This window comes from Marinomonas foliarum, assembly GCF_003337275.1.
GTDB classification, from domain to species: Bacteria; Pseudomonadota; Gammaproteobacteria; order Pseudomonadales; family Marinomonadaceae; genus Marinomonas; species Marinomonas foliarum.
In genome coordinates this window covers 1-57671 of sequence record NZ_QPJQ01000017.1, presented here as the reverse complement: position 1 = coordinate 57671, position 57671 = coordinate 1, and the positions used below count along the sequence as shown (strand labels likewise).

The 57671-nt window shown below is 43.2% G+C and carries 54 protein-coding genes (1 of these 54 running past the window's edge); 34 read left to right on the top strand and 20 right to left on the bottom strand.

Features of this window, described 5'->3' with window-relative positions:
- The 4 genes in view from DFP77_RS10450 to DFP77_RS10435 are tightly spaced (at most 49 nt apart) and all read left to right on the top strand, a layout consistent with a single transcriptional unit that may run on beyond the window.
- Window positions 1–244 carry the 3' portion of an ABC transporter substrate-binding protein gene (locus tag DFP77_RS10450; RefSeq protein WP_114412238.1) on the top strand. 938 nt of this gene lie to the left of the window's left edge, so the window shows 244 of its 1182 coding nt (coding positions 939–1182); the start codon falls outside the window, past its left edge; the stop codon is at window positions 242–244.
- 49 nt (window positions 245–293) lie between these two features.
- Complete coding sequence (locus DFP77_RS10445; RefSeq protein WP_114412237.1) at window positions 294–1163, top strand: branched-chain amino acid ABC transporter permease; 870 nt, start codon at window positions 294–296, stop codon at window positions 1161–1163.
- Entirely contained in the window at window positions 1160–3643 is a 2484-nt protein-coding gene (locus DFP77_RS10440; protein WP_114412236.1) for a branched-chain amino acid ABC transporter ATP-binding protein/permease, read from the top strand. The genes DFP77_RS10445 and DFP77_RS10440 overlap by 4 nt, the downstream gene beginning before the upstream one ends.
- Entirely contained in the window at window positions 3643–4923 is a 1281-nt protein-coding gene (locus tag DFP77_RS10435) for an amidohydrolase family protein (RefSeq protein ID WP_114412235.1), read from the top strand. Before DFP77_RS10440 ends, DFP77_RS10435 begins: the two co-directional genes overlap by 1 nt.
- Before the next feature lie 53 nt (window positions 4924–4976).
- Here DFP77_RS10435 and DFP77_RS10430 read toward each other — a convergent pair whose 3' ends face one another.
- From DFP77_RS10430 to DFP77_RS10415, 4 genes are all read right to left on the bottom strand, one after another.
- Complete coding sequence (locus DFP77_RS10430; RefSeq protein ID WP_114412234.1) at window positions 4977–5681, bottom strand: GntR family transcriptional regulator; 705 nt, start codon at window positions 5679–5681, stop codon at window positions 4977–4979.
- Between the two features lie 614 nt (window positions 5682–6295).
- The gene (gene acnA / locus DFP77_RS10420; protein ID WP_114412233.1) at window positions 6296–9043 is read right to left on the bottom strand and encodes an aconitate hydratase AcnA; all 2748 of its coding nucleotides are present in this window, start codon (window positions 9041–9043) and stop codon (window positions 6296–6298) included.
- A 236-nt stretch (window positions 9044–9279) separates the two neighbouring features.
- The gene (locus tag DFP77_RS19795) at window positions 9280–9402 is read right to left on the bottom strand and encodes a hypothetical protein (RefSeq protein ID WP_258861126.1); all 123 of its coding nucleotides are present in this window, start codon (window positions 9400–9402) and stop codon (window positions 9280–9282) included.
- A 4-nt stretch (window positions 9403–9406) separates the two neighbouring features.
- Window positions 9407–10390 carry an NAD-dependent epimerase/dehydratase family protein gene (locus tag DFP77_RS10415; RefSeq protein ID WP_114412232.1) on the bottom strand — a complete coding sequence of 328 codons (984 nt, stop codon included), beginning with the start codon at window positions 10388–10390 and terminating at the stop codon, window positions 9407–9409.
- A 147-nt stretch (window positions 10391–10537) separates the two neighbouring features.
- Here DFP77_RS10415 and DFP77_RS10410 point away from each other — a divergent pair, with 147 nt between their 5' ends.
- Window positions 10538–11092, top strand: a complete 555-nt coding sequence (locus DFP77_RS10410) for a TetR/AcrR family transcriptional regulator (protein WP_114412231.1) — start codon at window positions 10538–10540, stop codon at window positions 11090–11092.
- A 257-nt stretch (window positions 11093–11349) separates the two neighbouring features.
- Here DFP77_RS10410 and DFP77_RS10405 read toward each other — a convergent pair whose 3' ends face one another.
- Both DFP77_RS10405 and DFP77_RS10400 read right to left on the bottom strand, forming a co-directional pair.
- On the bottom strand, window positions 11350–12210 hold the full coding sequence (locus DFP77_RS10405; protein ID WP_114412230.1) for an NAD(P)-dependent oxidoreductase: 861 nt from the start codon (window positions 12208–12210) through the stop codon (window positions 11350–11352).
- A 122-nt stretch (window positions 12211–12332) separates the two neighbouring features.
- Window positions 12333–13262: a LysR substrate-binding domain-containing protein gene (locus tag DFP77_RS10400; RefSeq protein ID WP_114412229.1), complete on the bottom strand. Its 930-nt coding sequence runs from the start codon at window positions 13260–13262 to the stop codon at window positions 12333–12335.
- Window positions 13263–13374: 112 nt separating this feature from the next.
- Between DFP77_RS10400 and DFP77_RS10395 the strand changes: the two genes are divergently transcribed.
- The 3 genes from DFP77_RS10395 (at window position 13375) to DFP77_RS10385 (ending at window position 18528) form a co-directional block, all read left to right on the top strand.
- Window positions 13375–15372, top strand: coding sequence for a CocE/NonD family hydrolase (locus DFP77_RS10395; RefSeq protein ID WP_114412228.1), 1998 nt, complete (start codon window positions 13375–13377; stop codon window positions 15370–15372).
- Between the two features lie 25 nt (window positions 15373–15397).
- Entirely contained in the window at window positions 15398–16915 is a 1518-nt protein-coding gene (locus DFP77_RS10390; protein WP_114412227.1) for a BCCT family transporter, read from the top strand.
- Window positions 16916–17115: 200 nt separating this feature from the next.
- The gene (locus tag DFP77_RS10385) at window positions 17116–18528 is read left to right on the top strand and encodes an 8-oxoguanine deaminase (protein ID WP_114412226.1); all 1413 of its coding nucleotides are present in this window, start codon (window positions 17116–17118) and stop codon (window positions 18526–18528) included.
- Between the two features lie 179 nt (window positions 18529–18707).
- Here the strand turns inward: DFP77_RS10385 and DFP77_RS10380 are convergent, their stop codons facing one another.
- The 4 genes from DFP77_RS10380 to DFP77_RS10365 form a co-directional block, all read right to left on the bottom strand.
- Complete coding sequence (locus DFP77_RS10380; protein WP_114412225.1) at window positions 18708–19631, bottom strand: DMT family transporter; 924 nt, start codon at window positions 19629–19631, stop codon at window positions 18708–18710.
- A 207-nt stretch (window positions 19632–19838) separates the two neighbouring features.
- Window positions 19839–20468 carry an OmpA family protein gene (locus DFP77_RS10375; protein ID WP_114412224.1) on the bottom strand — a complete coding sequence of 210 codons (630 nt, stop codon included), beginning with the start codon at window positions 20466–20468 and terminating at the stop codon, window positions 19839–19841.
- A 122-nt stretch (window positions 20469–20590) separates the two neighbouring features.
- Window positions 20591–21013, bottom strand: a complete 423-nt coding sequence (locus DFP77_RS10370; RefSeq protein WP_114412223.1) for a VOC family protein — start codon at window positions 21011–21013, stop codon at window positions 20591–20593.
- 95 nt (window positions 21014–21108) lie between these two features.
- Complete coding sequence (locus tag DFP77_RS10365) at window positions 21109–21426, bottom strand: hypothetical protein (protein WP_114412222.1); 318 nt, start codon at window positions 21424–21426, stop codon at window positions 21109–21111.
- Window positions 21427–21513: 87 nt separating this feature from the next.
- Here DFP77_RS10365 and DFP77_RS10360 point away from each other — a divergent pair, with 87 nt between their 5' ends.
- On the top strand, window positions 21514–22542 hold the full coding sequence (locus DFP77_RS10360) for a nucleoid-associated protein (RefSeq protein WP_114412221.1): 1029 nt from the start codon (window positions 21514–21516) through the stop codon (window positions 22540–22542).
- 48 nt (window positions 22543–22590) lie between these two features.
- On the opposite strand, the gene DFP77_RS10355 is transcribed toward DFP77_RS10360, so the two are convergent.
- Window positions 22591–23235 carry an HAD family hydrolase gene (locus DFP77_RS10355; RefSeq protein WP_114412220.1) on the bottom strand — a complete coding sequence of 215 codons (645 nt, stop codon included), beginning with the start codon at window positions 23233–23235 and terminating at the stop codon, window positions 22591–22593.
- A 147-nt stretch (window positions 23236–23382) separates the two neighbouring features.
- The gene (locus DFP77_RS10350) at window positions 23383–23574 is read right to left on the bottom strand and encodes a hypothetical protein (protein WP_114412219.1); all 192 of its coding nucleotides are present in this window, start codon (window positions 23572–23574) and stop codon (window positions 23383–23385) included.
- A gap of 144 nt (window positions 23575–23718) precedes the next feature.
- Here DFP77_RS10350 and DFP77_RS10345 point away from each other — a divergent pair, with 144 nt between their 5' ends.
- Window positions 23719–24201, top strand: coding sequence for a DUF2947 family protein (locus DFP77_RS10345; protein ID WP_114412218.1), 483 nt, complete (start codon window positions 23719–23721; stop codon window positions 24199–24201).
- A gap of 49 nt (window positions 24202–24250) precedes the next feature.
- Here the strand turns inward: DFP77_RS10345 and DFP77_RS10340 are convergent, their stop codons facing one another.
- Window positions 24251–24898 (bottom strand): tRNA-uridine aminocarboxypropyltransferase, encoded by a 648-nt coding sequence (locus DFP77_RS10340; RefSeq protein ID WP_258861127.1) that lies wholly within the window; start codon window positions 24896–24898, stop codon window positions 24251–24253.
- A 308-nt stretch (window positions 24899–25206) separates the two neighbouring features.
- Between DFP77_RS10340 and DFP77_RS10335 the strand changes: the two genes are divergently transcribed.
- Together DFP77_RS10335 and DFP77_RS10330 are read left to right on the top strand one after the other, a co-directional pair.
- Complete coding sequence (locus DFP77_RS10335; RefSeq protein ID WP_114412216.1) at window positions 25207–25968, top strand: DUF1499 domain-containing protein; 762 nt, start codon at window positions 25207–25209, stop codon at window positions 25966–25968.
- Window positions 25969–26037: 69 nt separating this feature from the next.
- Window positions 26038–26625, top strand: coding sequence for a TetR/AcrR family transcriptional regulator (locus DFP77_RS10330; protein ID WP_114412215.1), 588 nt, complete (start codon window positions 26038–26040; stop codon window positions 26623–26625).
- A 5-nt stretch (window positions 26626–26630) separates the two neighbouring features.
- Here DFP77_RS10330 and radD read toward each other — a convergent pair whose 3' ends face one another.
- Window positions 26631–28388 (bottom strand): DNA repair helicase RadD, encoded by a 1758-nt coding sequence (gene radD / locus DFP77_RS10325; RefSeq protein WP_114412214.1) that lies wholly within the window; start codon window positions 28386–28388, stop codon window positions 26631–26633.
- 118 nt (window positions 28389–28506) lie between these two features.
- On the opposite strand from radD, the gene DFP77_RS10320 reads away from it, so the two are divergent.
- The 14 genes from DFP77_RS10320 to DFP77_RS10255 all read left to right on the top strand — a co-directional run bounded on the left by DFP77_RS10320 (window position 28507) and on the right by DFP77_RS10255 (window position 40731).
- Window positions 28507–29199 carry a 2OG-Fe(II) oxygenase gene (locus tag DFP77_RS10320; protein WP_114412213.1) on the top strand — a complete coding sequence of 231 codons (693 nt, stop codon included), beginning with the start codon at window positions 28507–28509 and terminating at the stop codon, window positions 29197–29199.
- A 125-nt stretch (window positions 29200–29324) separates the two neighbouring features.
- Entirely contained in the window at window positions 29325–30314 is a 990-nt protein-coding gene (gene trhO, locus DFP77_RS10315; protein ID WP_114412212.1) for an oxygen-dependent tRNA uridine(34) hydroxylase TrhO, read from the top strand.
- Between the two features lie 164 nt (window positions 30315–30478).
- Window positions 30479–31540 (top strand): putative periplasmic lipoprotein, encoded by a 1062-nt coding sequence (locus DFP77_RS10310; protein ID WP_114412211.1) that lies wholly within the window; start codon window positions 30479–30481, stop codon window positions 31538–31540.
- Window positions 31541–31732: 192 nt separating this feature from the next.
- On the top strand, window positions 31733–33958 hold the full coding sequence (dnaX, locus tag DFP77_RS10305; protein WP_114412210.1) for a DNA polymerase III subunit gamma/tau: 2226 nt from the start codon (window positions 31733–31735) through the stop codon (window positions 33956–33958).
- Between the two features lie 17 nt (window positions 33959–33975).
- A complete protein-coding gene (locus DFP77_RS10300; RefSeq protein WP_114412209.1) occupies window positions 33976–34302 on the top strand; it encodes a YbaB/EbfC family nucleoid-associated protein in 327 nt (108 codons plus the stop codon).
- Between the two features lie 9 nt (window positions 34303–34311).
- Window positions 34312–34905 carry a recombination mediator RecR gene (gene recR, locus DFP77_RS10295; protein WP_114412208.1) on the top strand — a complete coding sequence of 198 codons (594 nt, stop codon included), beginning with the start codon at window positions 34312–34314 and terminating at the stop codon, window positions 34903–34905.
- A 1-nt stretch (window position 34906) separates the two neighbouring features.
- Window positions 34907–36049, top strand: coding sequence for a ribonuclease D (rnd, locus tag DFP77_RS10290; protein ID WP_114412207.1), 1143 nt, complete (start codon window positions 34907–34909; stop codon window positions 36047–36049).
- A 28-nt stretch (window positions 36050–36077) separates the two neighbouring features.
- Window positions 36078–36371, top strand: a complete 294-nt coding sequence (locus DFP77_RS10285) for a YcgL domain-containing protein (RefSeq protein ID WP_114412206.1) — start codon at window positions 36078–36080, stop codon at window positions 36369–36371.
- Window positions 36372–36388: 17 nt separating this feature from the next.
- Window positions 36389–36868, top strand: a complete 480-nt coding sequence (locus DFP77_RS10280; protein WP_114412205.1) for a YcgN family cysteine cluster protein — start codon at window positions 36389–36391, stop codon at window positions 36866–36868.
- A gap of 56 nt (window positions 36869–36924) precedes the next feature.
- Entirely contained in the window at window positions 36925–38760 is a 1836-nt protein-coding gene (locus DFP77_RS10275; RefSeq protein WP_114412204.1) for a VWA domain-containing protein, read from the top strand.
- 25 nt (window positions 38761–38785) lie between these two features.
- Window positions 38786–39568 (top strand): class II glutamine amidotransferase, encoded by a 783-nt coding sequence (locus DFP77_RS10270; RefSeq protein WP_114412203.1) that lies wholly within the window; start codon window positions 38786–38788, stop codon window positions 39566–39568.
- Window positions 39569–39838: 270 nt separating this feature from the next.
- Window positions 39839–40066: a type II toxin-antitoxin system HicA family toxin gene (locus DFP77_RS10265; RefSeq protein ID WP_258861125.1), complete on the top strand. Its 228-nt coding sequence runs from the start codon at window positions 39839–39841 to the stop codon at window positions 40064–40066.
- Window positions 40063–40410: a type II toxin-antitoxin system HicB family antitoxin gene (locus DFP77_RS10260; protein WP_114412201.1), complete on the top strand. Its 348-nt coding sequence runs from the start codon at window positions 40063–40065 to the stop codon at window positions 40408–40410. The genes DFP77_RS10265 and DFP77_RS10260 overlap by 4 nt, the downstream gene beginning before the upstream one ends.
- A 72-nt stretch (window positions 40411–40482) precedes the next feature.
- Window positions 40483–40731 (top strand): hypothetical protein, encoded by a 249-nt coding sequence (locus DFP77_RS10255; protein WP_114412200.1) that lies wholly within the window; start codon window positions 40483–40485, stop codon window positions 40729–40731.
- A 133-nt stretch (window positions 40732–40864) separates the two neighbouring features.
- On the opposite strand, the gene cysK is transcribed toward DFP77_RS10255, so the two are convergent.
- Complete coding sequence (gene cysK, locus DFP77_RS10250; RefSeq protein WP_114412256.1) at window positions 40865–41830, bottom strand: cysteine synthase A; 966 nt, start codon at window positions 41828–41830, stop codon at window positions 40865–40867.
- A 183-nt stretch (window positions 41831–42013) separates the two neighbouring features.
- On the opposite strand from cysK, the gene hrpA reads away from it, so the two are divergent.
- The 4 genes from hrpA (at window position 42014) to DFP77_RS10230 (ending at window position 50323) form a co-directional block, all read left to right on the top strand.
- Window positions 42014–45889 (top strand): ATP-dependent RNA helicase HrpA, encoded by a 3876-nt coding sequence (hrpA, locus tag DFP77_RS10245; protein WP_114412255.1) that lies wholly within the window; start codon window positions 42014–42016, stop codon window positions 45887–45889.
- Between the two features lie 56 nt (window positions 45890–45945).
- Complete coding sequence (locus tag DFP77_RS10240) at window positions 45946–46824, top strand: MlaA family lipoprotein (RefSeq protein ID WP_114412199.1); 879 nt, start codon at window positions 45946–45948, stop codon at window positions 46822–46824.
- A 129-nt stretch (window positions 46825–46953) separates the two neighbouring features.
- The gene (locus DFP77_RS10235) at window positions 46954–48024 is read left to right on the top strand and encodes an ABC transporter substrate-binding protein (protein WP_114412198.1); all 1071 of its coding nucleotides are present in this window, start codon (window positions 46954–46956) and stop codon (window positions 48022–48024) included.
- A 121-nt stretch (window positions 48025–48145) separates the two neighbouring features.
- Complete coding sequence (locus DFP77_RS10230; RefSeq protein WP_181858530.1) at window positions 48146–50323, top strand: putative bifunctional diguanylate cyclase/phosphodiesterase; 2178 nt, start codon at window positions 48146–48148, stop codon at window positions 50321–50323.
- A 13-nt stretch (window positions 50324–50336) separates the two neighbouring features.
- On the opposite strand, the gene DFP77_RS10225 is transcribed toward DFP77_RS10230, so the two are convergent.
- From DFP77_RS10225 to dusA, 4 genes are all read right to left on the bottom strand, one after another.
- Window positions 50337–51452, bottom strand: coding sequence for a PQQ-dependent sugar dehydrogenase (locus DFP77_RS10225; protein WP_114412196.1), 1116 nt, complete (start codon window positions 51450–51452; stop codon window positions 50337–50339).
- A 203-nt stretch (window positions 51453–51655) separates the two neighbouring features.
- Window positions 51656–52177: a sugar O-acetyltransferase gene (locus tag DFP77_RS10220; protein ID WP_114412195.1), complete on the bottom strand. Its 522-nt coding sequence runs from the start codon at window positions 52175–52177 to the stop codon at window positions 51656–51658.
- A gap of 89 nt (window positions 52178–52266) precedes the next feature.
- Entirely contained in the window at window positions 52267–53217 is a 951-nt protein-coding gene (gene tal, locus DFP77_RS10215; protein ID WP_114412194.1) for a transaldolase, read from the bottom strand.
- Between the two features lie 5 nt (window positions 53218–53222).
- Window positions 53223–54248, bottom strand: a complete 1026-nt coding sequence (dusA, locus tag DFP77_RS10210) for a tRNA dihydrouridine(20/20a) synthase DusA (RefSeq protein ID WP_114412193.1) — start codon at window positions 54246–54248, stop codon at window positions 53223–53225.
- A gap of 249 nt (window positions 54249–54497) precedes the next feature.
- Here dusA and DFP77_RS10205 point away from each other — a divergent pair, with 249 nt between their 5' ends.
- From DFP77_RS10205 to DFP77_RS10185, 4 genes are all read left to right on the top strand, one after another.
- On the top strand, window positions 54498–55022 hold the full coding sequence (locus DFP77_RS10205; protein ID WP_258861123.1) for a Rha family transcriptional regulator: 525 nt from the start codon (window positions 54498–54500) through the stop codon (window positions 55020–55022).
- A 36-nt stretch (window positions 55023–55058) separates the two neighbouring features.
- On the top strand, window positions 55059–55436 hold the full coding sequence (locus tag DFP77_RS10200; protein ID WP_114412192.1) for a hypothetical protein: 378 nt from the start codon (window positions 55059–55061) through the stop codon (window positions 55434–55436).
- Window positions 55437–55878: 442 nt separating this feature from the next.
- Window positions 55879–56304 carry a hypothetical protein gene (locus DFP77_RS10190; RefSeq protein WP_114412191.1) on the top strand — a complete coding sequence of 142 codons (426 nt, stop codon included), beginning with the start codon at window positions 55879–55881 and terminating at the stop codon, window positions 56302–56304.
- A 31-nt stretch (window positions 56305–56335) separates the two neighbouring features.
- On the top strand, window positions 56336–56563 hold the full coding sequence (locus DFP77_RS10185) for a hypothetical protein (protein ID WP_181858529.1): 228 nt from the start codon (window positions 56336–56338) through the stop codon (window positions 56561–56563).
- A 68-nt stretch (window positions 56564–56631) separates the two neighbouring features.
- Here the strand turns inward: DFP77_RS10185 and DFP77_RS10180 are convergent, their stop codons facing one another.
- Window positions 56632–57495, bottom strand: a complete 864-nt coding sequence (locus tag DFP77_RS10180) for an endonuclease I family protein (RefSeq protein WP_114412189.1) — start codon at window positions 57493–57495, stop codon at window positions 56632–56634.
- Between the last annotated feature and the right edge of the window lie 176 nt (window positions 57496–57671).

The following is a 57671-nucleotide window of genomic DNA, read 5'->3' as shown; positions in this document are numbered from 1 at the left end:
TGTGACGCCAGCGGTAGGTATTGCAAATGCTTACGATGCTATGCATCTGACAGCTTTAGCTATCGAAAATGCTGGCTCTACGAAAGGCAAAGATATCCGTAATGGTTATTATGCAATTGAATCTTACACTGGCTTGATAAAAACCTTTAATAAACCATTCAGTCATGATCAACACGATGCTATTGGTCCAGACGATTACGTTTTCACCCAGTTTGTTAATGATCAAATTGTACCTGTGAAGTAATTTCATATATCTCTAAGCAAGGACGCTTTTATTTAATTTGAGGTTTTTCATGTTATCAGCAGCAATAATAACTGGTTTAGGTTTAGGCAGTATGTATGCCTTGCTGGCTCTAGGTTTCCACATTACTTATATCGTTAATAATACTGTTAATTTTGCTCAAGGGAGCGCCATGATGATCGGCGCTGTACTGGCATACACTCTCTGTATTACTTGGGGAGTATCTTATTGGATTGCGTTCTTTTTGACTTTACTGATATGCGCAGTTTATGGCTTAGCTATCGAACGATTTTTAGTAAGGCCTTTTGCTAGTAGAGGTTCTGAAGCTTGGTTAATGGCTACCGTCGCTGGCGGGATTTTAGTTGATAATTTAGCTTTATTTTCATTTGGTAAAGAGCCACGTCAGTTCACAAGTGAGCTAGCTAATTTTAGTTTGGATATTTTGGGGGCCGGAGTGTATGCCATGCAGATAATCATTCCTGTTGTCGGTTTGGCTATCGCTATTGCTTTAGTGGCAATCCGCAAATATACGAAATTAGGTAAAGTATTACAGGCATGTGTACAAAACCCAAAATCTGCTCAGTTGATGGGCATTAATGTGACAAAAGTCGTCGCAATTAGTTTTGCGATATCAACTGTATTTGCTGCTGTTGCTGGTATTTTAATCGCACCATTATTTGCTGTGCACTCTGACATGGGGACACTATTTGGTCTAAAAGCATTTGCAGTGGCAATTTTAGGTGGCATTTCTAGCGCTAAAGGTGTTTTTGCTGCAGGGATTATCTTTGGTTTAACAGAGGCCATTATTACCATTTATTTTGGATCTGCATTTACTCAGATCATTACATTTTCTTTAGTTATTGCGGCATTAGCTATTAAACCTAATGGCTTATTTGGTCGCGGGCAGGCGGTTAAAGTATGACAATGATGAATAATAAATCATTCTTTGGACTAGGGTTATTAACCCTAGTTAGTTTTACCTTATGTTTTTTGCTAGATAGTTATTCGTTATTAGTCTTCACGCTCTGTGTGTTAACTGTACTTGTGGGGGTGGGGCTAAATATTTTAATGGGAATGAGTGGGCAAATCAGTTTTGGCCACATTGCTTTTTACGCGATTGGCGCCTATGTAAGTGCACTGCTGCTCATAAATGAAGTGCCATTTGTATTCGCCATTATTATTGCCGCATTTGTGAGTGGTTTTGTAGGTATTCTTCTTGCCATTCCTGCCTTACGAGTAAGTGGACCTTACTTAGCTATGATAACTATTGCATTTGCATTTGCAGTTCATCACGGTCTAATGGAGTGGCGTGGTCTCACCGGTGGTGCCAACGGGCTAATGGGGATTCCCATGCCTACTTTAGGCGATATTGATCCCAATCAGTTATTAGCATTAGCTGCTTCATTTTTAATGTGCATCTCTCTCTTTGCTTATGCTCTGCTGTATAACAGTGGTTGGGGGAAATCCATGCGAGCAGTTAAAGCGAGTCCAATTGCGGCTCGTTCATTAGGCTTTAATCCCATTCAAACAAAAACAGCCGCTTTTGCTATATCGGCTTGGTTTACTGGTCTAGCGGGGGCTATTATTCCTCCATTGATGATGTATATCAGTCCAAGTACCTTTCCATTTTCACAATCAATTTTATTTGTTTTAGTCGTTATTATAGGAGGGACCGGCACATTATGGGGGCCTGTGTTTGGCGCGATAATTGTGGTTGTGTTACCGGAAATGCTGTCTCCGCTAGCAGAGTATCGTTTACTGATTTTTGCAGCACTTTTACTTTCTGTTCTATGGGGCGCACCTCGTGGGTTATTTGGGGAATTACAAAGACGTTTTGCTAAAACTCAAATTGAGCTACCACCTAAATTAGTTAATCAGCAGTTACTCCTCCAGTTTTATGATCGTGCGAGCAATGCCATAACTGGCTTGAAAGTAGATAATATTGGTATTCAGTTTGGTGGCGTTAAAGCAGCGCAATCTGTCAGCTTTGACGCCTCTTTAGGTAACGTGACTAGTATTATCGGTCCTAATGGAGCAGGTAAAACCACCGTACTTAATATGATTAGTGGCTTCTATCAGCCGGATCAAGGCTGTATTGAACTTGGTGAGCAATTAGCGGGTAAAAATGCGTATCAAATCGCACGTAGTGGTATTGCCCGCACATATCAAACTAGCCAACTATTTGATCACATGTCGGTATTGGAAAACCTTTTATCGGCCATGCAGCAAGGCTACATGGGAACCCCATTTGTTTCTCAAAAAACAGGTCAAAAAGAACTGGCTTTAAATTTATTGGCTTTAGTTGGCTATAGCGGCTCAATTCATACACCCAGCCAAGATTTACCGCATGTAGATCGTCGATTAGTAGAAATTGCACGTGCCTTAGCGACTCGTCCTTGGGTGTTATTGCTTGATGAGCCAGCCGCAGGTTTAAGTCGACAAGACACCGACAAGTTATCTGCATTGTTACGGGTAATCGCAAGTTATGGTATTGCTGTTATTTTGGTTGAGCATGATATGCCATTAGTTATGGAGGTTAGTGATCAAATACTTGTATTGGATGCTGGAAAACCCATTGCTCAGGGAGCACCGAATATTATTCGCCAAGATAAAACTGTTATTGAAGCCTATCTGGGAGGAACTGATTATCAAGCTCAACCAAGAAAATCTCCTTGGAAAGGTAATAAGGATGCTGTTCTGTTTTGTAAAAAGTTAAGCGTTGATTATGGAGCAGCACCTGTCGTTCACGATGTTGATATTGTCGTTTATCCTGGTGAATTAGTTGCCATATTGGGCGCTAATGGAGCCGGGAAAAGTAGTATTTTACAAGCGTTAGCTGGACTGAAAAGGCCAATTTCAGGTCACATTGGATTACAGGATGAATATATTAATGAATTGAGTGCCAATGAAATTGCACATCGAGGTTTAGCACTGGTACCTGAAGGGCGCCAGCTTTTTACGAATTTATCAGTGAGAGATAATTTATTAATGGGGGCCTATTCACGTACGGATATCGTTGATGAAAATGCTGAGATAAATGAAATTTTAAACCGCTTTCCCAGACTGCAAGATCGTATTGACTCAGAGGCTGGACTCTTGTCTGGAGGAGAGCAACAAATGGTCGCTGTTGGGCGTGCGCTAATGGCAAAACCGAAAGTCTTATTGTTGGACGAACCTTCTTTAGGCTTGGCTCCAGCTATGATAGGTGAATTGTACGATGCTTTAGCAACATTGCGCGATGATGGTGTTACTATTTTATTGGTAGATCAAATGGCTAATTTAGCATTACAAGTTGCAGATCGAGGCTACGTGTTAGAAACAGGTCGAATTGTAAAATCTGCTAATGCTAAAGAGTTATTAGCTAATCCAGAGCTTGAGCAAGCATACATGGGGGGCAGTTAATGTCGGCAGATGTCATTATCAAAAATGCTCGATTAAATGAAAAAGATGAACTTTATTCATTGTTTATTAAAGATGGTAAATTCATTGATATTCAGAGCCTAAAGCAGAAAAAAGAGGAAGGGTTTAAAAAACAAAATCTTGAAAATAAATCAGCGCTTTCGAATAAAACTATTATCGATGCTGCAGGTCAGCTTATATTGCCAGCTTTAATTGAAACACATATTCATTTAGACAAGGCATGCATTTTTTCCCGCTGTCAGTTAAAAGAGGGCACGCTAGAAGAAGCCATTACGCAAACTGCAAAAGCAAAAGCCTCTTTTACTTATGATGATGTATATCAACGTGGAAAAAAAGTGATTGAAAAAGCGATAAAACAAGGTACAAGTTTTATGCGTACTCATGTTGAAATTGACCCTGTTATTGGTTTAATTAGTTTCAATGCCATTAAACAATTAAAAATTGACTATGCTTGGGCCATGACTGTTGAACTCTGTGTATTCCCTCAGGAAGGCTTACATAATAATCCAGGTACATTTGAGTTATTAGAGCAAACATTGCAGCAAGGGGCAGACCTCCTAGGTGGGTGTCCATACACTGACAGTGAACCTCAGCGGCAAATTGAAACGCTTTTTAAGTTGGCTTCTAAATACGACGTTGATCTAGATTTTCATTTAGATTTTGATCTTAATCCTAATAATATGAGCCTGCCTTATATTATCGAGATGACCGAAAAATTTAATTATCAACACCGTGTAACTGTTGGACATGTTACAAAACTATCAGCTATTGAACCTGAGAAGCTTTATATAATAGCCAAAAAAATGGCTTCTGCTGGCGTACAACTGACAGCGTTACCTAGTACTGACTTATTCCTAACTGGGCGGGACCATCAATATAATATTCCACGAGGAGTTGCACCATTAATGTCTCTTGCTAAAGCTGGCGTTTGTTGTTCGATATCAAGTAATAATATAGAAAATCCTTTCACACCCTACGGTGATGCGTCACAAATACGCCAAGCTAATTTGTACGCCAATGTGGCCCAATTAGCGACTCAAAGCGAGTTGTCAAAGTGTATGCACTGGATATCTACTGACTCAGCTAAATTAATGAGTTTATCAAACTATGGAATAAGAGTTGGAATGGATGCTGACGTCAATTTTTTTAATGCTCAAAATGAGTCTGAAGTAATTGCCACAGTGTTAGCACCAACTATGGGCTTGAAACGAGGTAAAATAACGTTTGAACGCAAAGAAGTAGAGCTATTTTTTCCTGACTAGTAAAATCACATAAAGTGGGTGTTGGAGGGCACCCACTTTATTGATTACTTGATTTAAATATCCTTTAGAGCACTGGCTAAATCAATATCTAATCCTTGGTTGTCATCTAAAACAAGCTCAGCTTCAAGATTATTTAAATGTTCAAGCATCACTTTTACTGCCAAATCATTATCGCCTAGACGCAGCGCATCAAGTACTTTTTTATGCTCATTGTGTTGGCATGTTGGCACATCATTGCGTTGGTATAAAGATACAATTAATGAACTACGTACCATTAAATTGTCGAATATTTCTTTAAGAACTGTGTTATCACATATATCAGCCAGTAAGCGGTGATAATCACTTAATTTTCCTACAATAGCTTGTCGGTCAGTACCGCTTGTAACTTCAAGCTCACCTAACATATGGGCGTTAATTATATCCCAGTGTCTTTCAATTTTTTCTATTGAGATAGCTTCGACAATACCTCGCTCGACAGATCGGCGTGCAGCAAATATTTCTCGAGCTTCTTGTGCGCTTGGCTGAGAGACAAATGCACCTCTATTTGGCTCAATTGTCACAACTCGCTGTAAAGAAAGTCGTTGTAAAGCGGTTTGAACATGATTTCTATTCACATTTAATGCTCCAACAATCTGAGCCTCAACTAAACGTTGTCCAGGCTTTAAACGGTGTTGTGCAATTGCTTTAGACAGAGTGTCGATTATTCGTTGTACCTCAGCTTGCTTTTTACTTGAAGCCTTCGATTTGCTTTGTGTCATGTAGTGAAGTTACCTTGAGATTGATCCGAGTTGTTAACGCTAGAAGTCATCCGAGAACGATAATTAGATAGCACAAAATTCACTCACAAAGAGGCAGAGCTATTTTACGTCGAATATAGACAACGTCTTTAGCAATATAGAAATAGAGTATATGAGAAAGTATAGCATGAATCATTGCTAGCAATAATTTGTCAATATAGCCTTTATCTCGGTCTCGCCTTTGAATTTGAAAGGTCCATCCACGCCGAATGAAGATTAAAGTCATTGTTAAGCATGCTATTGCCAAATCAGCGAAAGCCAGTTTAACTGGTTACCGACAACTCTAAATATCAGGGTATTGCTGCCTTTCATGCATTGTGCATAGAGCTAGTCGCAGCCATTATTGCCGATTCAGGCCTGCCAGAAGGAGCGTTCAAAAAGTATTGATGTGCTCATTACTCAACTGGCTGGCTTGGTGGCTATAACTTCCAGTGGGCGTGGGCGAGTGGTTTTTGTGCTGGGCAATATGTTTGATTGGTAATATTTAAAACAAAACAATGAGCTATAATAAAGCCAAGGTTCATGCTTTTACATTCATGCACCTTGGCTTTTTTGTGCCATTTAAAGGGCTAATGTCATTTAGTAAGCATATTACGCAATACATATTGCAATATGCCGCCGTGTTTGTAGTAGTCCCATTCTTTTGGAGTGTCTATGCGCAAATCGGCTTGGACGTTTATTTTTTCACCATTGTCTTTTTCAGCCACCAGAGTTACTTCATCGACTTTGTCACGTAAACCCTCGATAGAAAACACCTCTTGCCCTGTAAGGCCTAAAGACTCATGACTTTCCCCGTCTTTAAACTGCAGCGGTAACACGCCCATGCCAATTAAATTGGAACGGTGAATTCGTTCATAACTTTGTGCAATAACCGCCTTTACACCCAGAAGCAGAGAGCCTTTCGCTGCCCAGTCACGGGATGACCCCGTACCATACTCTTTGCCGGCCAGAATAATAAGTGGCGTATTCTGTTTCTGATATGACATTGCCGCATCGTAGATACTGGCTAGGTTATTGTCAGGTTGGGTACGAGTTACACCGCCTTCCGTACCAGGGGCGAGAAGGTTTCTCAGTCTTATGTTGGCAAAAGTGCCACGCATCATAACTTCGTGATTGCCGCGACGTGAGCCATATGAATTAAATTGAGCTTTTTCAACGTCGTTTTCTTTTAAGTACGTACCTGTAGGAGAGTCTGCCTTAATAGTACCTGCTGGGGATATATGGTCTGTGGTGACAGAATCCCCAAGTTTCGCTAAACAGCGTGCACCCTTTATCGTAGGAATACCTGGAGGCTCGACGGTCATACCATCAAAGAAAGGGGCTTTTTTAATATACGTAGATGAGTCATCCCAGTCGTATAATTTTCCATCAGGAACCTGAATTTGTTGCCAACGATGGTCACCTTCATAAACGCTTGCGTAGTTCTTTTCAAACATGCTCTTGGTGACCGTTTCTTTTACCAAGTCACTAACTTCTTTTACGTTTGGCCAAATATCTTTTAGATAAACATCGTTACCTTGTTCATCGTGCGTTAATGGTTCATTGTAAACATCAATATCTGTTCGTCCTGCAATGGCATAGGCAACAACAAGTGGTGGTGAAGCCAATAGGTTCATTTTAATATCTTGATGAATGCGGCCTTCAAAATTGCGGTTGCCCGATAAAATAGAGCTTACTATGAGTTGGTGCTTTTGAATCGCATCTGATATTTCGCTCGCTAATGGACCTGAGTTACCAATACAAGTGGTACAGCCGTAGCCGACTAGGTTAAAACCAAGATACTCTAAATCGTCCATTAAGCCTGCTTTTTGCAGATAGTCGGTTACCACTTTGGAGCCAGGGGCCAGCGAGGTTTTTACCCATGGCTTTACATTAATACCTAGCTGTTTGGCTTTTTTAGCAACTAAACCTGCCGCTAAAATAACGCTTGGATTAGAGGTGTTGGTACAGCTAGTAATAGCAGCAATGACACAGGCACCATCATTCAGTTCAAATTCGTGGCCTTTAAATTTAACATTCGCGGCCCCCATAAATTGGGCTTCATTGACCGGCTCATCGACATCATTTGCAGGGCCTTCACTTTCGATAATAGTGTGGTTTTGGTCATTCCTTTCACGACGTTCCATGCGTTCATTTTGAAAGTCTTTTAGATGGTTGCGTAACACTTTGCCTGCTTCGTCAAGGGCAATCCTGTCTTGTGGACGCTTAGGTCCTGCTAAGCTTGGTACCACATCACCCAATTTTAACTCTAAAGAATCGGTGTAATCTGCTTCATCACCATTATTACGCCATAAGCCTTGGTGCTTGGCATACTCTTCAACGAGTGTAAGTTGTTGTTCGTCACGGTTTGTTAAGCGCAAGTAGTTGATGGTTTCGTCATCAATTGGGAAAATGCCGCAGGTAGCACCGTATTCTGGAGCCATATTAGCAATGGTTGCTCTGTCAGCCAGAGGTAGATCGGCGAGTCCATCACCATAAAACTCGACGAACTTACCCACTACGCCATGATTACGCAGCATCTCGGTAACCGTGAGCACTAAGTCGGTTGCTGTTGTACCTTCAGGCAGGCTGCCACTTAGCTTAACCCCGACAACTTGTGGGATAAGCAAGCTAATAGGTTGCCCCAGCATGACGGCTTCGGCTTCAATACCGCCGACCCCCCAACCGAGAACACCCAAACCATTAATCATGGTTGTGTGAGAGTCTGTACCGACTAGTGTGTCTGGATAGGCGAACTTTTGACCGTTTCTATCTTCATTGAAGACGACCCGGGCTAAATATTCTAAATTGACTTGGTGAACAATGCCGGTTGCTGGTGGTACGACTTTTAAGTTATCAAATGCGGTTTGCCCCCAACGCAGAAATTCGTAACGTTCTTTGTTTCGTTCGTATTCCAACTTTGCGTTTAAATCAAATGCGTTGTCATTACCATAACCATCGACTTGCACGGAGTGGTCAATCACCAATTCAACAGGAGAAAGAGGGTTTATTTTTGCCGGATTGCCACCCAATCTTTCCATCGCATCGCGCATGGCGGCTAAATCTACAATGGCGGGCACTCCTGTGAAATCTTGCATGACAACGCGGGCAGGTGTGAAAGCGACTTCTGTAGAGGGGAGTGCGTGAGGATCCCAGTCTAGTAGGGCTTGGATATCTTGCGCTTTGACACTCACGCCATCTTCATTGCGGAGTAAATTTTCAAGTAATATTTTTAAAGAAAAAGGTAGTCGTTTAGTGGCAGAGCCAAGTTCTTTCAAGGAGTTAATTTGAAATGCTTCGCCGTTAACTGTGAGTTGTTGCTGGGTGTTGAAACTATCGTTCATCATCGTCCCCTTCATTATTGATAAGGATTTACAGCCGTTTTTTCTCTTATATGTAAAAAAGTATATATCATGCTAACGGAATCTGCGGGCACGGAGGGAGTGTGCAATGACTAAATCAAATTGGTTGGATGTTATTTCCTTATTTTAAGTAAGGTGATTCATGCTACTTCACTACTTTATAAACTACGGCAATATCCGCTTCAGCAAAGACTGCTTTCATTGCTTGTTTGAAGACTTCACTGAGTTGGCAAAGGTTGCTCAAGTTGATTGTCTAGGGCGACAGCAAGGCGCGTGTCCTTTTGCATATGCTTAAGCTGATTGAAAGCTGCCGACCACTGCAAGAAACCAATTCTGCTCATTATATTACGATAGCTGCTTGGTCGACTTTGTTGTTTTTAATTCATCTAGTCCTGCTTGAAATGTCATCATTGGACGATAGCTTAAGTCTTGTTTGGCTTTGGTAATATCTAGGGTAACCTCTACAGCGCTTGTGGCGTATTCTTGGAAAGTAACAGGAAGTGGACTGCTTTTTAGGGCTAGACGACGGCGTAAGCTGTCTAGCTTTGCAATTACGAGAGGAATAAAAGCAGGGATGTTTTTATCTGGCACAGTTAGCCCGTGCGCTTCGATTATGCCGGAAATGGTCTCTCGGAATGGTCTATCATCGCCATCGCTAATGAAATAGATTGCCTTAGGGGTGCCGTGATAGAGAGAGGCTTCAATTGCATTGCATAAGTTAGCAATGTGTGTCGTTGACGAGAGATAGTGTCCGCCGCCGATCCAGGCAAAAGTTTGATTTTCAATAGCCTTTAGTATTTGTGGCATGGCTGTTGTATCGTCGCGACCCCAGACAAAGCGAGGTCTCAGCACAATAACAGTGAAAGTGTCACAATTCGCATTCAACACTATCTTTTCTGCTAGTTGCTTGGTGTGTGAGTAGTCTCCTACACTTTTTTTTGGATATGAGGCGTTTTCCGATACATTTTTTATAGGCTTGCCTGTCAGTAGTACTGAATCAGTGCTGATATGAATGAACCGTTTCACTCCAGCTGCCTTTGCGGCTTTGAGCAGTTGGGCTGTACCATCGACATTAGTTTTAAATTGGTTTTTGGAAAGGTTCTTGTGATCTGTATCCGCGGCTGTATGAATTACGATGTCGCAGTCTTTTAGGTCATTCGTTAGTGTGTGACTAAGTAAATCCCCATATACGAATGTTAATTGGGTGTCTTTAAGGATTTTGGTTTTTTCTTTGTCTCGTGAAAGACCAACGATCTCATGAGACTGAGCTAAGTGCCTAGCAACATTCCGTCCAACATAACCTGTAACGCCTGATATAAAAATTTTCATAGAGTACCTATATAAACTTGTAATTTAACATGTGAACATATTTTGTTATTTTGTTCACAAGAGGTAACTTAACAGGTTAACACTTGATGTCAATGTGTTTTTCAGACATGCTTTCGTGTCTACAGAAGATGGATAGAATTTAACGTAATGATTCTCAGAGAAGCGCAAAAACTCATTTTGAAATATGGGTACCCTAAAGTGACCATGACAGACATTGCCAATGCCTGTCAGATCTCTCGAACCACTCTTTATAAATCATACCCAAATAAAGAGTCGATTGTCGTAGGGCTAATTAATGAATCACTAGAGCATAATATTCGTGAGACAGAAGGGTTAGCTTTGTCTGATCTATCGTTTCGTGGAAAGCTTGAACGTTTTTTTGATGTTTGGACGCTTCAGCCAGCAGCTTCAGTGATAGAGTTGGATACAGGGCGAGATATTTTACAAAATGTATCTTCTTATGCGCCTGACGCAGTTAATAATCACTATGAAATTTTTCAGGCTATGCTTGCTGAGTTAATCAGAGGTGTTCTGCCAACGGATTCTAGTTTGGATGCTCAAGATTTAGCTTACATTTTTTCAGTTACTTCTCGTGGAATTAAGGCTGATGCACAAACTTTAGAAACATTAACAAACCAAATTGACCTATTAATCGATATTATAATTAAAACGGTCGAACCTGTTTTCTTAAATATGACTTGAAGCGAAAGTAAATGCCGAACGGCTTAATTTAATAACTCTCTTAATGTAATGTTGTTTTGTATGGTGTTGTCGATTGCAGCTGAATTTTAAGATTTCACTTTTCTCAAAAAATGCTCACGTAAGGACGCGGCTTATAGGCCAAGAAAGCTCATATTCCAATTTTATGGAGCGATGAATTTAGATAGCACACTGAGAAGAGAGAAAAGGAAAGAAGGTAGAGGAGTATTCCATTACCTTCTTAAATGTTACTGCAATCACTACTTTATTACTTTATAAACTGCGGCAATGTCTTCCTCCGCAAAGCCTACTTTTATCGCTTGCTTAAAGGCTTCATTAGCAATAGCGGCGGTTGGCAAAGGCTGCTCAAGTTGATCGCCTAGGGCGACGGCAAGGCGCATGTCCTTTTGCATGTGCTTAAGCGGAAAGCTGGTGGTGTAGTCTTCCTTTAGCAGCATGGCGCCTTTGCCTTTAAACATCGGATTCGCCATGGCGCCAGCATCAACGATGTCTAAAATCTGCTGACCGTCTAAACCGGCTTTTTGTCCTAAAGACATGCCTTCACTGAAAATGCTTAGCATGCCGCCCATCATCATATTTACGACGAGCTTCATGTTTGCGCCTTGGCCGACTTCACCGAGGTAGGGTGACATTTTACCCATCACCTCAAACGCACTTTTTGCGTCGTCATAAAGCGATTGATTGCCCGCAGCAAGAATGATTAACGTGCCGTCTTCAGCGGGCTTTTTCGTACCTGAAACAGGCGCTTCTAAAAAGCGTCCGCCTGCTTGAGAAATTAAATCGGCAATGGCTTTTGAGGTTGTGTCGTCAACCGTCGACATATCAACGTAACCACGACCAGCGCCAATGCCTGCCGCGACGCTATCAGGGCCTTGGCAAAGCGCTAACGCCGCTTCAGGGTCAGACACCATGGCGAAGGTAATATCGCAATTTGTCGCTACGTCTTTTGGTGTTGCGCCTTGGCGAGCGCCTAGAGATACTAACTCAGCACATTTTTCTGGGTTACGATTCCAAACGGTTACGTCAAATCCCGCTTTTACTAAATTTGTAGCCATGGCTTTCCCCATAATGCCCAAACCTAAAAAACCAACATTAGCCATAAAACTCTCTCTTATTTGCTGTTATTTCCGACAGTGTAACAAATAGAAAAAGTCATCGTCTGCAAATAATGGCGGTAGGTAAACAATGGTACTGTTGCGATTGAAGTGTTCGAATGTGAAGGTTAAGTCTTTGCTACTTGCTTTTGATCAGCCACCAGTTCCATAACCCAGTCAATAAAGCATTCGGAACTGTATTGGTTGGCGTTTTTGGTTCGAGTTAAGAAGAAGGCGTTGTTTTTACATTCAATAGGAGGTGTGAGGGCGATCAAACTACCGTCAGCGATTAAATCCTCCACATGCCAATCCCAAGCAAGGGCAATGCCTAGGCCATTTTGTGCGGCATGAACGACGGCGATTTGGTCTTCCATCTGAATTTCGTTTAATGGCTCTTGATAGTCTATTGCTGAGTGAGCTGCCCAGGTTTTCCAGTTTTCCCAGAAGTCAGGGGCGTCTTTGAGGCCTAGCAGGGGTTGCTGCCAGATACTTTCTAAATTGTGACATTCCGGACGTTTTTCCAGAAAACTGGGACTACACACTAGTAGCATTCTTTCGTTAAACAGCAAAAAATTGTTTTTATAAGACGTTTTTAATGAGGAGTAATAAAACGCCACATCGTATTCGTCGCTGTTCACTTCACTCATATTACGCTCATTATTAATGCTTATATTGAGCATGATGTCTGGGTATTTATCGCGAAAATTATCTAAATGAGGAATGAGCCAGAAGTGGCTAAAGCACGCGCCAATTTCTAAATTAAGGGGCAGAGGAGAGACTTTATCATCCATTTTTTTTGACTCTTCAGCCAAGACAGTCAGAGTTTGTCTAACGGTTTCTAAATAAATTTGTCCTTTTTTTGTCAGTTCTAGGCCTGTTTTCTTGCGAATAAATAACTTGGTGTTCAGAAAGTTTTCTAGTTGTTTTATTTGTTTGCTAACCGCTGTCGGAGAAACGCAAAGCTCATTGGCAGCGCTGGTTAAGGTACCAAGACGAGCCGATGCTTCAAACAAAATAAGGCTGCTTAAAGAGGGAATAGTTCGGTTATTTATTGGCATGCAAACAGCTATCCTAAACTTTTAGTTCAAGTTAGCCTAACAAAATAGCGTTTTACTTACAATTCAAGCTTCCTAATATGGATATAAAACACAAATATAACGAAAGGATATTATGCAAAACATCAAACACATCCACCATGCCATGTTGCCATTACCCGATGGCACTAAGCTTGCGTATCGTGCTTGGTTGCCAAGCGATGCCGATGACAAGCCTGTTCCCGCTATTTTGGAGTTCTTGCCGTATCGTAAAAATGACGGCACGATTGTTCGAGATGAAATCACGATGGCGCAAACTGCCGAGCAGGGTTATGCCTGCATTCGAGTTGACCTTCGAGGTTGCGGTGAGTCAGAAGGGCACACCACCGACGAATACACAGAGCAAGAGTTACAAGACGGTTTCGATATTATTGCTTGGCTGGCGAAACAGCCTTGGTGTAGTGGCAGCGTAGGCATGGTGGGTATTTCTTGGGGCGGGTTTAATTCACTGCAAGTTGCCGCACTGAACCCCCCTGCATTAAAGGCCATCATCACACAGTGTTCTACCGACGACCGTTATGCCACAGATGTACACTACATGGGCGGCTGTCTGCTGAATGACAACTTGGATTGGGCATCGTTCTTTTGGGCCTATGCACAAGGCCGCGCACCAGACGCAAAATTGGTTGGTGAAGGCTGGAAAGAGCAGTGGTTGGATCGCCTGAACAAAATGCCATTCCTGGCTAAGCCTTGGCTGACTGAGCAAGTCCGCAATGGTTATTGGAAGCATGGCTCAATCTGTGAGGATTACAGTGCCATTAAGATTCCTGTCTATGCGATGAGTGGTTGGGCTGATAATTATCGCGATACGGTATTCCGCTTATTAGAAAACCTTGTTGATGTGCCGCGCAAAGGTTTGGTTGGCCCTTGGGCACATAAATACCCAAATATTGCGTACCCGAACCCAAAAATGGATTATGTAAAAGAGTCGGTGCGTTGGTGGGATCGTTGGTTAAAAGGCGTCGAAAATGGTATCGATGACGAGCCGGAATTAACCTATTACATGCAAGACAGTGTTCGTCCACAGACGGATTATGATATGCGTCCTGGTCAGTGGATTTCAGAGCCTTCTTGGCCATCGCCTCAGACAGAGATGAAAACCTTCTATCCATCGAATGGTCAGTTGCTGGATACACCTCAACCAACGGCTTTGGCGCAGCAGATTTGCTCGCCACAAACGGTTGGCTTAAACGGTGGTCGTTTATGTGTGGGGATCCGTCTTGCCATGGAGCAACCAGCCGATCAGCGAGCTGACGATGCGGGTTCCATGTGTTTTGATACCTTGCCTTTAAAAGACGATTTGGCGATTGCTGGTCAGGTCATGGCGAATTTAGCGATCCGCAGTGATAAGCCCACAGCAAACCTTGCTGTGCGTATTTCTGATGTTCATCCCGATGGTGCGGTCACACGAATCAGTGTGGGTGTATTAAACCTAACGCATCGCGATAGCCATGAGTTTGTTGAGCCGTTAACGCCGGGCGAACTATACAATGTAAAAGTGCCTGTGACGCACGTAGCCTATAAAGTGCCTGCAGGGCATAAATTGCGCATCTCCGTTTCGACAGCGTGTTGGCCGTTAATTTGGCCATCCCCTGATCATGCCACAATTACACTTGAGTCTTCTTTAAGCAATATTGAAGTGCCTCATAGAACCCAGTTAGTAACAGAAGTCGAGCCGCCTGCGCTGGACACGCCTGTAGCAATTGATGGTGAAACACTTCGCCCAACGAAGAGTGAGCGAGTGGTGCATCACGATTACAAAACAGGTCTGGTTACGTTAGAAACCTATGATGACTTCGGCCGCCAATATTACAACTCTTGTGAAAGCATGATTGATATGGCGATGAGTCAGTGGCAGACCATTCATCCAGACGATCCACTTACAGCAGAATCTAAGTTGGTTTTTGACCTGACAATGGGGCGCGAAGGCTGGTGGACTGGTTTAAAAGGCCTATACCACATGCGTTGTGATCATGGGCATTTTTACATCACCAGTACTTGGGAAGCGTTTCATGATGGGGAGCTAATTTTCAGCAAAGAGTTTGAGGAAACCATCAAACGAACAGGTGTTTAACCGATTATTTCTGTGAGGATATTACATGTTTAAATCATTACGACCTTTGGTCTTTTTTCCAACCTTTATCATTTTGGTCGGTGCGTTAATATTCAGTTTGGTGGACTTGGCGCTTTTTACTCAATACACCAAAATAGCCAATAACTTCGTGTTGTCACACTTTTCTTGGCTGTTTAGTTTGGGTAGTTTCTATCTGCTGGTGTTGATCGCTATTACTTATTTTTCAAAATTGGGCAATATCAGAATTGGTGGTGAAAATGCCACACCAAAGCTCAAAAAATCTCGTTGGTTTATGATTGTACTCTGTACAACTCTAGCCGTAGGTGTATTGTTTTGGACAACCGCCGAGCCTTTGTATCACTTGTACTCGCCACCAGAAAGCTGGGGCATTGAAGGCAATAGCCCGAACGCTGTGCTATTTGCTTTCTCGGCGATGTTTTTGCACTGGGGGCCAACGCCTTATGCTATTTATGCCGTTCCAGCGTTAATCTTTGCCTTGGTGTTTCATAACCTAAAACTGCCTTATTCCATCAGCAGTTCTCTGCGTCCAGTATTTGGCAAATATGTGACAGGCCGTATGGGCGATGTGATTGATGCGTTGGCATTGTATTCCTTAGTAGTCGGAATGGCGTCATCATTAGGTACAGGTGCACTTACCTTGTTGGGTGGTGCGAGCCAGTTTTTACCTATGGAGAAAAACGCTGTTACGCTAGGCATTATTATCGCCATCATTGTGATTACCTTTGTATTGTCTGCAGCTCGTGGGTTGATCAAAGGTATTGCGCGCCTTTCCATGGTTAACTTCTGGCTGTTGATTGCGTTATTTGTATTTACTTTGATCTTTGGACCAACACTTTATATGTTGGGCATTGGTGTAGAAGGCTTAGGTGCATTTTTACAGAACTTCTTTCGTCTTAGCTTGTTTACAGGACAAGCGGCTAGTGATCCATGGCCACAATGGTGGAGTGTATTCTATTGGGCTGTTTGGTTTGCTTGGGCGCCAATCACCGCGATGTTCTTAGGTAAAATCGCCCGTGGCTACACAGTGCGTGAGTTTATCCAAGTAAACGTTATTTTTCCTAGTTTGTTTGTGCTGTTATGGATTTCTGTATTCTCGTGCACCGCTATATTTATGGACCAAGAAAGCGGTGGTGAACTATATGAAATCTTGAATAGCGGCGGCATTGAATTACTGCTTTACCATATTTTTGGTGAATTACCGCTGGGTACGTTGACCTCTTTGATCCTTGTCTTCATTGCTTTTATCTCTTATGTAACGGCGGCCGATTCGAGCACCGATGCCATTGGTGATTTGTGTGTAAAAAACTTTAATGCTGAATCTCAAGAAGGCACTGGCATGCCGATCAAAATTCTATGGGGTACCATAATAGGATTAGTGGCTTGGATTATGGTCAGCACCGTAGGCGTGGCTGGCGTGAAATCTCTGTCTAACTTAGGTGGCTTACCTGCCACTCTGATTATTCTGTGTTGTAGTTTTACCTTGGTTAAATGGATCAAGAATCCTGCATTATTAAAAGGTTAACTAGGTCACTTTATCCAGGCCACCAAATGGCTTAGCACTTTCGCTAGGCCATTTTTAGTTCACGATCTTACTACCTATTCAATTGCATCATTTTAGATTTTGTGTAGAGTATAGTTTGTGCTTCATAAGCGCCCCTGGATCAGCAGACAGGGCATAACTGAGCTGGCAAATTGACGATTTTCAACATCAAGGAGCCTGCTATGTCTGCGACACAGCCAAATGACATTTCTCTACAAAACTTTAAAAAGCCATTCCACTCTTCATCTAAACGTATTTGGATCAAACAACCTCTTGCGTGCTTTACGGCGAATGAACTTGATGCGCGCGGTGGCATCGTCATCGAAGGTGAGCGGATCAAAGAAGTGCTGCCATTGGGCCAATTGCCTTCTCTCCCAGTAGACGAGGTCGTTGACGCTAGTGAGCTGGTTGTCTTGCCTGGTTTAATTAATACCCATCATCATTTTTATCAAACCCTGACTCGCGCTTGGGGGCCAGTGGTTAGTGAGCCCTTGTTCCCGTGGCTCAAAACGTTGTATCCAGTTTGGGCGCGACTTACCCCCGAGGCGCTGTCATTGGCAACACAAGTTGCCATGGCCGAATTGCTCTTGTCAGGCTGCACGACAGCCGCCGACCATCATTATCTTTTTCCAACGGGCATGGAAGACGCGATAGATGTGCAAGTCGATGTGGTTAGGCAGCTGGGCATGCGTGCCATGTTAACCCGAGGGTCAATGAGCTTAGGAGAAAACGAAGGCGGCTTACCGCCACAGCACACGGTACAAAACGGTGATGTCATATTGGCCGACAGCCAGCGTTTAATCAAGCAATACCATGAGCGAGGCGAGGGCGCACAGATTCAAATCGCACTGGCACCGTGCTCTCCTTTTTCCGTTACTCGGGAGATAATGGCGGACAGCGCAATATTAGCGCAACAGGAAGACGTGCGTTTACATACCCATTTAGCTGAAACATTAGACGAAGAAGATTTTTGTTTAAAGACATTTGGTTTACGCACCGTGGATTATTTGGACAGCGTGGGCTGGATGACCGACAGAACTTGGTTGGCTCATGGCATTCATTTTAACGCAGAAGAGATCAAACGATTGGGAGCCGCGGGCGTGGGGATTTGTCATTGTCCGGTATCGAATATGCGCTTGGCCTCTGGCATTTGCCCGACGTTAGACCTTAGCGCGGCGGGTGCCCATATTGGTCTTGGTGTGGATGGCTCGGCGTCTAATGACGCTTCCAATATGATGTACGAAGCCAGACAAGCGCTGTATCTACAGCGTCTTAAATACGGTGCTGAAAAAATCACCCCAGAGCGCGTACTCGGCTGGGCGACGAAAGGTTCTGCAGCATTATTAGGGCGTAATGACATTGGCGAAATCACCCTAGGAAAACAGGCAGACCTGGCATTTTATAAACTGGACGAACTAAGGTTCTCAGGGAGTCACGATCCAATCGCCGCGTTATTGCTGTGTGGGGCCGAAAAAGCTGAGCATGTCATGATTGGTGGTCAATGGCGAGTCAAAGAAGGGCAAATCATCGGCTTAGACTTACCGACCTTAATAGAAAAACATAAAGCCTGCGCCAAACAGTTGGTTGCGGGTTAGGTGGTAGTATTGTTAATAGGAAATAGGGTTTCCACGACATCAGACTGAAAGCATTGTAATCCAGCTCTATGAAAACAATACTGACCAATTTAGGGTTGGTCAGTATTGTTTCTTGTTCTCACGACAGCACCATTTACTCAAACGCAGCTATCTGTCCCAGTGATCAGTTCATCCTATTTCTATTGTTTGGTCGTTCGTTTTTTACGTTCTGACAGCCAGATTCCCGCTAGTACCATAGCCAAGGCGATAGCATGGTAAAAATGGAATGTTTCGTGCAAAAGAAGTACCGCTAAAATGGGTGCGAAAATAGGCACAAAATTGATAAACACCCCAGCCCTAGCCGGGCCGATTAACTCTACCCCACGCATAAAAAATACCTGCGAAATTAACGAAGGGAAGAACGAGATATACAGAACAATCAGCCAGCCTTTTGGAGTGGGCCAGTAGGCCGCTCCCGTGGCGACTTCATAGGCCAGAGCAGGTAGCGACGTGATAGCACCAATACAAGACAAAACAGTAAAGAACACCATGGCGGAGACATTGGGTTTACTACGCAGGGCCAAGGTGTAGATGCCATAGCAAACACAGGCGATCAATATAAAGCCGTCCCCAGGATTAATGGACAGTTCCAACAGCGTACTCAGGTGCCCCCGAGTGGCTACTAGAGTCACTCCTAGTAGAGTGAGAATAATGCCAATTGCCTGCAAAAGATGGACCCTTTCACGAAACAGCAACATGGCGCCGAGCAGTACCAGTACAGGGACACTGCCTTGAATGATTCCGATATTAATGGCGGTGGTTTGATAGGCTGCAATATAAAACAGGGAGTTAAAACAGGTGAAACCGAGAGTCGCCATCAGCACCATTTTTAACAAATGTGGGCGCAGCAGGTGCCATTCCTGACGCACTTGGCGACCATAGAAAAATAACATCACACCACTCACAATCAACCAGCGTAGAGACACCACGGATAATGGTGAAACCTGATCAATCGCCAGACGGCCAGCAATAGTATTGCCGCCCCAAAACAGGGTACATAAAATCAGTAAGGCATAGGCATTAGAGTGAATACGATTAGTGAAGAAGCTCAACAAAGCGTTCATTATCAATCCTTAAAGCGGTAGAGCGGATCCCAAATTATTTTGGTTTACAAGCATACTCATGCAGGCCTAGGGAAGAAAGCAGAAATTGGTAGTCACCGCTTTCTATATTGGCTTTGAAGTATTAGTGGGTTATAGAAAAGGGTAATGGGTATGGAAACGGCACTAGATAAGCACCATTTTCTGCATTGAGTGAAAAGCTAAAGGGGATTAGTTTTTCTTGAGAGCGGTTGTGTTTAAACTTTGGTCTACACTGTAGATTGTCCAGCGTTCGTTAGCGAATTGCTGTTTTGCAAAAACCTCTGCCACAACACGACGGTTTAGTTGGCGTCCTGTTGCTGTTTCGTTATCTGCTATTGGGCGAGTTGCGCCATAGCCAATGCCTTTTACTCGATCTGCTTTTATTCTAAAGCTGTCTACCAGTACGTCAGCAATTGCGGTGGCACGTCGTTGGGATAAGACTCGGTTAAGTTCTGCAGATCCTTTGCTGTCCGTATGTCCTTCGATTACCACGTTGCTGTTTGGGTTATCCTGCAGAAACTTGGCCAGCTCTTTTAGTTCTGAGTAAAAGCGCGGTTTAATCTCGGCTTTACCGGAATCAAAAAGAACGTTTAGTTCGATAGATAAGAGTTTAGTGCTTTCGTAAGGGCAACCGTAGTTGTCTACAGCTACCCCTTCAGGAGTGTCTGGGCAGAGGTCTCTAGCATCAATAACACCATCCTTGTCGGAATCCGCTAGGCGAGCTTGTATGTTAGAAGCGTACAAGCTTTCTGCAGCGGTAAGTTGATCAAAAGCAAATAGCGCTGAGATCAGACTGATGTATTTGAGTAAAGTCCTCATTATTCTTTAACTGTCCTTAATAGACATCTGTGATTTATTTAGCTTATGGACAAAAGCTTAACATCGCCATTGGTTTTTTGTAGCTTTGTTTAAAAAAGTCACAGGTTTGTAATTTTATGTAATTACCAGCTACCAATGTTTTCCATAGAAGCCCAAGGTTCTTGTATTTCAAGCGAGCCATCTTTTTGTAAAAGCTCGATTGAGATGTTGTTCGGGTCTTTAATGAAGGCCATGTGACCGTCGCGAGGTGGACGTAGGATACTAACGCCTAAGGATTGTAGTTTTTCACATACTTGATAAATATTATCGACTTCAAATGCAAGGTGACCGAATTGATCGCCGCCGGTGTATTCGCGGTCACTCCAGTTGTGCGTTAGCTCAACTTCTGGTGCGCCTTCCTCTGTTGCGTAGTAAATAAGTGAAAATTGGCCTTTTTCACTGTCCATACGTCGCGTCTGAATTAGACCTAAACCTTCGGTATAGAATGTATGACTTTCTTCTGGTTTGTCTGTTCTTATCATTGCGTGAAGATACTTTATAGACATGATTCAATTCCTAACGATATTAATAATATGAGAAATATTATTGCAGGATTAAAAGGGTAATTCAAAGCGCTCAAGAGAAGAGCCTTTTTATATGCTTATTCTTCCCAAACCCAACGGATAGGATCGCCAAAGTCATCATAGATTATTTTCTTCTTAGGACGCTTTTTAACGGCTGGGGTGGTTGGTGATTTGGTGTGCTTTCTTTGTTGAATTGCAGCGACAACGTGATTTAATGGCGTCCGATCTTGTTTAGGCTCGTTAAAGCCTATGTGGCTCGTGTTATACTTGCCATCAACTAAACCGGATTCACCCATATTTACTTGCTGGATCGTTCCGTTTCGCTTGATAAATTGATCTACCAGAGATTCAAGCTCTTCTCGCGTGTCTCTTTTGGTGGTTTTTGGTTTTATCATAGTGTTTTGGTTGGGGGATATCCTATAAGTAAATCTATGGGTTAAAAAATGATCGCAATCATCCATATTAAACGTAAGAGGTAGCTGGTGTCTATTAGCAACTTAATTGTGCATGAGATTCAAAAACATGAAGGCGAGCGTAAGGCGATTCTTATTGCGCGTCCCAATGAAAACCCAGTAGATGGGCAAGCTGAGGCGTTGTCTGCTCAGGTGACGAATCTATTCAATCGTTCTGGAATGAATACAGGTCGCTTTGTAAACCCTCAAGGCAGTGAGGAGGGTGCGCAATTACCAGCTTTATTGTTTAAGCATTTTAAAAACGATACCTTTGTCGACTTTTCGGGATTTACCAAGGATTGCGCTGCCGAATATCTGAAATATTTAGAGCCAGTAGAAGAAGCAGAGGGTGGTTTGTTGTGGTTTAACCATTACGAACTACATGATACGCACTTTTTGTATATCGTCATGTTAAAACGCAAAAAGGGTATTGGTCTTGGTGCGGATTTGAGCTTGTCGCAAATTGAGCAGATCGAGATGGAAAAGCTTCATATGTCGCTGCGTATTAATTTGACGGCATGGCAAGCGGGCGATGAAGGGCGCTACATTTCTTTCCGTTTTGGTCGGGCGCCTAAATTTGAGAGTGAATATTTTACTCAGTTTATTGGTTGTGATGAACCGAAAGTCGCTGCAAAAGAAACTCGTAAGCTAGTGGATTTGACCTCTGCGTTTTGTCAGTCGGAAGGTTTTCCATCTAAGCAGGCGAACGAATTCAAAAAAGTGGTTTCTGAGCATTGTCAGGCGAAAGCGCAAGATCGCGAGCCGTTGGCGATTAAGGAGATTGCTTCTCAAGTTGAGTCCCGATTTTCTGTTGAGCAAGCGAATAAGTTCTTAGAAATTGCCGATTCTGATAGTTTTAAGATGGAGAAAGAAATCTTTGTCGAAAAAGCAGCGCTGAAAAAACTGACACGCTTGTCTGGTAGCTCTCGTGCTTTGACGATTAGTTTTGATAGTGAGTTGCTGAGTGAGTCTGTGGTGTTTGATGCAGACTCCGGCACGCTGACTATAAAAGAGTTGCCGAAGAGCCTGCTAAAACAATTACAGTCTATGTCTAACTAAATGGTTTAGACAAAATAAGCTGTTTGAGATGAAGGGGTGGAAGGTTTGTTAAATCCCTAGCAAGCCTTCTAGTTCTTTCATCGTATGGAAGCATTCTGTTGCGCCAGCGGCCGTTTGCATGTTCGCATCAAGGGTTTCACTAAAGGCAAGTACTCGCATTCCTGCCGCTCGTCCAGCTGTAATTCCTGCAATAGAATCTTCTATTACCAAACAATCTTCTGGCGCTACATTGAGTGCTTTTGCTGCTTTTAAGTAAAGGTCCGGTGCAGGTTTGCCATTTTCTACGTCCTCGACACAGAAGCGTGTAGAAAAGCGTTCTGCTAGTTGAATTTTGTTTAGTTTAAAATCCATTTCTTTACGTCGAGCATTGGTTGCCATGGCGATTGGCATGGTAATTTTGTTGAGTAAGTCTCGCACGCCTTTTATCGGGTCTAGGTCTGCTTCGATGACAGCATGAAAGCGCTGCCTATAATCTTCATCAAAGTTTGCTGGGAGAGGCCTTCCTAATAACTTCTCGGCATTAATTAGGTTTTCTTGGTTAGTGAATCCGGTAAATTTTGCGTGCAATGTCTCGTCATCAAGTTCAAGGCCGCATTCACTTAGCATGGATTTCAGAATAGTGTTGGAAATGGTTTCTGTATCGACAATAACGCCATCGCAATCAAAGATTATCGCTTTGTAAGAGTAAGTCATAAAAGAAGGTGTTTTGTTGTGAATGAGTATTGATGATAGCGAATTTAGAGGAGGTTAAGGAAGGGAGGGGGTTTATTATTTTTCTCCCCTTTAAAAGATCTATTTACGATACACTAACAGCCAATTATTATGGGCTTATTTCCGGTATTAGTTGCTTGCTTGACCAAGTTGCTGAGGGCGAGAGCTGACTTTTTTAATTGCTGTTACAGCATTCTTGAAAAAAGCAACAACAGCTTTAACACGACGAGCACGTCTTTGACGGCGAGCGTGGTCTTCGACAGAGGTATCAGCATAGCCCCATTTTGCTAGTAATGCTTCGTATTGCTCTTGAGAGTCCATGGTATTCTCCTGATTTGTTAATAGAAAATGTTGTTTTATTACAACAATGATAATATTAGTTAAGCTTGATTAAATGAACAAACGATCCTTTTTCACTCGTTAGGTTAGATTTTTTCATCATTTTAATTTGCTAAGGAAATTTCCTTGTACCAATCGTTAGAACAGTTTTCCAAGAGTTGGATTTTTAAGCGTAATGACCCAAAAGTTGAGCCTGAAGATTTGCTGCAAATTTGTTTGTTAAGTGAGCAAAGAGCCGCGCAAATTTGGCGAGATTATATTAGTGATGAACAGATTCATCCCGATCACTTATCTGACAAAGACTGGCCAAAGAAAGACAGTGCAAAAGTGCCTGATGGCAAGCTTCACTGGGAAAAAGCGTGGGATAGTGAAGAGGCATCTTTACCTGATGAGGTTCTTACGCATTTCTCTGCTTGGGGTGAGGATACGACTGTATTTTTTTGCTGCCATAATGAGTTGGTTTTTGAACTGCCTTGGGGTGTTTTTAAACGAACGTGGAAGGCATTTCTTTTTTTAGATAATGGGCCTATTTTAGTGGGCAAAAAGAAAAAACAAGCCGCGCAGTTTCATACTAATGGCTGGGGTAACTTGTTGTTTCGAGGCGTCTAATTAAATTAGGCTCTAGCGTTCTTTGAAATTCTTTTTCTGTAATTTACTTTCATAATGAGAGGTTGTTGCCCCGTTTTCTACTGATCATGCAATGCTCATTGAAGGCTTGGTAATAATTCAATAGATGTTTGCTGTGTTTCTCGTGTCCTAGTGTTTCGAGAAGCATGGCGGTGACTTCTGCGGTCGCAAACTGCATTTGATGGCTAGAGTGTCTAACCAGGAATGAGCGCTGGGCTTCACTGTTAATTTCAAAGTGAGGAATCTCTTTAAGCCATTCACTTTGATGAAACATTTTACTTGCTTGCTTCCATGTCCCATCCAAAATGATAAATGTGTGCTTTTTATTGTTTTGGTGACTGGGAGGGATAAGACTTCTTAGCTGTCTGTTTTGGGCTTGTGCTGTTTCTGTGTTTGGAAACAATACAGTGCAGTTTCCTTGGCAGCTTTTCAGTCGCTTCAGTAGTTGCTCCGATGGTTCTGTTCGACTCCATAAGTAAGCTTGCGTGTCTTCTGGAAACAGGTCTGCTATGAGTCTGCCGCTATTGGTTGGTTTGTGAATTTCGTCACGATGAAAAAGTAGAATGAAATCAATTGGCGATGCCATGCTTTTTCTGAGGTGGCAAAAGCAAGCGAACTCAGCCATTAAACAGTAGGCACATCGGACAGCCTTAGAACCTCTGGCGATGAATGGTCTCATGGAGTCTGTTTTGCATTCTTCACGCAGTATGTCGATAGAATGTTTAGAGGGTGTGTTAGTCATGGTGAAAATGGCTCTCGTTTTGGCTGAGTCATTATCGATTATTTGCCTCTTATGTCCAGTTTGAAAAAACAGTTGTATTCATTATTATGTGGGCTGTGTGGTTTGCTCCTTAAGCTTTTTTATCAAAAACCTTACAGAAAATATGCAAATACAAAGGAATGATCTGAAAGAGCGTTATTGCTTCTGTTCGTTGTCACCAAGTCACGATATGGTGTCAGATATTATTTTTTTACTATGAGTTGTCTATGAGTCGTTATATCTCTCCGGTTTTATACATTCTGCTTATGTTAGTTGGGTGTGTTGCGTTTATATCAATCGCCGGTGTTAGAGTAGGGATTTTTGAGCCAATAACAGGCTTTTCAATGTTGCGCACGAGCGTATTTGCTTCTTTGGTGTTATCCCTGTTAGCTGCGGCTTCGTTGGGTATATGCAGAAAAGAAAAAAATGTTGGTGTTCAGCGTTTCTTTTTTTTAGTTCTCATAGTTTCTTTGTTGTATAGCATCATGTGGATCGTTTTCTATTGTCAGCGCGCTGAACTGCCTGATATCAACGATATAACCACAGATACCCAGACGCCCCCCAGTTTTCTAAATGTTAATTTCATTCGAAAGTCGAAAGAAAATGATTTAAGTTACAACACCGAATGGGCACCCATTCAGCAAAAATATTACCCCAATGTTCAGCCTCTGTTTTCTGGAAAAGATCAAGCCACCGTGTTTGCTGCCGTTGCCGATTTAGTAGAAGAGCGTGATTGGGACGTTATTGCTACGTATTCTGGTGCGGGGATTATTGAAGCCACAGCGCGTACGCCGATTTTTGGCTTTCGTGATGATGTTGTAATTCGAATTACTGAGGTAGATAATAAAATTCGAATTGATATGCGTTCATGTTCTAGAGTGGGTACTGGAGATTACGGTGTAAACGCTCAGCGAATTGTGTCTTTTATGAATGATCTATCTGTCTCATTGAATCATTCTCCTATTCCTAATGTTTATTTTGGTCGTTAAATTTCTGCTCGTCATCGATAGAGAGAAAAGCTAGACTCGATTAGTATCTTTCTTAGAGGAAATATAAAGGTGAGTCTTCGTCAGCAGCAAAAAGCCAATACTCGATCTAAAATTAAAACCATCGCTAAACAAGCTTTTTTAACACAAGGTATTGAAGCAACCAGTACTCGCTACCTAAGTGACAAAGCTGGCATTGCAGTTGGAACTTTGTTTGTTCACTTTCCCGATAAGCTTTCTCTAGTAAAAGATATCTTTTTTGATGAAATGGATGTGGCGCTTCGCGCTGCTGTTGCTTCTCAAAAAGCCAGCTCTTCCCCCATTGACTATCTCCTGCAGATGGCCCAAGTCTTATTTGACTTTTACGATGAATACGCAGAATTTACTCGACAAGTATTGTTAGATAGCTTGGCGAAGGGTGGGTTTCATACCAATCAAATGACTGTTATTTCAGAAGGTATTGTAAAGCGCTTCAAGCAGGTTGGTGTAGACGATAAAACAGCCGGTATTTTTGCTGAAAATATGATTGCTAACTATTGGTTTGTTTTGCTAACAGGGGTGCCAAAGGGCGTTTTGGGGGCGGTTGCAATCGACCATTTGAAGCGAATGAATCTGCCGTTTGAAATGTCTTATCGTAATGCGTTAAAAGCCAAGGGTTAATGCTTTTAGCTAAGCTCGTTGGCTTTTCGGTAGGGGCCTTGGTAGTCGAATAATCGTTCAGTGACCTGCCAATGTTGCTTTTGCTTTTTCGCGATGACGAAATCAGGCGCAGGAAGATATGGTAAAAAACGCTCTACTTCTTCCAGTTTATCAAATTCTATAGATTGACTGCCATTGGCGATTCTTCGTGCAAATAGGTCGTTAAATGCTTGTCGGGACTTCTTGAAATTAAAACGGAATGTCTCCGCCAGTGTTAAGCCGTCTTCATCGTGATAGGTGATCTTAATGGTTTTTTCTTTGCTGTTTATTTCCGGCGTAATTGCTGAGCAGCGTAAGACTTTGTTGTTTTTTAGATTGAGTGCGCTTCTTAATAAATCGTCTGGATCAATGAGTTTTTCGGCACAATGTTGGCATTGTCGTGCAGCGATGTCATTTTCTTCATTGCAATGAGGGCAGCGTTTAAAGCGAAAGCGATACGTGCATTGCTCTTCTCCGTGTTCGGTTTCCACTAGACCATGGCAGCGGCGTCCAAAATGCTCAAGGATATTGCCTTCGGCGTCTTTTCTTCCCCAGAATGTATTGGCAAAGTCGCATGCAGGGCAATGAATTTGCACTGCCACTGAATCTTGAGTTGGGCGCTTTTCGCCAATCTCAGGTTGAAATATATTGTAGCCATTATTGGTATAATCCAAGACTAAGCAGTCTTTTTTTCCTGGGCTTAAGCGCAAACCGCGGCCGACAATTTGTTGGAACAAACTGATTGATTGCGTTGGCCGTAATATGGCGATTACGTCCACATGGGGTGCATCAAATCCGGTGGTTAATACGGAAACGTTAACCAAGTATTTGATCTCTTTATTTTTAAATGCAGTGATTAATGAATCGCGTTGTTTGAGCTTGGTTTTACCGGTTATTAGCGCGGTTTTATCCGCCGGTAAGTAACTGGCGATTTCTCTGGCATGATCAATGGTGGCAGCAAAAATCATCACTCCTTGGCGATCTTGGCTAAGTTGTAATATTTGCTCGGTAACGGCTTCAGTGACTCTTGGGTGTTTATGAATCAGCTCGTTTAAGGCGATGTCGTCGGTGTTTTGCTCGCCGTCCAAGCTCTCGGTTAGTAAGCTGAAATCATAATGAGCAATCGCTGCATCGTAATGTATAGGAGGTGTCAAATAGCCTTTTTTCACCATGTGTTGGAGTGGCAGCTCAAAAATACATTTCTTGAATAATGAGTTGGTGCAGCTTCGTGTGTAGCCATGGTAATGATTCTGGTAGATCCAACCACTGCCTAAACGATAGGGTGTGGCGGTCAAACCGAGGATTTTTACCTTCGGGTTTAGTGCTCGAAAATGTTCGATGGTTTTATTGTATTGGCCACTTTCTTCCATGCCGACGCGATGGCATTCATCAATGATGATTAAGCTTACGGGTTCGTTAAAATTATCAAGGTTTGCCGATAGCGATTGTATGCTGGCGAAAGTGGTTTTTTCTGTGCTGGTTTTCTGACTTAGCCCAGCAGAGAAAATTCCCGCCGATGCACCGGTTGCCAAGAACTTCGCGTGGTTTTGTTCAACCAGTTCTTTCACGTGTGCCAGGCAAATAACTCGACCTTTGGCTAATCGACTAAGCTCTGCTATTACTAAGCTTTTTCCTGCGCCTGTTGGAAGTACAATGACGGCTGGGTCGTCGCTATTACGAAAGTGTCCCAAAGACGCCTCAACGGCTTGAATTTGGTAGTCTCGTAATTGAAAGGTTTGGGTCATTTTGTTTTAAATCTATCAGGTGAAATCTTGGTGTGTTGTGTCTTTGGCTACAGTATCATACCTGTTGTCGTAATTTTGCCTTTTTACAAGTGATCTTTTTTAAGTGACGAATCTATCTATGTCTAACAAAGTTCTGCCTGCTAAACGCCTGTATGTTGAAAATTCTATTCCCGCTTTCAGTAGGGAGGAGCCATTTGCTAATTTATTAATGGATCTACAGACCAAGGGGTGGAGTATACAGGACGACTTTTTTTCAATGGATTTTACTCAGGCGTTAATGGATGAGGCAGAAAGCATACAAAATGCGGTGATGTTGCAGGCGGGTATTGGTCGTAAGCAAGACCACCAAATTGTTTTGGATGCACGACGTGATTACATTCAGTGGATTGATCCAGACAAACCTATTCGCACCGATTTTTTAAAAATGATGGCAGACTTGCGTGTCGCACTCAACCGACGTTTGTTCTTAGGTTTGTTTGATTATGAAGCGCATTTTGCCCGATATGAAAAAGGGGCGTTTTACGAAAAACACATAGATGCCTTTAAAGGCGAGAGTAATCGTATTTTATCGACCGTTTTGTATCTGAACGAAGATTGGCAAGATGGCGATGGTGGTGAATTGATTATTTATGACGAGAATGACTCGTCTGTTGAGGTGGGGCGATTTTTTCCGAAAAAAGGGCGCTTGGCGGTGTTTTTGAGCGAATGCTTTTATCATGAAGTCGTCGTGGCGAAACGGACTCGGCACAGTATTGCTGGCTGGTTCCGTGTTAATAACACCACTGGGTCTACGCTTGATCCGGACCAGTAAATTTACTCCCTTTTAATTGTGTGGTTTTTTAGAGTTTGGCCTCGAAAAATGGTCTATAAATCTTTATAATGCGCGCCTTGTTTAATTGCTCTGGTTTTACGTTCCAGATCGCATAGGAGAATGTTATGTCTAAAGTCGTTGTGTGTGCCCTTTATAAATTTGTCGCTCTACCTCATTTTGAGTCCCTTCGTGAACCACTCCAAAAAACCTTAGAAGACAACGCGATTCGCGGTACTTTGTTGCTAGCAAGTGAAGGTATTAATGGTACGGTGGCGGGTTCTCGTGAAGGTATTGATACCATGTTGGCTTGGTTAGATCAGCAGCCAGGTTTGGATAACATTGTCACCAAAGAGTCTTATGACGAAGATATGCCGTTCTACCGTACAAAGGTAAAACTGAAAAAAGAAATCGTTACCATGGGCGTTGAAGGCATCGATCCTAAGCGCGTGGTCGGTACTTATGTAAAGCCGGCTGAATGGAACGCTTTAATTTCTGATCCTGATGTGGTTCTTGTTGATACCCGTAACGATTACGAAGTGCAAATTGGCACGTTCAAAAATGCGGTTAACCCAAAAACAGAGACCTTCCGTGAGTTTCCTTCCTATGTGAAAGAAAACATGGATCCAGCGAAACACAAGAAAGTTGCTATGTTCTGTACGGGTGGTATTCGTTGTGAAAAATCCACCGCTTATATGTTAGAGCAAGGCTTCGAAGAGGTGTATCACCTTGAAGGTGGTATCTTGAAGTACTTGGAAGAAGTGCCGAAAGAAGAAACCTTATGGGAAGGTGAGTGTTTTGTGTTTGATAATCGCGTTTCTGTAAATCATGACCTACAAAAAGGCGAATACGACCAATGCCATGCGTGTCGTATGCCGATTACCGAAGAAGAGAAACAAAGCGAGCATTACATACAAGGTGTGAGCTGCGTGCATTGCGTTGATAAATTCACCGATGAGCAGCGTCAACGTTTTATCGAGCGTGAGCGCCAAGTTCAGTTGGCTCGTTCTCGTGGTGAAGAGCACATCGGTGCGGAAGTGCTGGATGCAGTTGAAAAACATCGTTTGGAAAAAGCGCTAGAAAAAGAGCGTCAGCGCAAGGTTCGTGAACAAGCCTGATAATATTGTTTTGATTGAATATTTTATAAGGCCAGCATTTATGCAGGCCTTTTTTGTTGGTGTTGAAATTAGAAGGTGATAGATCTAGTATTCTTACTCACTCGGGCTGATTACCGTTTTTTAGCCCTGTCATATATTGGATTAATTTTAGAAGGATTCTTTTCATGAAGTATTCGAAGTCCCTATTCGCCATTTCCGGCGCCGCTCTACTGTTGTCAGGCTGTGCTAGTCAAGTCGTCGATAAAACGCCCGTGGTTGATACAAGTGTGCTAAAAACCAGCATACGCACCAGTGGTCCTTTGGCACCTGATGGAACTCAAACAAGGGTTCGTTATACCGCTGGGAATAAAAGTACTGAAGAAGTAAAAACAGAGTACGATTCTTGGGTAACAAGTACCATCGCAGGCGATAATCACACAGCTGAAATTACTCGCTTAGATAAAAACCTACTTTGGCAGGTAAATTATAATGCTGAAAACTACGCTGAGTGTCCCTTGTCTGGTTGTAGCTCTTTGAGCCCTCTAGAAAAGCTTAAAAATAAAGGCGAAGACGATGAGGAAGACTACAACCCAGCTGGAGATGACAGTTGTAAGGTCGTTGTGAAGAAATACGATTTCACTGTAACACCTAAAGCGAAAGATAGGGAGATAAATGGATTTATCGCTGATCAGTACGTTGCTCGATGGGATCTAGTGAGTGAAGATGATCAAGGTAATCGTGATGAGCACGTGGTTACGATGGATTATTGGATGGCTGATGTGTCTAATAATCAGGCTTTGAAAGTGGCGCATGACTTTGATCAAAAGTATTTCAACAAAGTGATTGCTCCAACCCCTTTGGCTCGTTTGCTTGATCAAAATATGGAAAGCTCGATGGCTTTCTTTAGTGCGGGTAAAGAAAATGAAATGAAAAAACTGACATCCGTTGGTGGTGAGCCAATCTCTGTGAAACTTGAGTGGTATGCAGATGTGAATACTTGCCCAGAGACAGAAGCTAAAAAGGATGACCCTAAGTTTGATGCCAAAGACCCTGTTAACTCTTTGAAAGACATGGCAGGTAGTTTCTTTTCTGATCAAGCAGAAAAAGGTGCCAAAAAATGGATGGGAATGGAAGACGGTAAGCCGATCATTTCGTATATCCGAGAAGTGAAAGCCGCTAATATGTCCGGTGAACATACCAGCCGTTTTGAGGTTCCAAAAGACTTCAAATTAACGGATCGTCAATAAATTCGACACCCCACTAGGCTGATTTAGCCAGTGGGGTATTTTGTTCTCTATAGTATTCCTATCAGCTCATTTCTTTTTAAGCTGAAAAAGCTTAAAATTCAGCAAATTATATAACCATATGCGTTGACTGTAGTATGGTTAAACAATCAAACGCTGTGCTACACAGCCTCAATAATCATCAGATTGGATTGCATGAGCTACCAAGTACTCGCACGAAAATGGCGCCCACAGACTTTCCTTGAAATGGCTGGGCAAGACCATGTACTTCAAGCGTTGGTAAATGCCTTACGCCAACAGCGTTTACATCACGCTTATTTGTTTACTGGTACACGCGGTGTCGGTAAAACCACGATCGCGCGCATTTTTGCTAAATGCTTAAACTGTGAAACCAATGGCATTTCCCCTGAGCCTTGTGGAACCTGCGATAGTTGCCGAGAAATCGCCGAAGGTCGTTTTGTTGATCTAATTGAAGTGGATGCGGCATCTCGTACCAAGGTAGAAGATACCCGTGAATTATTAGAAAACGTACAATACGCGCCAACTCGTGGACGCTTTAAAGTCTACCTGATAGACGAAGTGCACATGCTGTCGACTCATTCCTTCAATGCGTTATTAAAAACCCTTGAAGAGCCGCCAGCTCATGTCAAATTTCTGCTAGCAACGACCGATCCACAGAAGCTTCCTGTGACCATTTTGTCTCGTTGTTTGCAGTTCAATCTTAAAAATATGTCACCACAGCGCGTGGTGGACTATTTGCAAACCGTGCTTAACACCGAGCAAGTTAATTTTGACCAGCCAGCGCTTTGGCAAATTGGACAAGCAGCCAATGGCAGTATGCGTGATGCCTTGAGTTTGACGGATCAAGCGATTGCTTTTGGCAATGGGACGATTTCGGAATCCGGTGTGACCGCGATGCTGGGCTTGGTGAACCAAGCACAAGTATTGGATTTATTAGAAAGCGTTGCGTCTAAGAACGCAGCACAAGTGTTGAATAGAATAGAGCAACTTGCCGATTATCAACCAGATTTTGCGGCGATTTGTGGCAGCTTGCTTGATGTTTTGCATCGAGTGGCGATAGAGCAACAAGTACCCGGTGCATTAACAGATCAGTTAGGTGATTTAGTCCGTATTAAAAACATTGCGGCCAGTGTGAGCTCTGAAGAAATACAAATGATGTATCAGAGCCTATTGATTGGGCGTCGTGATTTACATTTAGCGCACTCAGCTCGTGCTGGCTTTGAAATGTTGATGCTAAGGTTAATTGCGTTTCGTCCCGCACCGCCTATGGTAGTGAGCCATAATGCACCACCAGTTATGTCTACGGAACCTATGGATCACGCTGCTGAACCAGAGTATTCGTCACAGCGGATGACGGAAAAAAAAACACCATCGATTGAGCCAGAGGCTGTCGTTACAGAACCATTAGAACAGGTTGTTGAGCAAGAGTCTGTTACGCCAATGACAGCAGCAGAGCGCCCGCCTTGGGAAGACGCTCCAGAATCAGAAATCCCTGTTGAAGATAATTCAGAAGACCTCGTTGCAACTGACAATAATGCTATTGAAAGCGTAAGTCTTCAAGGTGATGTGGTAGAGGAGCAGGTTGAAGAGCCACAAGTCGATACAATTGATCCCGTTGAGGATGTTGAGCTTAATGAAGTTGAAGCTCTTGGTTCAGCTGAATCCTTAGATTCTGTGCAGCAAGAACCAGAAGCACAATTAGAAAGCAGAGATAAGCCTAATGTTGAACCTAAGTCTTTTGTTATAGGTGAAGAAAAGTTTGCAGAACACGCTGAAGACGAAAGTGACGACGAAGATGAGGATGACGAAGAAGCGGAGGAGCGAGCAATCGCTGACGTCGCCGATCCATTTAATCCCGCTGCGGACCTAGTTGATGCCTTGGGCGCGGAACCTGTTGAAGAGACTGTTGTTGAAGAAAGCAAAGAGCCAGATACTCGTTTAGCTAAAGTGCCGGATATTATCGCTCAGCCTGCGCTGGGAATGACGATGCCAAGCTTGAATCATTATAACGAATTAACCATGAAGCTCTGGTGGCTGGTGGCGCCGCGTCTGCCTTTGACAGGCTTGGTGCAAAATATTTTAATGAACTCTAGCTTGGTTGATGCAAGCGATCAAGGCATTCGCTTAGAAGTGCCGTTAGAATACGGACACATGTTAAATCAGGTTCGTTATGAACAAATACAAGGCGCGCTGAGTGACTTTTTCACCATGCCAGTGCCTCTGATTATCGATACTGTGGAAGATACTTCAGGTGTTACCGCAGAAGAATTTGCCGCCAGCAAGCGGGCAGAAGCCTTGCAGGTGGCAATAGAACATTTAAATTCACATCCGATTGTGCAAGCTTTGTCGGCAACGATGGGCGCACAGTTGGTTTACGATACGGTTAAAGTTAAAGCTTAAATTGGAGAGAAAACGTTATGTTTAAAGGTGGAATGGGCAACATGATGCGCCAAGCGCAGCAGATGCAAGAAAATATGCAGAAGGCGCAAGAAGAAGTCGCTAACATGGAAGTAGAAGGTCAAGCTGGTGCAGGCCTTGTTAAAGTGTTGATGACAGGCCGTCACGATGTTAAGCGCGTTTCTATTGATGATTCCTTGTTTGGTGATGACAAAGAAATGCTAGAAGATCTAATCGCTGCAGCGGTAAACGATGCTGTGCGTAATATCGAAGTGTCTCAAAAAGAAAAAATGGCTGCAGCGACGGCAGGTATGTCTTTACCGCCTGGCTTTAAAATGCCTTTCTAGGAGTAAGCTTTGTTTAGTCCCTTAATTAAAGAGTTGATGGAATCATTACGTTGCTTGCCTGGCGTTGGGCCTAGATCGGCTCAAAAGATGGCGTTATATCTATTAGAACGTGATCATCAAGGGGCGGATAGGCTTGCTAGTGCATTGCGCGAGGCGCTTGATAAAGTCGGGCGTTGTTCAAGCTGCCGTACCTTGACTGAAGAGTCTGAGTGCCAGATTTGTACAGATCCAGAGCGTGATGCAAAGCATTTGTGTATTGTTGAGACGCCTGCAGACGTCGTTGCTATTGAATCTGCAGGCAGCTTCTCTGGACGGTATTTTGTTTTGTTGGGGCATTTGTCACCGATTGATGGAATTGGTCCAGAAGAATTAGGCTTAGATCGTTTAGAAACCTTGGTTCAACATAACCAGGTTGAAGAGGCGATAATCGCCACGAATTCGACGGTTGAAGGTGAGGCAACTTGCCATTATATCGCTGAAAAATTAAAAACATTGAACATCAATGTCAGTCGAATTGCTCATGGTGTCCCCATGGGTGGTGAGCTGGAATACGTTGATGGAAACACTCTGGCTTTAGCGCTAGAGGGACGGAAAAAACTCTAGTATGAATGATCAAGATGATGCTCTGAATATTATTTGGGTTGCGGACAATGAATCACTGGCGAGTTGGTGTGAGTACTGGGCAGAATTACCCGTTATCGCCGTCGATACAGAATTTATTCGTCGCACGACCTATTTTCCAATTACGGGGCTAATCCAAATTAGTGAAGGCGAGAAAGCCGTACTGATTGATCCTTTGAGCATTGATGAATGGGAACCACTTCGTGATTTGATGGTGAACCCTTCTGTGATGAAAGTTTTCCATGCTTGTTCGGAAGACTTGGATGTTTTTGATCGTTTGTTGGGAGTATTGCCCGCGCCGTTTTACGATACTCAAATTGGCGAGGCCTACGCTAGCGCTCAATGGTCATTAAGTTACGTGAAACTTATCCATGAGTACCTGAAAATTGAAGTGGCAAAAGACGAAACCCGTTCTGATTGGGTTCAACGACCTTTGACCGATGCGCAAAAGCGTTACGCAGCATTAGATGTTGTGTATCTAGCCAAAGTGTATCCAATGCAAATTGCCCGATTGGAAGAAAAAAGCATGCTTGAATGGGTCATGGAAGATTGTGAATCATTGAAGTGGCAGTATCAGATGAACTCTGATCCAGAGCAAAATTGGGACGGTGTGAAAACCGCATGGCGCTTGTCACCAGCAGGTTTGACGCTATTACGCTTGTTGTTTATTTGGCGTGATGAGCAAGCTCGTAAAGAAAATGTTCCAAAGGGACAGATACTGAAAGATCGTACATTGTGGTCTTTGGGTAAAACCTTGCCGACACACAATAAAGCCGTTTCTGAAGCAGAAGAACTAACAGGTCGTCAGCATCGTTTGTACGGTGATGTGATCTTACAGAATGTGGCTCTAGTCAATGAGCTGTCAGAAGATGAGTATCAGTTGCCTCTGGAAATTCCTTTGCCTTCACAGGCGGGAGAGCTGACGAAATCAATCAAATCGTTTGTCCGCCAAAAAGCAGAAGCATTAAATATTGCACCAGAAGCCATGATGAAGCGTAAACTGTTGGATCCTCTAGTGCGTCATTTGTTTGATGGTACTGAGATTGATTGGCAGAACCCTGCACTAACTGGCTGGCGTCGCGATATTATTGTTAACCCAGTGCTCGAAAAATTTAAAAAGTCCTAATATGGCGTAATATCGTCAAGAGAAAACTATGAAACAGCATTTAATCGTAGAAGTATTTCGTTCCAGTAAGCATGATGGGATGTACTTGTATGTCGAAAAAAGCAAAGGGCTGAAAGAAATTCCAGAAGAACTCATGTCTCGATTTGGTAAAGGCATCAGTGCGATGACCATGTTGTTAACCAAAGAAAGTAAATTAGCTCGAGCAACACCTGAAAAGGTGATTGAAGGCATTCGAGAAAAAGGCTTTTATTTGCAATTGCCACCAGCGAAAGATGACTGTTTGTTGGACTTGTACAAAACACCAACAGAAGCTGTTTACTAACTATTTGGGTCCAAAGAATGATTGCGAAGCGTTACGAGCCTTTTTGGAAAACCACGGCGCTGGAGAAAATGTCTTCAGTGGAATGGGAGTCGATTTGTGATGGTTGTGGAAAATGTTGCCTACAAAAATTACAAGACGATGAAACTGAAGAGGTTTTTTATACCAACTTATCGTGTCATCAACTGAATATTGGCTCATGCCAGTGTAAAGTGTATGAAACCCGACAGGATAAGGTGTCTACTTGCATTACATTAACACCCGATCAAATCGATGAGTTTCATTGGTTGCCTGATACCTGCAGTTACCGTGTATTGCATGAAACCAAAGAGTTGCCGAACTGGCACCCTTTGATAGTAGGTAGCAATAAAGAGATGATTCGCCAAGGTTTGACTGTGAGTCACTATGCAGTGAGTGAAGCGTCAGTAGACGAAGAAGATTGGGAAACCCATATTATTAAGTGGGTACATGGCATGCCGGAGCCTTATGACATAACCTAATGAGGCGAACGGTCGCTAAATTCAGCAAAGTAAAGTAGTTCAAGGAGTTCGCAAACGTGAAGTGGTTGAAAATAAATACTGTGTTGTTAGCGGCTGTTTTATCTTTTGTTACGCCGTTTAGTCAGGCGGATACCCAGTTCCGCGTTATCGTAGATGCTTCTGGCAGTATGCTGATCAGTGACCCTGATAAGCTAACATCAGAAGCACTGCGTCTTATTTCCAATCTAGCACCAGAAGAAGAGGCCACATTAGGTGTTTGGCTGTTTGGGGAAGAAGCGCGAGTGTTATTGCCTGAATCCACAGTAAACCAAGCCACCAAAGCCAAACTTTCAAGTTACGTGAACAGCTACGTTACCCAAGATGTTAAAACCGACTTGGAATCTATTGTTAAGATGTTATTAGAGACACCAGACAGTGGAACTCTAGAGTCGGGATTTAACCGTCACTGGATTTTAGTGACCGATGGCATGGTCGACATCAGCCTAGATGAGGCGGTAAACAAAGCTTCTCGCGATCGAATTATTAATAAGCTAACGCCCCAGCTAGAAGACCGTGCTATTCACCTTCATACCATTTCAATGACGGGTTATACGGATAAAGAGTTGCTTGAATCTCTTTCTCTAAGAACTAACGCTTCCCATACGGAAGTAGCCATTCCAGAAGACTTGCTAGACACTTTCGATCGTATTTTCGCGCAAGCCGCCCCTTCGGATGAGCTGCCTTTAGATGGCAATCGTTTTTTAGTCGACGATGCGATCCAAGAACTTACCCTAGTTGTGTTCCACGATGGCGAGATCCAACCGCGCATCATAAAGCCTGATGGCGTATTGCAGCCATTGGAAAACGGTAATGGCACTTCAGTGGCGATATCAGAGCATTACACCTTGCTAACAATTCGAGCACCTCTCTCTGGTGAATGGACAATCAATAATGTCGATCTAGAGCGTAGTAGTGTCAGGGTTATCACAGACCTTGGTTTGTATACCTCCGATATCCCACCGGTTATGTTCCAAGGTGAGTCCATTGATTCTACAGTGGGCTTATTGCAAAAAAACACGCGTATCCAAGATGGAAAATTACTTAACTTACTAAGTGTAGAGCAAAGCCTAGTGCGACTCAGTGGCGAGCAAAAAGAATCGATTTTTTCTCGCCAATTGGTGTTGCAAGAGGGAGCGTTTAGTCAAACGCTGCAGGGAGTTGTCGAGCCAGGTCGTTATGAGCTTATCAGCGTAGCCGATGGTAAAACTTTTTCTCGACAGATGAGTCAATATTTCACCGTACACCCAGCCATTGAGTTTAAAGGGGTGAAGTCTGGTGGTAGCTTCGTATCGCTTTCAGCTTTACCAGTGAATTTGAGACTGGATATTTTACAATCCAATATCAGGCTGGAATTTACCTACAATAATGGCACCAGCAAGGTGGAAGAAATGCCTTTGGTGGGTCAAGGCTATTGGGAAATGATTGTTCCTGTTGCGCCAGATGACAATGTTAAGGTGCGTGCTGAATTACTTGGCGTAGATCATAACGGTGAGAGTTTTGAGTATTGGACACCTGTTTGGCAATTCAGCCGAAAAGGTAATGATGAGCCTGTGGTTGGTTTAGTAGGCGCAAATGACGAGGGAATAGCTCTTCTATCGGCTTCTACAGTGGACAAAAATGTCATGCCGGTTTTCCTTCCTCCAGTTATCTCTGTCGTTGATGATGCAGAAGAGCCCGCGCCACTTGCCTCCGAATCTAATTCATCAGATGACGATGCCAGCGCCAACGTTGCAGCAGAGACAGATAACGGCTTTTCGTCAAAAGAATGGGTGTTATATGCGGCTTTAAACATTGGCGGTATAGTCATTATAGTGGCCGGTATTTTATTGTATCGACGCTTAAAGAAATCTTAACCCTATCAAAGAGATGATGTAAACGATGTGTGAGTTATTGGGCATGAGTGCAAATGTGCCAACGGATATATGTTTTAGTTTTTCTGGTTTACGTGCCCGAGGAGGGCGTACCGGCCCCCATAAAGATGGCTGGGGAATGGCCATGTATCGTGATGGCTATGTTTGGGCAATCCATGATCCAAGACCTAGTGCTGATTCAGATATGGCAGAAGTCATCAGCAATACATCACTAAAATGCGACATAGTGATTGGCCATATACGCCAAGCGAACGTCGGTGCGGTAAGTCTATTGAACACACATCCGTTTAATCGCTTGTTGTGGGAGAAAACGTGGACTTATGCTCATAATGGTCAATTAGAATCGTCTGAATCTTTGCCAATAGAGCATTATCACCCATTAGGGAGTACGGACTCAGAGCGAGCATTTTGCTGGATCGTTGAACAACTGCAAACACGTTTTGGTGATAAGGAGCCTGCTTTAACAGAAGTGTCTGAAGTTCTTTCAGAGTTGGCTTTGCACCTTAAAACCATGGGCGTGTTTAACATGATGCTCTCGGATGGTGTGCGCTTATATTGCTTCTGTACCACCAAGCTGCATTGGATCACCCGCCGAGCACCGTTTAAAAAAGCCACCTTGTCCGACGAAGACGTCATTATTGATTTTAAAGAAGTCACCACAGACAAAGACGTCGTCACCATGATCGCCACGCAACCACTAACCCACGATGAAACATGGCAACAAATGGAAGAGGGCGAGTTGTGTGTGTTTGAAGGCGGCGAAGTGGTTTGTCAGATCAAAGCGAACTAAAGTCTCTTCCTCTTTCTTCTGGAGGAAGACGGAAGGTGTGTTTGTTGCTCTAATCCGCAACAGCCACAGTAATCCTTTCTTCGGCACTATCGTTTGACCTCGCTCATGGCATTTACTTTGGCATTAACGAGTTGCCCCCGCCTTTATTAAAGCTTTTCATATTACGATTGTTTTTCTGCGACTATATTTAGTTGCTATTTTGGGTCTAAAAACTATACTTAAACTATCAGGACGATGGAAGAAGTAACAATGGGTAAGCAAGAGAAGCTAATGGATAAGCTTAGATCGGCCAGAAAAGTTTTTCCTTGGAGCGAGTTAGTCACGTTGTTAATTCAGCTTGGCTATGAAAAGAAAGAAATGGCAGGCTCGCGGGTTCGCTTTTACCACAAAGGTAAAGATGCCATGCTATTGCTACATAAACCTCATCCTGAGAATGAGCTGAAAGGCGGCGCTTTAAAATCGGTGAAGCTGCATTTGATACAAGAAGGTTGGTTATGACTTATCTGCGATATAAAGATTATTTAGGCACTATTGAACCGGAGCTGGAAAGCAATACGCTTTTTGGCAAACTTGCTTTCATTCGTGACACAGTAACTTATGAAGCGACGACGTTGAAAGAGCTTGAAGTTGAGTTTCGTCGTTCGGTAGATGAATACCTTTTATCCTGTGAAGAGCTTGGGCGTGAGGCTCAAAAGCCTTGTAAAGGCTCATTTAATATTAGAACGGGTGAGGCGTTGCATCGAGAAGCCGTTATTGCCGCTGAAGGTCAAAGTTTAAATGCTTTTGTCTGTGATGCTATCCGAGAGAAAATAGCAAAAATGACTCGACATGGTTTGGTCTAATCGTTTCTCATTTTTCTCTCGCTCTCAGAACTGTTATCCTAGCGCCATTATTGGTGTAACAGAGTAGAACGAATGATTAATGATAATGATGTGATCGAAACCTTGGACGAGCTTGAAACGTTTTTACGATCGGTTGAAGTGGGTGGCTTAGGCCTTGATAACGTATCTGGAGTGGCGTTGGCGACAAATAATGCCAATGGTCGCCCATTTGTAGCAGTGCTTGATGATAATCAGCAGTTGGTGTTAGGGCGTTATGTGACCACCGAAGTCTTTGAGAGTGGCAAAGACATGGTTCGATACGGTACTAAAAAGCCTCATTAATTGAGCTCTGCCAGCCCTAAGAGAATAGCGCCTTCCTAACCCTTCCCTTGAGATAGATAACGGGAAGGATATAAAAATTCCCCGCTTAGATTTTGATCCAAACGGGGGATTTTTTTAGCGTGTGTGTTTGGTCTTATTGAACCAATTCATTGTCGGTGAATTCACCTTCAAATAAGGCTGTAGACAAGTAACGCTCGCCAGAATCTGGTAATACCACGACGATTTTTTTGTCTTTAAATTCGTCTAGTTTGCTTAAGCGCTCTGCTGCAACAACAGCAGCGCCACAAGAAATACCGCATAATATGCCTTCTTCGCGCATTAGGCGTTTCGCCATGTCGATGGCGTCTTCGTTAGACACTTGTTCAACACGGTCGATGATAGAAAGGTCTAGGTTTTTCGGTACGAAGCCTGCGCCGATACCTTGGATTTTATGTGGTGACGGTGTTGGCTCTTCGCCGTTCATTGTTTGAGTGATAACCGGCGAACTCGTTGGCTCTACCGCAACACTGACAATGGCTTTGCCTTGGGTGTTTTTAATGTAACGGCTAACGCCTGTAATAGTGCCGCCAGTTCCAACACCTGCAACAAAAACATCTATCTCGCCATTGGTGTCTTGCCAAATTTCTGGGCCAGTGGTTTTTTCATGGATCTCAGGGTTGGCTGGATTATCGAATTGTTGAAGCAAAACGAAGTTCTCGTCTTGGGCAATTTCTTCAGCTTTGGCAATGGCGCCTTTCATGCCTTTTGCTGGTTCTGTTAGCACGATAGTTGCACCAAGGGCTTTCATCACTTGGCGGCGCTCTACACTCATGCTGGATGGCATTGTGATGGTAATTGGGTAACCACGAGACGCAGCAACGAAACACAAAGCGATCCCTGTGTTACCGCTAGATGGCTCTACAATGGATTTGCCTTTGGTCAAAATACCTTTCTTTTCTGCATCCCACACCATGTTGGCACCGATGCGGCATTTGACTGAAAAAGCAGGGTTGCGAGCTTCGATCTTAGCCCAAACATTTCCATTACCAATGCGGTTCAAACGTACAAGAGGCGTATTGCCAATGGTAAGAGAATTATCTTCAAATACTTGATGTGACATACCATTTCCTTTTTTTGGGTGTGGATGAGGCTGCTGATCATGGCAGCAAATTGTTTTCACTATAACCCCTTCATTGGGATTGGTGTTAGAATTTACAACTATATAGATAGAGACCTTTGCACAGTTATTGTGCTTGCCAATATTTTCTCTGCGCCAAGCAATAAGGATACTAGTTTAGCTATTATGCCGACACATGCCGTAATGACGCGCGATCGTCATCTGATAAGTCAAAAACAAACACAGTTGGGCAAGCGTCAAAAGGAAGGTTTACCTTTTGACCGTATGCAAACGGAACTAAATACTCTCATTGAGCAGTCTGAGACCCTTTATCAAGCTCGTTTGTCTCGCTTGCCAAAGATTACTTACGATGAGAGTCTGCCGGTTGCGGCTCGCGCTGACGAGATCATCAAAGCCATACAAGAAAACCAAGTGGTGATTATTGCAGGGGAAACCGGTTCCGGTAAAACCACGCAATTGCCAAAAATGTGTCTGCAAGCTGGCCGTGGCATAGCGGGGCAAATAGGACATACGCAACCGCGACGTATTGCCGCACGTAGCGTTGCTGAGCGTATCAGTGATGAGATGCAGGTAACCTTGGGTGAGCAAGTTGGTTTTCAGGTACGTTTTAGTGACGAAAGCAACGAAGAAACCCTCATTAAGCTGATGACCGACGGTATTTTGTTGGCTGAAATTCAGCAAGATAAACGCCTGTATAAATACGACACCATCATCATAGATGAAGCCCATGAACGTAGCTTAAATATCGACTTTTTGTTGGGTTATTTAAAGCAGGTGTTAGCAGCTCGTCCCGATCTTAAGGTTATTGTAACTTCGGCTACGATCGACGTGGAGCGCTTTTCCCAGCATTTTAATAATGCGCCTATTATTGAGGTGTCTGGTCGTACCTATCCTGTAGAAGTACGTTATCAGCCTTTGCTGAGCAAGTCCGATTCGGAAGAACTAGACGAAGACCAAAGCATGGAGCAAGGTGTTTTAGACGCAGTCGAATTGTTGATCGCGGAAGAGCGTCAATCTGGCTATCGCGGTGCGGGTGACATTCTGGTGTTTTTACCGGGTGAGCGAGAAATTCGAGAAACCGCCGAGATTCTTCGTCGTGCTGAATTGCGTGGCACCGAAGTATTGCCTTTGTATGCACGATTGAGCGCCAGTGAACAGCAGCGCATTTTCAAATCCCATTCTGGTCGCCGTATTGTATTGTCGACCAACGTCGCAGAAACCTCGTTAACGGTTCCGGGTATTCGTTATGTTATTGACCCGGGTTTAGCGCGAATTAGCCGTTACAGTGTGCGCTCCAAAGTTCAGCAACTACCAATAGAAAAAATCAGCCAAGCCAGCGCCAATCAGAGAGCAGGGCGATGTGGTCGTGTGGCAGATGGTATTTGTATTCGTCTGTACGACGAGGACGATTTTAATAATCGTTCTGAGTTTACCGACCCAGAGATTTTCAGAACTAACTTGGCGTCGGTAATTTTGCAGATGGCCAACTTGAAGCTTGGCGCTGTTGAGAAGTTTCCTTTTGTTGAAATGCCTGAAAAACGCATGATTAACGATGGTTATCGTGCTTTGACGGAGCTGGGGGCGCTGAATAAAGAGCGCCTAACGCCGATTGGTCGTCAGCTTGCTAAGCTACCAATTGACCCGAAATTAGGTCGTATCTTAATTGCGGCTGAACAACATAGCGTACTCAAAGAAGTGGCTATTATTGTTAGTGCGCTATCTGTTCCAGATCCTCGTGAGCGTCCGCAAGACAAGAAAACGCAATCCGACCAAGCCCATGCTGTCGATAAGGACGAAGATTCTGATTTTGCTGTATTTTTGAATTTGTGGGAGCGCTTTGAAGAGCAGCGTCAAGCCTTATCGCAGAATCAATTGCGTCAATATTGCCGTAAGCAGTTTTTGAATTTCATGCGCATGCGCGAGTGGCGTGATATTCATCGCCAAGTAATGATTGCCTGTAAACAGCTTGGTTTTAAAGAAGTACAGCATGAAGAACGTCATTATGAAGCGATTCATCGCTCATTGTTGGCCGGTATGTTTACTCAGGTCGCTAATAAGATGGAAGACAGCAAAGAAATGCTCGGCTGTCGTTCTCGCAAATTGGCGATTTTCCCAGGTTCCATGTTATTCAAAAAACCACCTCAATGGATTATGGCGGCGGAGCTGGTTGAGACCAGTAAACTGTATGCGCGAGTCACCGCCCGTATTGACCCTGCTTGGATTGAAGAATATGCAGCACCGTTTGTAAAACGCCAATACTTTGATCCGCATTTCGAGCGTAACCAAGGCCGTATCATGGCCCATGAGCAAGTCTCGCTTTATGGTCTGATTATTGTTGCGAAGCGTCGTATTGATTACGGTCATGTGAATCCTGAAGAAGCCCGCGAGATCTTTATCCGTTCAGGGCTAGTGGAAGGTGAGTTACGCACCAAACAGGCCTTTTATCGTAAGAACAAAGCCTTGATTGAGTCGTTAGAAACCCAAGAAGCCAAGCTGCGTAAGCGTGATATTTTGGTCGACGATGAAACCGTGTTTGCCTTTTATAATGCACGATTGCCTGATCATGTGCGTAATTTAAAAAGCCTAGAACATTTTGTGAAAACCTCGCCCGATGTCTTGCTGATGACGCGTGATGATTTGATCAATCAGGATGTGAGTGTGGATGATCATGCTTTTCCAGATTCTTTTGGTCTGAACGGTGTTGCGCTACCTATTGATTACAAGTTCGATCCTGGCCAAGAAGCCGATGGTGCGACATTAAAAGTCCCCGTTGGTTTGTTGCGTCAGTTGAGCTTAGAAGATTTAGGTTGGGCGGTTCCTGGCTTTATCAAAGAACGCTGTGAGGCTTTACTGCGCGCGTTGCCAAAAGCGTTACGTCGTCGTTTTGTGCCGATTCCGCAGTTTGTTGATCGCGTATACCCAAATTTGTCGAAAGACAAAGGGGATTTGCTAGAGCAGCTTAGCTTGCAGATTAAACGTGAAACCTTGATTGATATTCCGCTTAATGAATGGAATGCCGACAAGCTGGATTCTCACTTAACTTTGAATCTAGAGGTGGTGGACGAGCGCGGCAAAGTACTTGGTGTGGGTAAAAATCTTGCACAACTCCAGACTCAATTTAGTGATCTTGTGGAAGAAAGCTTTGCCAAATTCGGTACAAAGCAACATGAGCAAGAGGGCTTAACCGCATGGCCAGATCAAGATATTCCAGAACGCCAAGAAATTAAGCAAGCGGGTATCAAGGTTACAGCGTTTCCTGCACTAGTGGCTCAAGGGGAAAGTGTCTCCTTGAAAATGTATGACGATAAAAACACAGCTGTCGAAACGCATCGTAAAGGTGTGATTACTTTGCTCAAACTCACCTTGAGCAAAGATATGCGCTATTTGCAGAAAAACTTACCGCACTTAAGAGAGTCCATGCTGATTTTTTCGCCATTAGGCCAAAAAGAAACACTGCTCGAAGATTTGCTTAATGCCGTTTTGGATAAAGTGTTTTTAGATGGACGAGCTTTGCCACGAACTCGACAAGAATTTGAGTCTTGTATTACAGCCCATAAACCACGTTTAATCAGCGTAGCGAATGACATGGCGGAACAGCTTTATCGTGTGTTGTCGTCTTATCAGGGGGTGGCTAAAAAGATGAAAGGTAATATTCCTCTTCCTTGGACGCGGGTTTATGGCGATATCAAGGTGCAGTTAGCTCAGCTGATTTATCCAGGATTCATTGGTAATACGCCGTTGTTTTGGCTGGGACAGTTGCCACGTTACTTCAAAGGTATTGAAGTGCGCTTGGAACGCTTTCAAAACCATTTGAACAAAGAAAACGCCTCGGTGTCTGAGTTAGAAGCACTTTGGTTGAAATACACGCAACAGAAAAAAGCCCATGAAGATAAGGCGCTCTATGACCCAGAATTAGTTAAATATCGCTGGATGTTAGAGGAATACCGTATTTCCTTGTTTGCGCAATCTGTTGGTACGTTGGAACCTATCTCTGAAAAGCGCTTAGCAAAGCAATGGGGTGAGGTTAAAAAACTGGTTTAGTTTATTTATTGGCTTCGTTCTCTAACCAGGCTATAGGTTTATAAGGATAAGTGAAAATGTTTAAAGTAATGGGCACTTTACTTTTTGGTTCTATGTTATTGCTTGTGCAATCTTGCGCACATGTGCCAGTAGAAACTAAAGAAGATCCATGGGAAGGTTTTAATCGTTCTATGTTTATCTTTAATGATACGGTTGATGGCGCTGTTTTAAAGCCAGTGGCACAAGGTTATAAGGCAGTTACCCCTACACCCGTTCAGAAAGGGGTGAGTAACTTTTTCTCTAACTTAGGTGAAATAGGGAATATTACCAATAACCTTCTGCAAGGAAAGTGGGATGGGACAGCATCGTCCACTTTTCGTTTTCTGATTAACAGCACCGCTGGCTGGTTTGGTCTGTTTGATATTGCTAGTGAACTGGGACTGAAAAAATACGATGAAGACTTTGGGCAAACGCTAGGTTATTGGGGCGTGTCATCAGGGCCTTATCTTGTCTTGCCATTCTTTGGCCCATCTACTGTCCGTGATGGATCGGCGTTTGCTGTTGAATATACCTATGTCGACGAAACGGGTCTTTTGGATTTGAACAGTGATGAAAAGTTAGGTTTATTAGGCTTGGATGCTGTTGATACTCGTGCACGATACCTGAATGCAGAAGGCATGATCATAGGTGACCGTTATAGCTTTATTCGTGATGTGTATTTGCAAACACGTGCATATGAAGTTCACGATGGGAATGTCCCAAAAAATAAACCAGCGGCTCAAGAAATACGTTCTGAAGACGGCAGTTGGGGTGATGATACTGCAGCAGAAGATGGTTCTAGCTGGGGAGACGACTCTGTAGATGACGGTTCAAGCTGGGGTGATGAAGGCTCGAGTTGGGGTGATGATTCTGACGATGACGACTCAAGCTGGGAAGATGATTCTAGTGGGAAGTAGTGCTAATTATTAAATAGGAAGAGTCTTTTTATGACACTTCCATGATTTTGCGCAAATAATGTGCAGATATTTTGATTCTTTGTTGGGGATAAGTGCTATATTTTTAAAACCCCCTTGTTGAGAAAGACAATGAATCACTTACTTTCTAAATACCGTAAGCCTCTTAGCACTTGGGGCTTTTACTTCTTTTCTACATTCGTTTCTATCAATGTTTATAGCTCCCCAACACTCAATATTCTAAATTGGGATGATTACCTTTCGGAAGAAACGATTGCTGGTTGGGAAAGTCTTATGGGCGCAAAGGTTCAGGTCATTACTTATGATGATGAAGATGCCCGAGATTTACTTTTAACCGATACAACACAAAATCTAATCGATCTTGCGATTGTTGACTCCCCATCCGCCACAAAATTAGCAAAATTAGGCTATGTTGTTAATCTGAAAGATGCTGCACATCGTAGTGATATTGAGCCAAATTGGCTCCAGCGTTGTGGTGACAATGGGGTGCCTTACTTATGGGGAACACTGGGTATTGCATATCGAGAGGACAAAATAGATCAGCCCATTAATGCATGGGCTGATCTATTTTCCGGAAGAGAAGACTTAGAAGGTCATATCGGCATGCTGGGTGACTATTACAGTATGACGGCACCTGCCTTGATTCATCTAAACTTATCTCCTAATACCGATAAAGAGGATGATCTTAAAGCCATGTTTGAGCTGTTGAGGAAACAAACTAACAGCGTACTAACATATGTATACGCACCATCCTATTTATTGAATTCAGCAAATAAAGACGAGCTATACGCAGCGGTTGTATACAGTGGTGATCAATTCCTGATGAATGACACTATTGGAAAAGAAGTATGGCGTTATGTGTTGCCAGACGAGCCGTCAATTGTTTGGTTAGACTGTTGGGTGATCCCTTTTAATTCAGAGAAACAGTCGCTGGCTTTGTCCTTTATTGAATATATCGGTCAAGCAAATATTGCTGCGAAAAACTCGGAAGAGGTAGGTGTAGCAACGGTAAATCGTAAGGCTCGTAGTTTTCAGAGCAAGGAGATGACAGAGGATGAACTGATTTACCCTAGAGAAGAGGGTTTTGACAAGTTGGTGTCTGTTGAGATGCTATCAGATGCCAATATAAGGCAGCGCATTCGCATACAAGAAGCTATTAAGGTCATACATGAATCTAAATAAGCGGCTTATCCTTCTACTCCTTCCCGTTATTATTTTGGGGTACGGGGTCGCCACTTATTTTATCTATCAATATCAGAAAAGTAATATTATTGAATTGGAACAAGCTAAGTTGGAGCAGCGAATGTACCAACTGCAAAGCATTTTTAAAGAGGAAGCGTCTTCTGTTGATAGTTTGATGGCGCTTTTTCTGGAAGGAGGGTATTTATCCAACTTTTTACAGTCTACTTCCTCTAGCTATCGAGACATTGCCCTTAGCCAAAGTCTGACGGTATTAACGACTCAATTACAATTGAGCAGAAATCATCGCGTTTCTTTTGCTTTGTTTAGCGGAGGAGGCGAAGAGCTATTTTATTTCGAACGCAGTTCAGACCCTTTTGCAACCATAAGTGATGAGCAGACAGAGATGTCTATTCAGATGATAAAAAACCGAGTCACAACGGATTGGCAGCTTAATCACGATACATTACCCAGTACAGTAATAAGAGGGCGTTTACTGGATAGAGTCGCATTATTGCCGTTCAGGGGGCGTGATGTTCAGGACAGTATTCAATTGTCCTTTTCGGTTCGTATGGATATGTTTTCAGATTACTTAGGATCTTTAAAAGAGGTATATGAAGCCAGCATTGAATGGAGTGGCAATCCGCAGTTGTATATAAATGAGCTTGGTTACTCTATCGAACTCTCCCCAAATCAATTTCTGACGATTAAGCCTAATGTCAGTGTGCTGGTGGAGCCATTGTCACAACTGTCCATAAAATTAACGGCCATTGCATTGTTTCTGGCTATTTTTACGTTCGGTCTGCTTGTTTCTTTGATCTCTCGTTTTATTACTGCCCCGATTGGAGAGCTTGATAGAGAGCTTACTCAAGTGATGAACTTTCAAAGGGACAATATTTCACTTTCTTCCAATAGGAGTGAAATAGGGCAGCTAAGTAAAAAATTTCATATTTTGTTTGAGCAGTTGCAAAGGAACTTGAAGAAAACACATGAAATGGCGATTACGGATACGTTAACCGGGTTACCCAATCGGTTCCGATTTTATGAGTATTCTAGACATGTGTTAGCCAAGGCTGAACGAGACAAATCGTTGGTGTCTTTGATTTATATCGATTTGGATAATTTTAAATTTGTGAATGATAAGTTAGGGCATGAAGCAGGAGATGACTTGCTGTGTTTTCTTGCTCAAGATTTGCAGCGATTGATTCAGCCTATTTTGAAACAAAGAGGTGGCTGTATGGTGTCACGCTTATCCGGCGATGAATTTGCGATTGTGTTAACGCATGTCGTCGCTGAAGAAGCGGATGAACTGGCAAAATCTGTAGTGAATTTGTTTGTGGGTGGTTATAAGTCAGATCAACATTATTTTCCTGTTTCTGCAAGTATGGGCATTGCCTCTTATCCAGAAGATGGCGACACGTTAAAAGAGCTAATAGCGAATGCCGATATGGCTATGTACAACGCCAAGCGGTCAGGGAAAAATCATTACAAGCATTACTCCGTTCATATAGCTGCGGCCGCACGACGCACAAAAACAATCGAAAACTCCTTAAAAATGATTGAGTGTGATAAAGAATTCTCCCTCGTTTATATGCCTTACACCTCTGCCGATGACCGCATAAGAGGGTTTGAAGTACTGATTCGCTGGAACTCTCCAGAGTTGGGTGTTATTCAGCCTGATGAGTTTATTCCGATCGCTGAGCAGACAGGGTCTTATTCCAAGATAGATCATTGGGTATTTGAAACCGCTTTTCAAAGCCTTCCCAAAGTACGAGAAATTTTTGGCGAAGAATGTATTTTGTCGATTAACATATCGGCTGCCGAGTTGGGCCATCATGTTGTATTAGAGCATCTTGTTGAGCTAAAAAAACAATATCAGATAGATGATAAGAGCATTGAGTTAGAGTTAACAGAAACTTTTAGTTATGTACAAACTGGCGCTGTATTTGATGTGTTGAATGGCTTGCAAAATGCTGGTTTTAGTATCGCAATTGACGACTTTGGTGCAGGCTATACACCGCTTTTGCATATGATTGATTACCCAGTAAATAAGGTAAAACTCGATAAAGTGCTGACCGAGCGAGTAACGGATTCGGAATACGCCAAGCTGTTGCCGCCACTGATACAATTGTGTCATTTGCAGGATATCGCTGTAACGGCCGAGGGAATTGAAAACCCCTTTCAGCTTCAATGTTTAAAAGAGGCGGGTTGTGACTTCTTTCAAGGGTATTGGCTATCTAAGCCAATGACCCTTGATGAATTAGAAAATTGGTATCGTATTTATCACACAAGAGAGCTTTAGTAGCCCAGTAAGGCTATTGCAATGCGATCTTATTATCTAAGGTCACTTTTAACAATTTTCCCGAGTCTGTACCGATATACAGCGCACCTTTTGAATCTTGAGCGATTGAGCGAAGGCGCTCATCTAAATGTTGCAGGTAGCGAGTTTCCGTTGTTTCGCCATTTTTATCGATTTTAATTTTATTCAAATGTCTTAACGCTAAAGCAGTCGATAAAAAGTCACCATTCCAATTTGAAAACAACATGCCCCTATAACGAATCAAACTGCTAGGTGCAATTGAAGGGATAAATACTTTGGCTGGGTTATCTATGCCGACTTTTGTTTGACCTTCGCCCACATTGATCGGCCCCCAATATTCCTTACCATAAGACACAATCGGCCAGCCATAGTTAGCGCCAGGACGAATGAGGTTGATTTCATCTCCGCCTCTTGGGCCGTGTTCATTAGACCAAAGTGTGTCTGTGTCCGTATCGTAAAACAGCCCTTGAGGGTTACGGTGACCATAGCTCCATATCTCATTGCGAATATTGGCATGAGTTACAAATGGATTGTCAGTTGGCACAGTGCCGTCTAAGTTTAGACGAATCACGCTGCCAGCATGGTTGGTTAAGTCTTGTGCATTATCACGAACACCGCGATCACCTACAGAGAAAAAAACGTGTTCTTTGTCATCAAACGCGATACGACCACCATAATGCTTTGTTGTGCTGGTGGCTGAATCTGTGACGAACACATCTTGCCAATCGGTTAATGAGTTGTTGGTTAATTTTGCTCTTGCCAGTGTTGTATTAGCGCCATCTTTTGTAGGCTTGGCGTAAGTGAAGTATACCCATCCTTGAGTCTTGAAGGTTGGCGGAATGGCAACATCCAATAAACCACCTTGGCCACGGCTATCTACTTCGGGTAAACCTTTCAGTGCTTGGGATTTACCACTGACTAGATTGACTTTATAAGTCTCACCTTTTTTTATGGTGACGATAGCTTCTTGATCACTGAGTATGGCAATGCCCCAAGGTATGCCATCGAATTGAGTGACTTGATCAACGTTTAATGAATCATCAAGGATGGCATCCGAGGCGCTAGTATTTAGCGCCATTAGGCTAGCTAAAAATAGAATCCAAGTTTTCATAAGGCGACCTCTTCTCGCAAATTTCACTGTCTTAGTATATACAAAATAATCAATAGAAGAGGCGGGGGCTTGCTATTTCCTTAACAATTGCGGAATGCTTGCCCAGTTTAAAGAAGTATTTAAATTAGCGCTAATTAAGGCGTTGAATGCAGCATTTTGCTGCAATAATGCAAACATTATTGTGGCGTAATATGAAAAGAGGATTAGCCAAAGTAGCGCTCGTTGTCGGCCACATTTCGAGTCACAACCGCATTAGCGGCAATAATCGCGTTATGGCCGATCTTAATACCGGGAAGGATCTTGGCACCGCCCCCAATCCAGACTTTGTTGCCAATCGTAATCGGACGAGCAAAACACTCGCCAGAGGCACGCTGCTCAGTGTCTCTAGGATGATCCACCGTATAAAGGTGGACACCAGGGCCGATTAATACATCGTCACCGATATGGATCTTGGCGCTGTCTAAGAATATGCATTGGAAATTAATAAAAACACGTTCACCCAGATGAATCTGCGAACCATAGTCACATTGAAAGCCTGGCTCAATCACCACGCTGCCAAATTCGGCAAACAAGCGTGTCACATGACGAAGGTTACCCTTGCTTGGGTGAGCATTGAACTTAGCACAGGCAAGGCGAGCGGCTTCGCGTCGTAATCTAAGATCAAGATCGATCCCATTGAATGATTCACCTAGAACCATATTTTCAAACTCTGTCCGTTCAGTCATATACCGTCTTTTTAAAAAATGTATCTCGAAAGTAAACAAAAAACGCGGCCTAAGCCGCGTTTTTAACGTTCACTATAATGACAAGCTGATTAAAGCATAGACGCCAAAGTGACTTCTAGTTTAGCCTGATCCGCTGCGAAGTTACGAATGCCTTCAGACAGTTTCTCTGTTGCCATTGCGTCTTCGTTCATTGCCCAACGGAATGCTGTTTCTGTGATTGCTGCAGGAGCAGGTTTCACATCCGTAGTTGGCACCAATTTACGCTCAAGTTTGCCTTCGTCTTTTTTCAACTCTTCAAGCAGGTTAGGGCTGATAGTTAAACGGTCACAACCAGCGAGTTGCTCGATTTCGCCGATGTTACGGAAGCTCGCGCCCATCACAACGGTTTTGTAGCCGTGTTGCTTGTAGTAATTGTAGATTTCAGTAACAGAGACTACACCTGGATCTGTTTCTGCAGTGTATTCTTGGCCAGTCGATTTTTTGTACCAATCAAGGATACGACCAACGAATGGAGAGATCAGGTAAACGCCCGCTTCAGCACAGGCTTGTGCTTGAGCGAAAGAAAACAACAACGTCAGGTTACAGTTAATGCCTTCTTTTTCTAGCTCTTCTGCGGCTTTAATACCTTCCCAAGTCGACGCGGCTTTGATTAGAACGCGGTCACGAGACACACCAGCTTCTTCATAAAGGGCGATCAATTTACGAGCTTTCGCTAGTGTCGCTTCTTTGTCAAAAGACAAACGCGCATCCACTTCAGTTGAAATACGGCCTGGAACATATTTTAGAATTTCAGTACCAATGATCACAGCAAGCTTGTCGCCAGCGTCTAGGATTTGCTGGTCTTTGTCGTTACTTTGCGTTTTTGCCCAAGCAATCGCTTGATCAAGGAAAGGAGCGTACTCTGGAATTTGTGCAGCTTTAAGCATCAAAGATGGGTTAGTTGTCGCATCTTGTGGTAAAAAATCTTTGATTGCCGTGATATCACCGGTGTCGGCCACAATGGTCGTGAACTCTTTTAATTGAGATAACTTATTGCTCATTGCTCTTATCCTTTGCGTTGATGATTTTTGACCAATTCAATGGCCTCTAATAATACATTTACCTTTGCGTCAGCTTTGTGACCATTTTCAGATAGGTAGCGACGGAACTGTTTGCCGCCGGCTTCGCCCTGAAAAATACCCAAAATATGTCGGGTTAGGTGCATCAAGCGTTCGCCTTCTTCTAACTTGCGTTCAACATAAGGAACGAAAGCTTCTAGTGCCTCGTAGCGATCATGAACCAACGGCTGACCGCCAAATAATACTTCGTCGACTTGGCTTAAAATCCAAGGATTGTGATAAGCCTCGCGGCCAACCATCACACCATCGACGTGTGCCAACTGTTCTTTGCATTCTTCTAGTGTTTTTATGCCACCGTTTAAAATGATTTCAAGGTCTGGAAAATCTTTCTTCAACTGATGCACATAATGGTATTTCAATGGCGGTACTTCACGATTCTCTTTTGGGCTCAAGCCTTCCAAAATCGCATTACGAGCATGGACAATAAAGGTCGTCACGCCAGTCGTCGCCACATCGCCGACAAAATCCCGCACCACGCTGTAATCTTCTTGGTCGTCTAAACCAATGCGGTGTTTGATCGTCACCGGAATATCGCAGTTATCCTGCATCGCGCGCATGGCATCTTTTACCTTATCAGGGTAAGCCATCAAACACGCACCGATTAAACTGTTTTGTACTCTGTCGCTTGGGCAACCCACATTAAGGTTAACCTCATCAAAGCCTGCTTGCTGCGCCATTTTTGCGCATTTACCCAAGGCAATCGCATCAGACCCACCTAATTGCAGGGCAATAGGGTGCTCGCAACCATCATGACGTAAGAATCTTTCAGGATGATTACCTTGCAGTAACGCTCCAGTGGTCACCATCTCGGTATAAAGCAGCGTATTCTTGCTAAGTGTTCTAGCGAAAACTCGGTAATCGGACGTAGTCCAGTCCATCATGGGCGCGATGGAAAATCGACGATCAAGCTCAGCGCTTGAATTTACTGGGTTAGACCCATTATCTAGTGACATTCTTCTACTATCGAATTAATTCAAAAAAGCGTCGCGACATAAGAGAGCAACTCCCTGCGACTGATGCACAACATTATGTCATAAAATTACAAGATATCTAAGAGTCTGAGGGAAACATTGAGGTTAATAGAGCAAAAGTGACATCAAACTCGTTTTATAAGGTTGTTTAATCTTAAACGATAGCTTTCCACCTGAGATGAAAGGCAACTGGAACATCTATCCAAAGATGAACAAGACAAGACTCGCCCTATGTATCGCATCACCCGCGACGGCTTCGTCTTCTTGGCCATGGGCTTCACCGGCACCAAAGCCGCCCAGTTCAAAGAAGCCTACATCAACGCCTTCAACCAAATGGAAAAACAGCTCAACGAACAAAAACACCTTCCCGCCACCACAGACAACCTAGCACTAGCGGAAAAAGACAGCTATTCCCTCCAAGGAAAGCAACTGCTCAACAACATCGTCAAATCCATGCAGATACAAAGCGACCCCGTCGTTGTTCCATCAAAAGAACTCATCGACCTAATCCAAGCCGTCCGCACTTTCCTAACAAAAAAAGCAACAGCAAATAGCACGACTAGCTTTTTAATTCAGGCACGCAGACTGGGTAAACGACAACATCACCCGCGTCAAAGACTACGCCCAACGCAACTTTGTCGACTTCTAAGCGAAAAGCCTTTCCAGTCAATAAAAGCAAGCCCACGAAAGTGGGCTTTAGTTGTTGTTTGGGCTAGTAGGAAACGAGAAAGTCTTTTAGTATCAATGAACCTTTAAACGCGAATACTTACTATTAAACTGTTAGGTTTAAATATGGAATACTCAATACCACCACTAGGTAAACTGTTCATCAGCTTATTATTGTTTTTGTGCTTTCTTAGCCTTGCTCTAAGCATTATGGCTTTGTTGCAAGGAGATTTAGTAGCGATACTTCCAGTAGCTGTAAATAGTGCTGTTATTTTTGGTTATTTTCGTCGTACTACATGGTTGTCAACAGCTATTAAGTTTTACTCTGCCATGTTAATTTTGAGTGGTTCTATGATGTGGCTATCATATTTCATTGGCGGCGAACTCCCCGAGCAAAGTGTTGATATAATCCGTAGGTCTGTCATAGCCCTACTAGGATTATTTTTTATTTCGTATGTAAATACGTTTGTTAAGCACTTGAATTTGGGGGCAGATGAAAAATAGCACCTAGCCTTCATCTACTCCAAACAGCTCCACGAGCAAAACCAATCACAGACAACCTAGCTCTAGCGGAAAAAGACAGCTATTCCCTCCAAGGAAAGCAACTGCTCAACAACATCGTCAAATCCATGCAGATACAAAGCGACCCCGTCGTCATCCCCTCTAAAGAACTCGTCGACCTAATCCAAGCCGTCCGCATGTACCAAACCCAAATCGCCCAACTCCGCACACCAGACTGGGTAAACGACAACATCACCCGCATGAAGGACCTCGCCAAACGCAACTATATAGACTTCTAAACTGCAGACATAAAAAAGCTCACCGGTTGTGGGCTTTTTTGTTGTTTTTCATAGGTTAAAAAGATAACTTTAGTTTTGGGGGGATGGAATTGGCCATCTTTTTAAGTGCAAATATACTTATTTAAATTATTTGCTGAGGGTGTGTTTTGATTCCTATTATTTCCATTGTAATCGGTGCTTTTCTAGGATCGATCATAAGCTTTGTTTCATTTAGATATAAAGAAAGAAAAGCTGTCCATAGCAAGCTTAACCAATCCCTGTTTGGTCTGCTTTCAGTTTGGAATGAAATTTCCGCATCTAGCTTTCTACTCTCTGAAGAATATGTTGATGCATATATTTCTTGTATAAAAAGGAAATTGCCAAATGAAGTGATACCAGAAGGCTTTAAGTCCGACATGTTTATACACAATCTTAAGCTAATGCCAATTAATAATAGGATTGAGCTATATGGAAAATACAATATGTCTGTTGATGACCTATCAATGATAGACCCATTGTTAGCATTCGAGCTTTCAAATAATACTCTTTTAGTTGGATTTTTAAAAAAAAATCAACGAACACTCTTTTGGTGATCCGAATTCTGATGATCCAGATTTTGTCGCATTGAAAAGCAGTTTTACTAACCTTGCTTATAAAGAGTCATTAGAGGTGTTTGAAAAAGACTTGGTGACTCTTTCTAAGCGAGTCAATAAAAAAACGATGAATGGTGTTAAGCGAAAAATTGCCGAGAGGCACCAGCGAATGAGAAAGATTTCTGACAAAGATATGGATGATATGGTTGATATGGTTGCTCAGATTTTTGATCCTGTTCTAAAGAAGATAGGCTCTTAGAGAAATATCTGTGAGTTTTGCGTTAGATGAAAATTAGCAATGTTTCATCTGATGCAATTCTTAAAGTTTTATGAGCACTTATTCGCCCATATCGCATCTACAAACTCAGGGTGGTCGATATACGGATTACGGTTGCCTTGTAGCTCTTGTACTCTGTCGTTACGGCGTTTTTCAAAGTCGGTAACGGCAAACTCTTCATTCCATTTCACTAGCGTGCAAAGGTCGCCTATGGAAGGCTGGCCGCTTTGTTTTTCGTTGCTGTCTAATATGATTAGGTCTGGCATGTTTTCGGGTGAGGCGTCATCGCCTGCTTCGTAGCGTGAAGCCATGTAGAAGATCATACGGGCGATTTGGCCTTTGGCGCGGTCGGTTGGTTCAAACGATTCATTGGTTTTGTCCACATAGGTGCCACTGAATACTTTGCTGCCATCGCCTAGGGTATCGTAGAAAGGATCGCCGCCCATGTCATAACCATAGTTACTGTGAGCGCCGTTTATATTGCGATCGGCAGGGCGTAGGTGGTGCAAGTCGGTGTACCCATCTTGGCTTTGTTTTTTGAATCCTCGCGACTTTGGCCAAACGTGTTCTCGGTCCCAAGAATCGTTATTGGATTTACCACGGTTTGCCTGGTTAATGTGTCTGGCTTCATCTAGGTAAAGCATTTGCACTAGGCCACATTTTGGCGCGTCATCTGGACAGGCGGAATCGGTGTAAACCAAGGCTTCCCATACGTCTATCTTCTTGCCATCGTACCAATCTGTATTACCACTTTGCGTATACTTAAGCGGCTTCTGACCGTCTATGATGGAGTGCAGCTTCGCTTTCAACGCGTCACCAGATAGCCCTTCCGTTCCATCGTAGTAACCCGCTAACACAACTCCCGACGCAACCCCCGAGAAAAACATAAGTAACGTAATAAGGCAGCGGCGCATGGCACATTTCCTGAGGAATAAGATAGGCAGGATTGTAGGGCCGTTTGCTGTCAGTAATGCGTTTGGATTTGCAGTGTTTTGCCTAAATTCAGATAATAAGTGCGACACTGCAAATCAGGTGTAGAAGAAGCCAACTGCTGAAGTTGATACACTTCTTCTTACCACAGATAAAGCAG

Coding starts and splice junctions, on each gene's coding strand:
- DFP77_RS10220 (WP_114412195.1), bottom strand. CDS start 52,177: ATGACTGAACGGACAGAGTTTGAAAATATGGTTCTAGGTGAATCATTC.
- DFP77_RS10415 (WP_114412232.1), bottom strand. CDS start 10,390: ATGAAAATTTTTATATCAGGCGTTACAGGTTATGTTGGACGGAATGTT.
- DFP77_RS19795 (WP_258861126.1), bottom strand. CDS start 9,402: ATGAGCAGAATTGGTTTCTTGCAGTGGTCGGCAGCTTTCAATCAGCTT.
- DFP77_RS10375 (WP_114412224.1), bottom strand. CDS start 20,468: ATGAGGACTTTACTCAAATACATCAGTCTGATCTCAGCGCTATTTGCT.
- DFP77_RS10255 (WP_114412200.1), top strand. CDS start 40,483: ATGATTAATGATAATGATGTGATCGAAACCTTGGACGAGCTTGAAACG.
- DFP77_RS10445 (WP_114412237.1), top strand. CDS start 294: ATGTTATCAGCAGCAATAATAACTGGTTTAGGTTTAGGCAGTATGTAT.
- dusA (WP_114412193.1), bottom strand. CDS start 54,248: ATGTCACTAGATAATGGGTCTAACCCAGTAAATTCAAGCGCTGAGCTT.
- radD (WP_114412214.1), bottom strand. CDS start 28,388: ATGACCCAAACCTTTCAATTACGAGACTACCAAATTCAAGCCGTTGAG.
- trhO (WP_114412212.1), top strand. CDS start 29,325: ATGTCTAAAGTCGTTGTGTGTGCCCTTTATAAATTTGTCGCTCTACCT.
- DFP77_RS10385 (WP_114412226.1), top strand. CDS start 17,116: ATGTCTGCGACACAGCCAAATGACATTTCTCTACAAAACTTTAAAAAG.
- DFP77_RS10440 (WP_114412236.1), top strand. CDS start 1,160: ATGACAATGATGAATAATAAATCATTCTTTGGACTAGGGTTATTAACC.
- DFP77_RS10265 (WP_258861125.1), top strand. CDS start 39,839: ATGGATAAGCTTAGATCGGCCAGAAAAGTTTTTCCTTGGAGCGAGTTA.
- DFP77_RS10205 (WP_258861123.1), top strand. CDS start 54,498: ATGTATCGCATCACCCGCGACGGCTTCGTCTTCTTGGCCATGGGCTTC.
- DFP77_RS10230 (WP_181858530.1), top strand. CDS start 48,146: ATGTACCAACTGCAAAGCATTTTTAAAGAGGAAGCGTCTTCTGTTGAT.
- DFP77_RS10350 (WP_114412219.1), bottom strand. CDS start 23,574: ATGGACTCTCAAGAGCAATACGAAGCATTACTAGCAAAATGGGGCTAT.
- DFP77_RS10370 (WP_114412223.1), bottom strand. CDS start 21,013: ATGTCTATAAAGTATCTTCACGCAATGATAAGAACAGACAAACCAGAA.
- acnA (WP_114412233.1), bottom strand. CDS start 9,043: ATGAACGATAGTTTCAACACCCAGCAACAACTCACAGTTAACGGCGAA.
- DFP77_RS10235 (WP_114412198.1), top strand. CDS start 46,954: ATGAATCACTTACTTTCTAAATACCGTAAGCCTCTTAGCACTTGGGGC.
- DFP77_RS10340 (WP_258861127.1), bottom strand. CDS start 24,898: ATGAGACCATTCATCGCCAGAGGTTCTAAGGCTGTCCGATGTGCCTAC.
- DFP77_RS10410 (WP_114412231.1), top strand. CDS start 10,538: ATGATTCTCAGAGAAGCGCAAAAACTCATTTTGAAATATGGGTACCCT.
- DFP77_RS10310 (WP_114412211.1), top strand. CDS start 30,479: ATGAAGTATTCGAAGTCCCTATTCGCCATTTCCGGCGCCGCTCTACTG.
- DFP77_RS10300 (WP_114412209.1), top strand. CDS start 33,976: ATGTTTAAAGGTGGAATGGGCAACATGATGCGCCAAGCGCAGCAGATG.
- DFP77_RS10390 (WP_114412227.1), top strand. CDS start 15,398: ATGTTTAAATCATTACGACCTTTGGTCTTTTTTCCAACCTTTATCATT.
- DFP77_RS10405 (WP_114412230.1), bottom strand. CDS start 12,210: ATGGCTAATGTTGGTTTTTTAGGTTTGGGCATTATGGGGAAAGCCATG.
- hrpA (WP_114412255.1), top strand. CDS start 42,014: ATGCCGACACATGCCGTAATGACGCGCGATCGTCATCTGATAAGTCAA.
- DFP77_RS10395 (WP_114412228.1), top strand. CDS start 13,375: ATGCAAAACATCAAACACATCCACCATGCCATGTTGCCATTACCCGAT.
- DFP77_RS10270 (WP_114412203.1), top strand. CDS start 38,786: ATGTGTGAGTTATTGGGCATGAGTGCAAATGTGCCAACGGATATATGT.
- DFP77_RS10260 (WP_114412201.1), top strand. CDS start 40,063: ATGACTTATCTGCGATATAAAGATTATTTAGGCACTATTGAACCGGAG.
- tal (WP_114412194.1), bottom strand. CDS start 53,217: ATGAGCAATAAGTTATCTCAATTAAAAGAGTTCACGACCATTGTGGCC.
- DFP77_RS10280 (WP_114412205.1), top strand. CDS start 36,389: ATGATTGCGAAGCGTTACGAGCCTTTTTGGAAAACCACGGCGCTGGAG.
- DFP77_RS10180 (WP_114412189.1), bottom strand. CDS start 57,495: ATGCGCCGCTGCCTTATTACGTTACTTATGTTTTTCTCGGGGGTTGCG.
- DFP77_RS10365 (WP_114412222.1), bottom strand. CDS start 21,426: ATGATAAAACCAAAAACCACCAAAAGAGACACGCGAGAAGAGCTTGAA.
- DFP77_RS10355 (WP_114412220.1), bottom strand. CDS start 23,235: ATGACTTACTCTTACAAAGCGATAATCTTTGATTGCGATGGCGTTATT.
- DFP77_RS10225 (WP_114412196.1), bottom strand. CDS start 51,452: ATGAAAACTTGGATTCTATTTTTAGCTAGCCTAATGGCGCTAAATACT.
- cysK (WP_114412256.1), bottom strand. CDS start 41,830: ATGTCACATCAAGTATTTGAAGATAATTCTCTTACCATTGGCAATACG.
- DFP77_RS10335 (WP_114412216.1), top strand. CDS start 25,207: ATGAGTCGTTATATCTCTCCGGTTTTATACATTCTGCTTATGTTAGTT.
- dnaX (WP_114412210.1), top strand. CDS start 31,733: ATGAGCTACCAAGTACTCGCACGAAAATGGCGCCCACAGACTTTCCTT.
- DFP77_RS10435 (WP_114412235.1), top strand. CDS start 3,643: ATGTCGGCAGATGTCATTATCAAAAATGCTCGATTAAATGAAAAAGAT.
- DFP77_RS10240 (WP_114412199.1), top strand. CDS start 45,946: ATGTTTAAAGTAATGGGCACTTTACTTTTTGGTTCTATGTTATTGCTT.
- DFP77_RS10430 (WP_114412234.1), bottom strand. CDS start 5,681: ATGACACAAAGCAAATCGAAGGCTTCAAGTAAAAAGCAAGCTGAGGTA.
- DFP77_RS10400 (WP_114412229.1), bottom strand. CDS start 13,262: ATGCCAATAAATAACCGAACTATTCCCTCTTTAAGCAGCCTTATTTTG.
- DFP77_RS10380 (WP_114412225.1), bottom strand. CDS start 19,631: ATGAACGCTTTGTTGAGCTTCTTCACTAATCGTATTCACTCTAATGCC.
- rnd (WP_114412207.1), top strand. CDS start 34,907: ATGAATGATCAAGATGATGCTCTGAATATTATTTGGGTTGCGGACAAT.
- DFP77_RS10320 (WP_114412213.1), top strand. CDS start 28,507: ATGTCTAACAAAGTTCTGCCTGCTAAACGCCTGTATGTTGAAAATTCT.
- DFP77_RS10200 (WP_114412192.1), top strand. CDS start 55,059: ATGGAATACTCAATACCACCACTAGGTAAACTGTTCATCAGCTTATTA.
- DFP77_RS10285 (WP_114412206.1), top strand. CDS start 36,078: ATGAAACAGCATTTAATCGTAGAAGTATTTCGTTCCAGTAAGCATGAT.